The sequence below is a fragment of the Haloleucobacter albus genome (assembly GCF_052492075.1).
Map to the genome: position 1 here is coordinate 1 of NZ_JBQWAS010000013.1, position 57,671 is coordinate 57,671.

General features: G+C 62.6%; 47 protein-coding genes and 1 tRNA gene (1 of these 48 running past the window's edge). 26 read left to right on the forward strand and 22 right to left on the reverse strand.

All coding sequences use genetic code 11. The annotated features are described in order from the left end of the window. From ACT6QH_RS01280 to ACT6QH_RS01310, 7 genes are all read left to right on the forward strand, one after another. Positions 1-1,971 (forward strand): calcium-binding protein (locus tag ACT6QH_RS01280; protein ID WP_444973006.1); only part of this gene is annotated, 1,971 nt, incomplete at its 5' end. Between the two features lie 181 nt (positions 1,972-2,152). Then, positions 2,153-4,273, forward strand: a complete 2,121-nt coding sequence (locus ACT6QH_RS01285; RefSeq protein WP_444973007.1) for a type I secretion system permease/ATPase — start codon at positions 2,153-2,155, stop codon at positions 4,271-4,273. A gap of 3 nt (positions 4,274-4,276) precedes the next feature. After that, on the forward strand, positions 4,277-5,701 hold the full coding sequence (locus ACT6QH_RS01290) for an HlyD family type I secretion periplasmic adaptor subunit (RefSeq protein WP_444973008.1): 1,425 nt from the start codon (positions 4,277-4,279) through the stop codon (positions 5,699-5,701). 105 nt (positions 5,702-5,806) lie between these two features. After that, positions 5,807-6,142, forward strand: coding sequence for a helix-turn-helix domain-containing protein (locus ACT6QH_RS01295; protein ID WP_444973009.1), 336 nt, complete (start codon positions 5,807-5,809; stop codon positions 6,140-6,142). 37 nt (positions 6,143-6,179) lie between these two features. Continuing rightward, positions 6,180-7,712, forward strand: coding sequence for a hypothetical protein (locus ACT6QH_RS01300; protein WP_444973010.1), 1,533 nt, complete (start codon positions 6,180-6,182; stop codon positions 7,710-7,712). A 203-nt stretch (positions 7,713-7,915) separates the two neighbouring features. After that, complete coding sequence (locus ACT6QH_RS01305) at positions 7,916-8,302, forward strand: hypothetical protein (protein ID WP_444973011.1); 387 nt, start codon at positions 7,916-7,918, stop codon at positions 8,300-8,302. Next, entirely contained in the window at positions 8,299-9,498 is a 1,200-nt protein-coding gene (locus ACT6QH_RS01310) for a glycosyltransferase family 4 protein (protein WP_444973012.1), read from the forward strand. Before ACT6QH_RS01305 ends, ACT6QH_RS01310 begins: the two co-directional genes overlap by 4 nt. A 45-nt stretch (positions 9,499-9,543) precedes the next feature. Here the strand turns inward: ACT6QH_RS01310 and ACT6QH_RS01315 are convergent, their stop codons facing one another. After that, the gene (locus ACT6QH_RS01315; protein WP_444973013.1) at positions 9,544-13,212 is read right to left on the reverse strand and encodes a glycosyltransferase; all 3,669 of its coding nucleotides are present in this window, start codon (positions 13,210-13,212) and stop codon (positions 9,544-9,546) included. 64 nt (positions 13,213-13,276) lie between these two features. Then, complete coding sequence (locus ACT6QH_RS01320) at positions 13,277-13,939, reverse strand: hypothetical protein (RefSeq protein WP_444973014.1); 663 nt, start codon at positions 13,937-13,939, stop codon at positions 13,277-13,279. 570 nt (positions 13,940-14,509) lie between these two features. Here ACT6QH_RS01320 and ACT6QH_RS01325 point away from each other — a divergent pair. Genes ACT6QH_RS01325 through ACT6QH_RS01335 form a run of 3 tightly spaced genes read left to right on the forward strand, consistent with a single transcriptional unit; the run spans position 14,510 to position 19,435 of the window. After that, on the forward strand, positions 14,510-16,270 hold the full coding sequence (locus tag ACT6QH_RS01325) for a hypothetical protein (protein WP_444973015.1): 1,761 nt from the start codon (positions 14,510-14,512) through the stop codon (positions 16,268-16,270). A gap of 4 nt (positions 16,271-16,274) precedes the next feature. Next, the gene (locus ACT6QH_RS01330; protein WP_444973016.1) at positions 16,275-17,333 is read left to right on the forward strand and encodes a glycosyltransferase family 4 protein; all 1,059 of its coding nucleotides are present in this window, start codon (positions 16,275-16,277) and stop codon (positions 17,331-17,333) included. Between the two features lie 11 nt (positions 17,334-17,344). Beyond that, positions 17,345-19,435, forward strand: a complete 2,091-nt coding sequence (locus tag ACT6QH_RS01335) for a glycosyltransferase (RefSeq protein ID WP_444973017.1) — start codon at positions 17,345-17,347, stop codon at positions 19,433-19,435. A gap of 60 nt (positions 19,436-19,495) precedes the next feature. Here ACT6QH_RS01335 and ACT6QH_RS01340 read toward each other — a convergent pair whose 3' ends face one another. Continuing rightward, the gene (locus ACT6QH_RS01340; RefSeq protein WP_444973018.1) at positions 19,496-20,803 is read right to left on the reverse strand and encodes a UDP-glucose dehydrogenase family protein; all 1,308 of its coding nucleotides are present in this window, start codon (positions 20,801-20,803) and stop codon (positions 19,496-19,498) included. Between the two features lie 498 nt (positions 20,804-21,301). Between ACT6QH_RS01340 and ACT6QH_RS01345 the strand changes: the two genes are divergently transcribed. After that, positions 21,302-22,696: a GntP family permease gene (locus ACT6QH_RS01345; protein ID WP_444973019.1), complete on the forward strand. Its 1,395-nt coding sequence runs from the start codon at positions 21,302-21,304 to the stop codon at positions 22,694-22,696. Between the two features lie 417 nt (positions 22,697-23,113). Here ACT6QH_RS01345 and ACT6QH_RS01350 read toward each other — a convergent pair whose 3' ends face one another. Continuing rightward, entirely contained in the window at positions 23,114-24,487 is a 1,374-nt protein-coding gene (locus ACT6QH_RS01350) for a hypothetical protein (RefSeq protein ID WP_444973020.1), read from the reverse strand. Between the two features lie 38 nt (positions 24,488-24,525). Continuing rightward, a complete protein-coding gene (locus tag ACT6QH_RS01355; protein ID WP_444973021.1) occupies positions 24,526-25,818 on the reverse strand; it encodes an adenylosuccinate synthase in 1,293 nt (430 codons plus the stop codon). 238 nt (positions 25,819-26,056) lie between these two features. Between ACT6QH_RS01355 and ACT6QH_RS01360 the strand changes: the two genes are divergently transcribed. The 8 genes from ACT6QH_RS01360 (at position 26,057) to coaA (ending at position 31,427) form a co-directional block, all read left to right on the forward strand. Further along, on the forward strand, positions 26,057-26,491 hold the full coding sequence (locus ACT6QH_RS01360; protein WP_444973022.1) for an HIT domain-containing protein: 435 nt from the start codon (positions 26,057-26,059) through the stop codon (positions 26,489-26,491). 116 nt (positions 26,492-26,607) lie between these two features. Beyond that, on the forward strand, positions 26,608-27,201 hold the full coding sequence (gene hisB, locus ACT6QH_RS01365) for an imidazoleglycerol-phosphate dehydratase HisB (RefSeq protein WP_444973023.1): 594 nt from the start codon (positions 26,608-26,610) through the stop codon (positions 27,199-27,201). An 8-nt stretch (positions 27,202-27,209) separates the two neighbouring features. Beyond that, on the forward strand, positions 27,210-27,800 hold the full coding sequence (locus tag ACT6QH_RS01370; RefSeq protein WP_444973024.1) for a DUF2628 domain-containing protein: 591 nt from the start codon (positions 27,210-27,212) through the stop codon (positions 27,798-27,800). Positions 27,801-27,816: 16 nt separating this feature from the next. Beyond that, on the forward strand, positions 27,817-28,473 hold the full coding sequence (hisH, locus tag ACT6QH_RS01375) for an imidazole glycerol phosphate synthase subunit HisH (protein ID WP_444973025.1): 657 nt from the start codon (positions 27,817-27,819) through the stop codon (positions 28,471-28,473). Beyond that, positions 28,470-29,198 (forward strand): 1-(5-phosphoribosyl)-5-[(5-phosphoribosylamino)methylideneamino]imidazole-4-carboxamide isomerase, encoded by a 729-nt coding sequence (gene hisA, locus ACT6QH_RS01380; RefSeq protein ID WP_444973026.1) that lies wholly within the window; start codon positions 28,470-28,472, stop codon positions 29,196-29,198. The genes hisH and hisA overlap by 4 nt, the downstream gene beginning before the upstream one ends. 9 nt (positions 29,199-29,207) lie before the next feature. Beyond that, entirely contained in the window at positions 29,208-29,984 is a 777-nt protein-coding gene (gene hisF, locus ACT6QH_RS01385; protein WP_444973027.1) for an imidazole glycerol phosphate synthase subunit HisF, read from the forward strand. A gap of 93 nt (positions 29,985-30,077) precedes the next feature. Beyond that, the gene (locus ACT6QH_RS01390; protein ID WP_444973028.1) at positions 30,078-30,404 is read left to right on the forward strand and encodes a phosphoribosyl-ATP diphosphatase; all 327 of its coding nucleotides are present in this window, start codon (positions 30,078-30,080) and stop codon (positions 30,402-30,404) included. Positions 30,405-30,440: 36 nt separating this feature from the next. After that, positions 30,441-31,427, forward strand: a complete 987-nt coding sequence (gene coaA, locus ACT6QH_RS01395; protein WP_444973029.1) for a type I pantothenate kinase — start codon at positions 30,441-30,443, stop codon at positions 31,425-31,427. Positions 31,428-31,595: 168 nt separating this feature from the next. Here coaA and ACT6QH_RS01400 read toward each other — a convergent pair whose 3' ends face one another. The 5 genes from ACT6QH_RS01400 to ACT6QH_RS01420 form a co-directional block, all read right to left on the reverse strand. After that, a complete protein-coding gene (locus ACT6QH_RS01400) occupies positions 31,596-32,474 on the reverse strand; it encodes a DUF4167 domain-containing protein (RefSeq protein ID WP_444973030.1) in 879 nt (292 codons plus the stop codon). A gap of 521 nt (positions 32,475-32,995) precedes the next feature. Next, positions 32,996-33,877, reverse strand: a complete 882-nt coding sequence (gene prmC / locus ACT6QH_RS01405) for a peptide chain release factor N(5)-glutamine methyltransferase (protein WP_444973031.1) — start codon at positions 33,875-33,877, stop codon at positions 32,996-32,998. Next, the gene (prfA, locus tag ACT6QH_RS01410; protein ID WP_444973055.1) at positions 33,874-34,968 is read right to left on the reverse strand and encodes a peptide chain release factor 1; all 1,095 of its coding nucleotides are present in this window, start codon (positions 34,966-34,968) and stop codon (positions 33,874-33,876) included. Before prfA ends, prmC begins: the two co-directional genes overlap by 4 nt. Before the next feature lie 19 nt (positions 34,969-34,987). Further along, positions 34,988-37,258 (reverse strand): phosphoenolpyruvate--protein phosphotransferase, encoded by a 2,271-nt coding sequence (gene ptsP / locus ACT6QH_RS01415; RefSeq protein WP_444973032.1) that lies wholly within the window; start codon positions 37,256-37,258, stop codon positions 34,988-34,990. Positions 37,259-37,362: 104 nt separating this feature from the next. Next, positions 37,363-38,622 carry an aspartate kinase gene (locus ACT6QH_RS01420; RefSeq protein WP_444973033.1) on the reverse strand — a complete coding sequence of 420 codons (1,260 nt, stop codon included), beginning with the start codon at positions 38,620-38,622 and terminating at the stop codon, positions 37,363-37,365. A gap of 405 nt (positions 38,623-39,027) precedes the next feature. Here ACT6QH_RS01420 and rsmB point away from each other — a divergent pair, with 405 nt between their 5' ends. Then, complete coding sequence (gene rsmB, locus ACT6QH_RS01425) at positions 39,028-40,464, forward strand: 16S rRNA (cytosine(967)-C(5))-methyltransferase RsmB (RefSeq protein WP_444973034.1); 1,437 nt, start codon at positions 39,028-39,030, stop codon at positions 40,462-40,464. 92 nt (positions 40,465-40,556) lie between these two features. Beyond that, complete coding sequence (locus ACT6QH_RS01430; protein WP_444973035.1) at positions 40,557-42,368, forward strand: heparinase II/III family protein; 1,812 nt, start codon at positions 40,557-40,559, stop codon at positions 42,366-42,368. A gap of 45 nt (positions 42,369-42,413) precedes the next feature. Here ACT6QH_RS01430 and ACT6QH_RS01435 read toward each other — a convergent pair whose 3' ends face one another. From ACT6QH_RS01435 to hslV, 3 genes are read right to left on the reverse strand one after another with little or no spacing between them, the layout of a single operon-like run. Continuing rightward, the gene (locus ACT6QH_RS01435; RefSeq protein ID WP_444973036.1) at positions 42,414-42,902 is read right to left on the reverse strand and encodes a 5-carboxymethyl-2-hydroxymuconate Delta-isomerase; all 489 of its coding nucleotides are present in this window, start codon (positions 42,900-42,902) and stop codon (positions 42,414-42,416) included. Further along, positions 42,874-44,181 carry an ATP-dependent protease ATPase subunit HslU gene (gene hslU / locus ACT6QH_RS01440; protein WP_444973037.1) on the reverse strand — a complete coding sequence of 436 codons (1,308 nt, stop codon included), beginning with the start codon at positions 44,179-44,181 and terminating at the stop codon, positions 42,874-42,876. Before hslU ends, ACT6QH_RS01435 begins: the two co-directional genes overlap by 29 nt. A 40-nt stretch (positions 44,182-44,221) precedes the next feature. After that, positions 44,222-44,770, reverse strand: a complete 549-nt coding sequence (gene hslV, locus ACT6QH_RS01445) for an ATP-dependent protease subunit HslV (protein WP_444973038.1) — start codon at positions 44,768-44,770, stop codon at positions 44,222-44,224. A gap of 303 nt (positions 44,771-45,073) precedes the next feature. Here hslV and nudC point away from each other — a divergent pair, with 303 nt between their 5' ends. Beyond that, positions 45,074-46,033 carry an NAD(+) diphosphatase gene (gene nudC, locus ACT6QH_RS01450; protein ID WP_444973039.1) on the forward strand — a complete coding sequence of 320 codons (960 nt, stop codon included), beginning with the start codon at positions 45,074-45,076 and terminating at the stop codon, positions 46,031-46,033. Between the two features lie 74 nt (positions 46,034-46,107). On the opposite strand, the gene ACT6QH_RS01455 is transcribed toward nudC, so the two are convergent. Continuing rightward, positions 46,108-46,998, reverse strand: coding sequence for a prephenate dehydratase (locus ACT6QH_RS01455; RefSeq protein ID WP_444973056.1), 891 nt, complete (start codon positions 46,996-46,998; stop codon positions 46,108-46,110). A gap of 105 nt (positions 46,999-47,103) precedes the next feature. Beyond that, a complete protein-coding gene (locus ACT6QH_RS01460; protein ID WP_444973040.1) occupies positions 47,104-47,853 on the reverse strand; it encodes a 3-deoxy-manno-octulosonate cytidylyltransferase in 750 nt (249 codons plus the stop codon). 343 nt (positions 47,854-48,196) lie between these two features. Here ACT6QH_RS01460 and ACT6QH_RS01465 point away from each other — a divergent pair, with 343 nt between their 5' ends. Next, the gene (locus ACT6QH_RS01465; RefSeq protein WP_444973041.1) at positions 48,197-48,874 is read left to right on the forward strand and encodes a c-type cytochrome; all 678 of its coding nucleotides are present in this window, start codon (positions 48,197-48,199) and stop codon (positions 48,872-48,874) included. Between the two features lie 277 nt (positions 48,875-49,151). Next, the gene (gene purH, locus ACT6QH_RS01470) at positions 49,152-50,741 is read left to right on the forward strand and encodes a bifunctional phosphoribosylaminoimidazolecarboxamide formyltransferase/IMP cyclohydrolase (protein WP_444973042.1); all 1,590 of its coding nucleotides are present in this window, start codon (positions 49,152-49,154) and stop codon (positions 50,739-50,741) included. Positions 50,742-51,064: 323 nt separating this feature from the next. On the opposite strand, the gene ACT6QH_RS01475 is transcribed toward purH, so the two are convergent. Genes ACT6QH_RS01475 through fabI form a run of 3 tightly spaced genes read right to left on the reverse strand, consistent with a single transcriptional unit; the run spans position 51,065 to position 53,044 of the window. After that, complete coding sequence (locus ACT6QH_RS01475) at positions 51,065-51,667, reverse strand: histidine phosphatase family protein (protein WP_444973043.1); 603 nt, start codon at positions 51,665-51,667, stop codon at positions 51,065-51,067. Positions 51,668-51,680: 13 nt separating this feature from the next. Further along, positions 51,681-52,193 (reverse strand): hypothetical protein, encoded by a 513-nt coding sequence (locus ACT6QH_RS01480; protein ID WP_444973044.1) that lies wholly within the window; start codon positions 52,191-52,193, stop codon positions 51,681-51,683. 23 nt (positions 52,194-52,216) lie between these two features. Continuing rightward, positions 52,217-53,044 carry an enoyl-ACP reductase FabI gene (gene fabI / locus ACT6QH_RS01485; protein ID WP_444973045.1) on the reverse strand — a complete coding sequence of 276 codons (828 nt, stop codon included), beginning with the start codon at positions 53,042-53,044 and terminating at the stop codon, positions 52,217-52,219. A 174-nt stretch (positions 53,045-53,218) separates the two neighbouring features. Here fabI and ACT6QH_RS01490 point away from each other — a divergent pair. After that, positions 53,219-53,295, forward strand: a tRNA-Pro gene (locus tag ACT6QH_RS01490). A 377-nt stretch (positions 53,296-53,672) separates the two neighbouring features. Here the strand turns inward: ACT6QH_RS01490 and ACT6QH_RS01495 are convergent. Together ACT6QH_RS01495 and ACT6QH_RS01500 are read right to left on the reverse strand one after the other, a co-directional pair. Continuing rightward, a complete protein-coding gene (locus ACT6QH_RS01495; RefSeq protein WP_444973046.1) occupies positions 53,673-54,005 on the reverse strand; it encodes a hypothetical protein in 333 nt (110 codons plus the stop codon). Between the two features lie 138 nt (positions 54,006-54,143). Continuing rightward, a complete protein-coding gene (locus ACT6QH_RS01500; protein WP_444973047.1) occupies positions 54,144-54,590 on the reverse strand; it encodes a VOC family protein in 447 nt (148 codons plus the stop codon). Between the two features lie 301 nt (positions 54,591-54,891). Between ACT6QH_RS01500 and ACT6QH_RS01505 the strand changes: the two genes are divergently transcribed. After that, positions 54,892-56,418: a metal-dependent hydrolase family protein gene (locus ACT6QH_RS01505; protein WP_444973048.1), complete on the forward strand. Its 1,527-nt coding sequence runs from the start codon at positions 54,892-54,894 to the stop codon at positions 56,416-56,418. Between the two features lie 47 nt (positions 56,419-56,465). Here the strand turns inward: ACT6QH_RS01505 and ACT6QH_RS01510 are convergent, their stop codons facing one another. Next, the gene (locus ACT6QH_RS01510; protein WP_444973049.1) at positions 56,466-57,428 is read right to left on the reverse strand and encodes a GntR family transcriptional regulator; all 963 of its coding nucleotides are present in this window, start codon (positions 57,426-57,428) and stop codon (positions 56,466-56,468) included. Then, positions 57,382-57,671, reverse strand: the 3' portion of a protein-coding gene (locus tag ACT6QH_RS01515; protein ID WP_444973050.1) for a hypothetical protein. It continues 124 nt past the right edge of the window; only the last 290 of its 414 coding nucleotides appear in the window; its start codon lies beyond the right edge, outside the window; it ends in the stop codon at positions 57,382-57,384. The genes ACT6QH_RS01510 and ACT6QH_RS01515 overlap by 47 nt, the downstream gene beginning before the upstream one ends.

Consider the following 57,671-nt stretch of genomic DNA (forward strand, 5'->3'; position numbering starts at 1 on the left):
AAGACCGTCAACGTCAATGGCCCGCTCGCTCAGGGTCTTGAAGTTGACTATGATGGTGAGAAGCGCGCTGACCTGACGCTCAACGTCTCCGCCAATATCGGCAATGTCGGTAACGGCTCCAGCGTGCGCGTGCTCGAGGCCTCCTCTCTGGCCGTGCAGTTCCAGGGTGCCTCCATCCTGAACTCCAGCATCCAGGTTGACGAAGACACCACCCAGACCGTTTCCATCGTGAACCAGTCTGTGGGTGATGCCGTGGTCAACGGTGACGGCCTCTTCCGCGGCACCGCGATCGAAGATGGCCACTCCATCCGCACCCTCACCATTGCGACCGAAAACTCCGGTGACCTCACCGTGGGTGGCGTTGCGATGGATCTTCCTCCCGTGGATGCCCTTGCCAACGCCAACAGCCTTCAGACCCTGAACGTGTCTGCGGCTTCCAACGGCGACATCATGCTCGGCCTGATCGGCGATCACCACGGTGGTGAGGCTGACGATCTCGAGACGGTTTCCATCCAGGCTGCCGACTACGCCGATATCACCTCCTACGGTATCGACGCGGACGAGACTGATGGCGCCGGCAACAATGCGGCTGATATCTCCCGCATTGACATTGTTGGTGGCACCGAGACCCGCATCGGGCTGTTCGGTGCTGAGCAAGATCTGGAAGTTGATGGCCACTCGAATGTGGTGCTTCCGGAAGTCATCACCCAGGCCTGGGTTCCCCCGGTCATCTTCCAAGGTCATGTCATCGTCCCTGGTTATTTTGTGAACGACGAGCGCACCAGCTACGACATTGACACCTTTGGCCATAACTGGCTGCAGGCTGGCTCTGTTGGCGCCATGAACATCACCACTGCCGGTGAAGTTGTGGGTGCTGTCTCCGAAGTTGCCACTCAGGAAGTTGCTCACTGGACTGGCAACATCGGTCCGGTCGGCGGCCACTGGGGCACCCCGACTGTCGCCTTCGTGCATGTGTTCAACGATCTGGTTGGCCTTGATCTGGAAGCGCCTTCCACTGGCACCCTCAATGTCAGCGGCACGGGTTCCGTGAACGGCTTCTTCTTCGAAGACGAAGTGGTGAAGACCCTCGACGCTTCCGGTCTGGCTGGCGGTGACGCTGGCACCGTGACGACGGATGGCTTCGCGGCTTATCTCGGCACGGATGTCGCTGATGAGCTCGGTGTCATTGGTCGCGACTACGGCTTTGCCGTGCTGACCACGGAAGAGGCCTCCTCCGGCTTCACCGTTCTCGGCTCTCAGGACGCGAACTATGTGGTCGGCACCAACTCCGCCGACAGCCTCACGGGTGCTTCGCTCAGCGATCTGCTCATCGGTAATGGCGGCCGTGATAACCTCATGGGTGACGCTGGCAACGACATCCTCTTCGGTGACAACACCGGTGCTGAACTGGCTCGGGAGATTGCGTTCGGCAACGACACCATTGATGGTGGCGCTGGCAACGACATCATCATCGGTGGCGGTCAGGCTGCTGGCGGTCAGGACACCATGACGGGTGGCACGGGCGATGACACCTTCGTCTTCCGTCTGGGCGAAGAGTTCGTCGGCCTGAACAGCGAAACCGGCAAGTCTTCGGTGGGTTCTGCGGTGTCTAACGACATCATCACCGACTTCGGCAACGGCAACGATGTTCTCGTGTTCGACGTTGATGCACCGGAACTGACCGGCGTTGACCTGTATTTCGAAGGTGAGTGGCACACGGAAATCGGCGCTTTTGGCCCTGCCAATGTGGTTGTCCGCCAGGGCACCTATGCGGATGGCGGTGAAGGCACCTTCCAGGTGAGCGCCACCGGCTCCGACTATCAGGTTCTCCTGATGAACAATGGTCAGTACTTCGGTGTTCCCTCCGGCAACGGCCAGAACCTGTTCAACGACGCCGATCACGAGATTGCCCTGCTCGGCGCGGCTGACGGTTCGGGCTCGATCTCCGCTGACAACTTCGTCTTCGTCTGATCCTCGCGGGTCACAAGACCAGACAATATGGACCCCGGCGCTATCCGCGCCGGGGTCTTTTTGCATCAGAACGCAACGTCACCGGTTGCGAAACACAATCATTAGGTGCTTTTTAAGCCGATACACTCTACAATTGCGCGAGCAAGAGACCCACAACCGGGTCAGGAGCAGCACGGATTTCATGAGCAACATGCGTTCACAGGCACATGCGGGCCCTCAGCAGAAGGCGCGCACGGCGCTGGATGCCGCCCTGCAACTCACGCGGCCGGCCTTCATTACCGCCATCGTGTTCTCCTTTTTCATCAACCTGCTGGGCCTCACCGGCCCACTCTACATGATGCAGGTGTATGATCGGGTGCTTTCCAGCCGGAACATCACCACGCTGGTTGTGCTCACCCTTATCATCGCCTTCCTGTATCTCATCTGGGCTGCTCTGGAATCACTGCGCTCCCGCGTGCTGGTGCGCGCCGGCGTCAAGTTTGATGAGGTGGCCAGCCCACCCATGTTCGTGGCCGTGCAGCGCATGAGCCTGCTCAACCCCAGCGCAGGCAGCGCGCAGGCCCTGCGCGATACCGATACGGTGCGGGAATTCTATACCGGGCAGGGGCTCATCTCCCTGTGCGACCTGCCGTGGGTGCCCATCTACATTATCGTCGCCACCATGCTGCACCCCTATTTCGGGCTGCTGGCCGTGGTGAGCTGCATTTTCTCCGGCCTGCTGGCCGTGGCGAATGACAGGGCCACCCGCGCCTCTCTCAATGAGGCCACCAAAGCCAATATCCATGCCGGCAACCAGGCTCTCACCACCTTCCGAAACTCCGAGGTGTTGCAGGCCATGGGCATGGTGGGCCAGCTCCGGGATCGCTGGCGCAAGAATCATATGGGCGCGCTGGGTTGGCAGGCTGCGGCATCCGACAAGGCCGGCGTGCTCATGGCCGCCACCAAGTTCAACCGCTCCTTCGTGCAGAGCCTCGTACTCGGCCTTGGCGCCTATCTGGCCATTACCGGGCAAATCTCCCCCGGCGTGATGATTGCCGCCTCCATCATTGTGGGCCGCTGCATTCAGCCGGTGGAAATGGCCATCGGCAACTGGAAATCCATGGTCAATATGCGCTCGGCCTATGATCGGGTGCAGACCCTGCTGCGCGCCCTGCCCCCCACCGGAAAGCGCGTGCGCCTTCCCGACCCCACCGGCGCACTCTCGGTGGAAAATCTGGTGGTGCGCGCGCCGGGCCGTGAGGCTCCCGTGCTGCGCGGCGTCTCCTTCCAGATGGCTCCGGGCATGGTGCTGGGCGTTATCGGCCCCAGCGCCGCCGGCAAATCCTCCCTCGCCCGCGCCCTTGTGGGGGTGTGGCCCGTGCTGAATGGTGCCGTGCGGCTGGATGGCTCTGATCTTTCCCATTGGGACCCGGATCAGCTTGGTGAACATCTGGGCTATCTGCCGCAGGATGTGGAGCTGTTCTCCGGCAGTATCGCCGAAAATATCGCCCGCTTCCGCGAAGGCGATGACGAGAAGATCATCACCGCCGCCCAGATGGCTGGCGTGCATGAGATGATCCAGAACCTGCCGGATGGCTACAATACGCAGATTGGTGATGGTGGCCAGGCCCTTTCCGGCGGCCAGCGCCAGCGCATCGGTCTTGCTCGGGCCATTTACGGCATGCCCTCTCTTATCGTGCTGGATGAACCCAATGCCAGCCTCGACGCCACCGGCGAACAGGCCCTGATGGACGCCGTGCGCCGCCTGAAGGAAGCCGGCAAAACCGTCATCATCATCACCCACAAGACCAACAGTCTCGCCTTGTGTGATCTGGTGCTGCTGATGAAGGATGGCACCGTGCAGGCATTTGGCCCGCGTGATGAGGTTCTGCGCCGTCTCATGGGGCCGCGCGTGGTGCATTCAGCCGAAGGGCAGGAGCAGGCGGAACCGGCCCGCAAGGCCGCCGCAGCCCAAGGCGGCATGCAAGCTGTCGCCCAGGCCGTCGGGCAGAATGGTGCTCAGCGCCCCTCCCAGAACGCCCCGGCGCAGGCCGCAGTTCAAGCCGCAGGTGGTGCCCAAGCTGCTGCCCAAGCCGGCACAGCCCAAGCCGGCGCGGTTCAAGCCGGCGCGCGCGCCTCTGGCAACAATGTCAGCTCCACCGCCGGGCACGCCAGCTTTCAGTCCCCCTTCCGGGCCTTTACCGCTGCCGCCAGCACCCCTGCGACAGCGCAAGCCATGAACTCCGCCAGCCCCGAAAAGGCTGGTCCGGTCAAGGCCGCAGCCCCGGCCGATGAAGCCGCCGCCATTTCAAGCGAGAAGTGATACATGCCTCAATCCTATAAAGAGCTTTTCGCGGCCGCACGCGCACGCGCCGAAGCTCTGGCCGAACATCTGATGACCTTCCTCAAGGAGAGGCTGGCCAAGCAGGATGAACAGGCCATGGGAGACGCACCCAAGCCCAGCAGCGACTATCACGCCGTCGCCATGATGGGATATGCCGTGATCGCCTTCGCCTTTCTGGGGCTGGGCAGCTGGGCGGCTTTCGCCTCCATCGACAGCGCCGTTATCGCATCCGGCGTCATCTCGGTGGAAAGCAAGCGGCAGATGGTGCAGCATCTGGAAGGCGGCATTGTTGATGATATCAATGTCGCGGAAGGTGACAGGGTGAAGGAGAATGACATTCTCTTCCGCCTCGATCGCACCTCCGCCCAGGCCAATTATGACGCCGTGCGCGCCCAGCTCGACGCCGCCCTCGCGACCGAGGCGCGGCTCGTGGCCGAGCGTGACCGGACCAAGGAGATCGAGTTTCCAGCCAGCCTTCTGGCGCGCGCCTCCCACCCCCATGTGAAGGAAGTGATCGCCGATCAGAGCGCCCAGTTCCGCGATCGCAAGGCGGCGATGGATGGCCAGGAGGAAATTCTGGAAAACCGGATCGGCCAGCTCCGCACGGAGATTGAAGGTCTGGCGCAGGAAAAGAAATCCGCAGAGCAGCAACTCCACTTCATTGATGATGAACTGGAAGGCGCCCGCACGCTGGAGGCCAAGGGGCTTGTCACCAAGGCCCGCGTTTCCTCGCTGGAGCGTGAAAAGGCCCGCCTGTTCGGCATTGTGGGCCGCAATATCGCTGACAGCGCCAAATCCGAAGGCAGCATCGGCGAAGTGCAGATGCAGATTCAGCAGCTGCGCCAGCAGCGTGCGGAAGAGGTGGGCCAGAAGCTGGTGGAAATTCGCCAGAGGCTGAGCGATCTGCGCGAGCGCATGAATGTGGCCAGCAATACGCTGGAACGGGTGGATATTCGCGCCCCCCGCGCCGGCACCGTGCAGAACATCAATTCACGCATTTACACCATTGGCGCCGTTGTGCGGCCGGGCGACACGATGCTTGAAATCGTGCCGGATAACGAAGAACTGGTGGTGGATGCCCGCGTGCCCGTGCAGGATATTGACAGGCTGAAGAATGGCGAGCCGGTGGAGGTGAAGTTCCCGAACTTCCACTCGCGCACCACTCCTCTGATTCTCGGCACGCTCATGTCAGTTTCCCAGGACAGGCTGGTGGATGAAGCCACGCACGAGCCCTATTATCTCGCGCGTGTGGCCATTGCCGATATCGACATTCCCGCAGATATGAAGGTCGCGCTCCGCCCCGGCATGCCTGCGGAGATCGTGTTCAACACTGGCGAGCGCACGGTACTGAACTACCTTGTCCGCCCGTTGACGGACGCCTTGGGCCGCTCCATGCGCGAGCGATGATAAAATGGATACGAGCTATACAGTAATTGATGTAGTTCCCGTCTTGTGCTCTACGCGCAACACGTGCATATTCCTTCGCTAGCACATTTTAATTGTGAGGCGATCATGATAGGCAACAGCCAACGTCGGTTATCCGACGATGCATTGGAGTTACGACGGGAAGCCGGACGCTGGCTGAAACAGCGCCGGGAGGAGTTGGGCCTTTCCCAGAGAGAATTGGCCTCTCTTGTCGGCACGGAATATTACACTTTCATCTCCCAGCTTGAGGCCGGTCGCGGGCGTATTCCGCCTGAGCGGTATCGGGCTTGGGCCACTGCGCTGGAAATGAACCCGAGAGAGTTCGTTCGGACCATTCTGCGTTACTATGATGCCCTGACCTTTGAAATCCTGTTCGAGGATGACAAGGATGCGGCGGCATCAGCGCAAGTGGAAAGTATCTGACTCTTCACTCTCGGAAGTCCCCCTTTTGGAAGCAGGCATGGCTGGCAGCAATATTGTCTCCCTGTTCCGCACCCGGCCGGCAAACCGGGACTGGAACAATCAGGAACTCGCCGAATTCTATCGGGTCGAGAGCGCATTGCTTTCGGTTGGGTTTCGGGTTGATACAGACCGTGGCCTGACCGATGAAGGTGAGCCATGGTTCATCTTTGCGGATGCCAATAGCGGCGATGTCATTGTGCATTGCGCCCGCACGGATGGCGCTTATCTGATCGCCAGCGCCGCCTTCGATCATGTCCTGCGCGGGCCGGATTTCCGCACGCTGGTAGAAACCTTCCTGGAGCGCAATCCGCTTGTTCTGCCGCCGGCCGATACGCCGGAAAAGAAAAGCAATGTGCGCCTGCACCCCAGCGCCCTTCTGGTGGCCCTTATCGCCACGGCCTTCTTCAAGCTCTCCGCGACCGATGCCGAAGCGGCCGAGCATGATGATGCTGACGCCAATGGTGCGCTGACGGACCCGCTGGAAAACCCCACGCAGGAGGGGGCGGAGATGGATCGCCGCCAGTCTCTGGTGGTGCTCGCTGCGGTTGCTGTCGTGACCAGCCAGCTGCATGGCGACATGGATCGGGATATCGCCTCGTCCCACACATCCATTCTGCCATCAGAAGAAGATAATGCGGCCGATGCGGATTTTGCCGCCATGCTGGCCTCTTCCGGGCTGACACGAGACAGCGCCCAACGGGCCGATGACATGTCGCAGGTGATCGCCTCCGGCTTTCAGGAAGCGCCTCAGGAGGGACATACGGCCAGCCAGGGCAGCATTGATCGCACGGTCGGGAATATTCTCGATGGGGATATTCTTTTCCCGGCCGAGCAGACGCTTGACCTGGATTTTACGCAGGTCACCTCTGCCCATCCTGCTCCCGAGCAAGCCATTGACCATCTCGCCAGCAGTTTGCAAAGCGATGGCCCGTTCAATCTGAGCGCCCTTTTCGCCGCCGATACAGCCAAAGCCGCAAACAACAGCCTCAAAACCGCGTCAACCGCCAGAGATGCCGACGCTTCTGATGTCGAGGCTGCGGGGTCTGCGCCTCATGCCGAGCAATCTGCAAAGCTGCTTGTCGAGAGCGGGCTGGAGTTGGAGTTTTCATCTTCCGCGACAGACAATCTTCCGCCACTGACCCCTGTAAAGCCTGCCGAAGAAGAAGCGGACACGCCAGACGTCGTCGATATCCCTGTCGAGACGCCGGATGATTCCACCGCACTTCCAGCGCCGGAAGCCGGCATCAACACATCAGGTATTCTTGAGGCGGTTGAGCCCTATCTGGATGTCAGCGCCGAACGCATCAAATATTCGGAGACCATCTACACATTCGATCAGAATGCGCGGGATTTCATCACGGATTATGTGCTCCAGGATGGAAGAACCGCCACATTCAGCGATGGGTCGGATGTGGTGATCTATGATTCCCGCCTCGCTTACGCGCAGGATATTCAATTCGTAACCTGGTCCATGGAAGATGGTTCTACCATCAGCCTGATCGGCACTTTCGCCTATCCTCATCTGGGCTGATCCATCGACGCTCCAAACACCACATGTGCCGGGCACGCTTCAGAGCGTCCCGGCACTGTCATGATGACATGGAGCCTTTCTCACTCCCCCCCTCAGGCTCCTCCTTTTCATAGCGGGCCGCGCTTTTCACAATTGGCGCCCGCAGGCTCAGCCACCACCCGCACCAGACCCGGCCCATCGCACATGCAAGACAGGAGGCAGATGTGAAAACGACCCTGCGAGACAGTCTTGTGTGGATTCTGCGGCCGGTCTGGCGTCCCTTCGAGAAAATGCTGGAACGGCGCGTCGCCCCGCTGGAAGCAGAATTGCGCGCGCGCCTTGATGCGCTGGATGCCCGTTCCGCCCATACCGAGCAGGAGCTCTATCGCCGCGCCGGAACGCTGGAAGGCCAGATGGTGCAAGTTCAGGAGCAAGTGCAGCATCTTGGCGCACAGTTGCACCGGCTGGAAAAGGGATGGCGCATTCACAGCCCCACTTTTGTAGAAGCCGTCGCCCATGTGGTGGAGCTGGAGCATAATATAACAATGCTGCGTCAGGAACTCGCCGCCCCGCACGCCTCCCAGCCTGCGCAGGAGCGGGACGCACCATGACCACATGCGAGACCGCCTCCACCCCCATGCCGGCTGACACCCAACAAGCCCAGGCCCGAAAAAAGGCCCTGATCGTGGTGCCCTCCGTCACCCGGTTCGACGCCATCTCCACATCAGTCTGCGAAACCTTCCACGCGCTTTCCGCCATGCCGGATCTGGATGTGAAGATCACGTCGTGGCGCTGCGATGTGCCGGGCATGAACTGGAAAAGCGCCGGCGACCTCTCGGACCTGCTGCTGGACGATGATTTTCTGGAAGCGGATCTGATCATCTATCATTTCGGCATCCATGTGAATCTGTTCGATGCCATGGTGATGGGCAATGGCCATGCCCGGCAGGCCGTGTTCTTCCATAATGTTACGCCGGCCCGCTTCGTACCGGAAGCGCATCATAAGCTAATCGCAAAATCCCTGCGGCAGATGGAAAATTTCCGTCGCGTGGATGAGATCTGGCCCGTCAGCCAGGTCAATGCCGATGAGCTGTATGCGCGCGATTTTGACAGCACCCGCATTCACATCATACCCCTTGCCGTTGATAGTCCCTCCTTGAAAACGCTGGCCTCCAAGCCCGAACCTGAACGGCTTGAACTGCTATTTGTCGGCCGGGTGGTGCACTCCAAGGGCGTGCTGGACCTCATAGCCGCACTCAGGGGCGTGGTGGCGCGCGGCGCGCCCGCGTTTCGGTTGCGTATTGTCGGCAATCTGGACTGGTCCGACAGCGCCTATCTCGAACACGTCAAGAACGCGATTGCAGAAGCCGGGCTCCAGCAGCAGGTGGAAATTGTGGGCACAGCCAGCGATGAAGAGCTGGAGCGGCTTTATCATCAAAGCCACATGCTGGTGATCCCCTCTTATCATGAAGGTTTCTGCAAGCCGGTGATCGAAGGCTTGCGGGCCGGGCTGATTCCGGTGGGATATGATGCCTATAATCTGCGCTATATCGCCAACGGCCTTGGCCGTATGAGCCCGGCTGGAGACATGCTCCGGTTGGAGGACGGGCTTCTGGCCATCATGCAGGGGCTGCCCGCAGCCTTTGCAGATCCGCAGGCAGCCCTTCTGCCGCTGGATCAGGGCCTTACCAGCCTTGCCGCCTTTGATGAAGCTGCGCAAGCCTATGTCGCGCAATTCACGCTTGAGCGCTTTCAGCAGAATGTCGCCGAACGGGTGCGCCGGTTGCTGGATCAACCGGCGGGCTGAAGCGGAAGAAACCGGCGGCCCGCACAGAAGGCGGGCCGTTTTTCCTCAGTGCGCATCCAGACACAATACTATGTGACCATAGAAGCTCACCTTCTTGCCCACTGGCGCAACCAGTTGTAACTGAAGCGCCGCCTGCCAGCGCTCCAGATGGGTTGGCGTGGTGAGAAAAAGCTTGTTCTGGCCCATGGCCAGCGGAACCAATGCCCCCAGCCCTCGGCTGAAATAGAGATTGCAGGCCTCATTCACGCCCGGAAAACCGGAATGCATGAAGTCATCCATCACCACAATTCCACCGGGGCAGAGCAGCCCTTCCACCTGCGCCAGATCCTTCAGCACGGCCTCGACATAATGCGCCCCGTCAATATGGGCGAGGCGGATGCCGGCAGCGAGCGCTGGCACAGTCGCCAGATCACATGACAGGCTGTTGGCCGTGATGGCCTGCACCTCCACCTCCGGGGCCCAAGCCTGCATATGGGCATCAAAAAGGGCGCGGTTGCCCTGCCCGCTATGGTCGATATTCTCATCTTGCCGGCCCTCGAACAGGTCCAGCGCCACCACCGCATCTTCCGCGCCGGCCAACATGGCCAGAAGCGCCGTGGTCTTGCCATGGTGTACACCCAGCTCGAACAGCGCGCCTGTCAGGCCGGCGTCTTTCTGCGCCCCATCCAGCACCACAAGGCACTGGGCCAGAAAGGCGTTGATGCCCCAGCCCTCCACATGCGCCATCCCCTCGAAAATATAATGCGCCTGTCGGGGCGTGAGAGCAGGGCGGTGAATAAGACAGGGTGTGTGCGGTTCCGCAGATGCAGCAGAGGCGGGGACGAAAGGCGCGCCAAAACGCACCATCTGCCGATCCAGCAACAGGCCGCGGATCATGCCCTCGACGCGATTGCGCATCACCGGCCAGATAATCTGCGCGGCCCATTGCGCCTGCCTCTCTGCCTGCTCGGCCAACGCCTCGCGATCCGCCAGCATGTCGGAAAGCCCGGCCGCCAGTTCATCCGGCGAGATGCCCGGCAAGGTGCGGGTGATGGGCGCGACATCCTCGAAGATGGGCAGGGGCGTACAAGCCACCGGCGTGCCCGAAGCCAGCCCCAGCCGCACCGCACCACTCGCCGATTCCTGTGTGTTCTGATAGGGATAGACAATCACATCCGCCGCCGAGAGACGGGCCATGATGTCTTCATCCTCCAGAAAATCACTGACAATGGTCACGCAGTCTTCCAGCCCCTCGGCTTTCACCAGCGCCTGACAGGCTGCCAGTTCCGCGCGCGAGACATCGGCCGGATAAAGCGCATTCAGCATCAGAAGGTGCAGATCCGGCCGGGAGACACGCATCCGCTTCACCGCAAGGATGATCTCGCGCAACCCCTTGTGCGGCAGAAGAAAACCGAAGGTCGCCAGAACCGTGCGCCCCTCCAGCCCCAGAGCGTGCCGCATCTGCCCCCGGTCACCGGCGAAAGGTTCGGGCAAGCCATGGGGCAGCAGCGTGACATTCTCCACCAGCCCGATGGCTTTCAGGCGGTTCAGGTCACTGGCGGAATGCACCAGAATACGCGTGGCGCGGGCAAGGCTCTGCCGCCCTTCCCCCAGACGCAGCCAGCCACCGCCTGCTTCTACCGGCCGCTCCACATCCATGGTGGAATGGAAGCAGAGGAAGACGGGCACACCATCCTTCTCCACCCGTTCCACCAGCCGGCACAGCGCCTCCAGCGGAAAGAAGCTGAGATTGAACTGGAGAACCAGCGCCTCCACCTTTTCGGCGCGAAGGGCGGCATAAAGCTCTTCCAGATCATCCGCCACCCAGCCCAGTGTCCAGCAACGGTGCACATTCGGGGCGTCTGGCCCTTCCAGAACCGCATTACGATTGGCGAACAGGGCAAGGCGCTCTGGCGGAATATCCCGCGTCAAGGCTTCGGAATAGGTGGCGATGCCGCAGCGCGTGTTCCAGGTGGAGACCCAGCCAATTTTCGGCAGACGCAGTACAGAACAATCCAATTGCTCCAGCGCGGCAACAGCCGTGCGTGTCTTGCTGGCGACCACCGGCCAGCGATAATTCTCATGCAGCAGGGCCTGCCCCTTCGCTACACGCACCGCCACTTCCGCCGCCGGGGCGGCGCGCACGGCCTTCATGCTCGCGATCAGGGAATCCACATCGGGCTCCGCCCATACGGAAGCTGTCACGCCCAGATGCGCGCGGGACCAGTCAAAGCTGAAATCACACAACCATGCGGTTTCCGGGGTGCAAAAATCGCGCTGGCCGCTGAAGCCGGTGGTAACAACCGGCTTGCCATGGGCCAGAGCCTCGGCCATCGGCAGGCCAAACCCCTCCCCTCGGGCCGGGCACACCACCGCATCCGCATCCGCATAAAGCGCGTGAATATCGGCCTCGTCGAGATCCTTCTCTATGAGGTGAATAGGCGCCAGCTCGGGATAATCCCGCTGCAATGCCTCGATCTGTCCGGCCACATCATTATGTTCATTGGGGAAGGTCTTGATGACCAGTTCCACCTTGTCATGCCGGCTGAAACCGCGCGCCCATGCCGCGAGCAAGGCGTCCACGCCCTTCCGCGGGAAGCAGGAGGAAATGTGCAGATAGCGATAAATGGCGGCATCGCGCGCCGGCTGCCCCCCCTGCTGTCGCGGCAGTTCACAAGGCAGTTCAAAAATGCCGTTGCCCACCATGGCGATGGGAACACGCACGCCGTTATCACGCAGCACCTTGGTCACGAAATGGCTGGTGGTGGTGATGAGATTCAGAGAGGAATTGAAGGCCGCCACATGGGCCGGCGGAAAGCCGCTCTCCTCCCACGCATAATTGCTCAGCAGGCGGGTCAGGCCGCGCATATCCAGCGCATAAGGCGGGTAGAGGTTCCGCGTCACCACATCCGGCATGGCCATGGCCGCAGCGCGCTGCCACAACCGCTCCACCTCCGGCTCTGCCGCCAGAAAGGCCGGGTCGGGCGGCAGACGGCCGGGGCCATCCATGCTCACCAGCCCCACATCCTCCCCCTGCCGTTCCAACTCCAGCGCCAGAGAGCGGTTGACGATGGCCAGGCTGTAGGAACTGTCAAACGGCCCTTCAATGCGCCAGCCGCCAATATGGCTGTTGTCGCCAGCACCACTTACAGGCTGCGGGCCGAATGCGGCTTCCAGCTCCCCCATATCCAGCGTTTCGAGAAAGGCGCGCTGGCGGCGCACCAGCTCCCGCCGCAACCAGGGCTCTTCCAGCACCACGCGCGCAGCCGCAGCGATCTGCTCCGGCGTCCTGCCCTGCACCTCCAGCCCTGCGGCGCGGATACCTTGCGCCAAGGCAGAACCTTCCCCGGCCCGTGACGGAGCCAGACAGACCACCGGCACATCCGCCCCCATGGCCTTCAGGGCATGGGGCAACGCTTCATCCGAACCATCCCAGATGACAAGGCCGGCCTGCACCAGCAGTGGCCAGAAAGTTGACTCACCCGCAACGCCATCTTGTTCATGCACCGAGACATCCGCACCGGAGAGCTCCCCCACTCCCGAACCCGCCCCGGCCAGAACGAGATGCAGCGGCACAGCCCCCGGCCGTTGCAACCGATGGAACGCCTCCAGCACAATGGCATGATCCGCCCCCTGGCCCACATACAGCAGGGTGAGACGATCATTGGCGATATCGACAACAGCGCCGGAAAGATGCGGGGCGATGAAATGACGGTGAATCTCGGCAAACAGCACGGTGGACTTCCTGCCTTGGGCGGCAATGTTGCAATGCGGGGAAGATGACATTCAAAGGTGATATTCAGGGACAGCGCGCAAACAGCAGATAATAACCGGGAAAATCCTGCTGCCACAGCAGGCCGCCTTGCTGGAAACCATGCACCGCCATCTGTGACAAAAGATTTTCAGCCTGCGCCATGACGGCGGAACCGGAATTTTCCGATATGCCCGCCAGAATCAACAGGCCTCCGGACATGAGTGTCTGCCGCGCCTGCGCCAGAAAGGACGACACGGCCTCCGCCTCCAGATTCTCAGCCTGATCGGCAAACACCAGCCCGCCCTGTTGTGCTGATGGAAGGGTGCGCAGATATGTCGTCGCAAGAGCAATGCTGACCGGGGCGGCTTCTCCTCCGGCTTCCGGGCGCACCGTTGCAAGACCCGCCCGCCCCAGCAGATACACCCAGATGCCGGACATATCCGGAGCCGCCAGCCCCTCGACAATGATGACAGACCTCCCGCCGGGGCCCTTGCACCCAACAACATCAAGCAACAGGGGTAAGGCGGCCTGCGCCTGCGCCATCATTGCGGGGGAAAGGTCTACAGGCGGGGCGCTGGCCGGCATGGCCGCACCACCCGCCGGCAACGGACCCGACATCCCCCGCGCCAGATCCCGTTTCAGGCGACGACGCGCGCGACGACGACGGTTCCATTCCCGGATGGGGCGAGTGCCAGGCAGATTTTTCAATATCTCATGCACGGAACGCCTGCGCACAGGCGCAGAGGGGGCCGCGCAATCATCAGGTCTCTCTTCATGGGGCGCCGCGGGTGCGGATACAACCGGCCCGCGCAGCTCAGCCGCCATAGAACGTGACACCGAAGCAGGCAGACGATGCGCCTCCTGCCTCAAGCGCTCAGCAAGAATATCCGGCGAAATCCTGACATCCGACATGTGCTTCACACATCACCACATTTGATGACAGTAATTACTGTCCGCCCGCCCGCCGGAATATCCCGCGCCTGATGGGCCAATACTTGTTTTGCGGAAGAAACGGGAAGCATATTCACATGCCAACAGCCTGCCTGCTTCTTGCTGCATATTCGCATGAGGCCCCGCTGTTGTCACCACCTTATGCTTGCAAATTACATTCATACACGTAATACGTCGGTCTTGCAGGGCGCTGCGCCAGAGTCTGGAACATCCGGCAGAACCGTTTGGCTGCACCCGCCTGTTCATGTCGCGTCATGCGGCCTGATCCCGACACCTGCGGGAAGAGAACCCGCAATACAACCGCAATGCAATCAGATTGCCCCGCACATGATGAACCAGACCGCCTCCCGCGTGATTTTCACCGGCGATTTTCTCAGGCCCGCCCCAAATCGGTTCGTATCGGCAGATGCAGGGCGCATGATGTGGCTGTCGAGGCTGTTTGGCTGGCAGGTGGAGCGCGCAACCGGGCACGCTGCGGCGACCATCGGCTGGGGCATGGGCTCAGCTGCGGCCCATATTCTGGGCGATGATGATATCGGCGCGATTTATGATGATCTCGCCCTGCCGCCGGCGCGTGAAGGCTGGGCCGCGCTTCAGGGCCGTACCGAAAGCACCGCCGCGCTGGATGCTCTTGTCGCGCGCCATTTCGCCGGCGCTTTCATCATCGGGTTCGCCCTGCCGCCCATACTGGAACAGGCGCTGCTGAAGCAGAGCGCACACGTGCTGAATATCCGCCTGCATCCGGCGGGCTTTCTGGATGATCTGCTGCTGGCCTTTCGGGGCTCGAGCGCGGAATTGAATGAAAAGCTGGCCCGTCATGCCATCCGCCATGATGATCTGCGGATGATGGCCGGGCTCGCCGGGGCAGCAGCCATCACCCGCAGCAGTTTTACCCCGGCGCCTGAAAGCCTCCTCATTCTGGAAAGTGCTCCAGACATCCCTCTTGCGGGAGAGCGGGCCCATGCCACGCTGGAAGATTTTCGCGAACCGCTGCTACGGGCCGTGGACGCCCACAAGGCCCGGCACCCCGAAGGCAAGATTTATTATCGCCCGATGCTGGAGAGTGCGGCGCGCCCCGGAGGCGCGGATCTGTCTCTTCTGCAACAATGGGGCATTGGGGCTGAAGAACGGCGAGAGCCGCTCTACACGCTTCTGGCGCACCCACACATCTCCAGCACACTCAGCCTGAGCGGAGATCAGGCGCAGGAAGCCACCTGTTTCGGCAAGGCGGCGCAAGGACTGCTGCCTCCGCTGTGCCCGCTGGCCGGGGAAAATGAAAATGGCGCGCTGGCCGGGCCGGGCTATGTCGGCATTGGTGAAGCCTGTCTTGGTGTTGGCTTCTGGGCCGAAATTCTGGGTGGCCAGCCCCTCCCGCACCCGCCCTCACCACCGCACAAGAGCAGCCGGCTGCGCATTTCCCTGAACCATTTCGGGGATTTCAACAGCATTGACAGCAACGCCTGGCTGGCGGCTGCCCTGAAGGATGAGCGCGCGCTGGATGGGCGCTTCCCCGCCCTCTCCCTCCTGCATGAAGGGCAGAAGGCCCATCTGGACGGGCTGGAGCGCCAGCTGGGCGAGGTGCGGAACGAGCAGATTGCCGTTCAGGGCACCACCCAGGTGCGGCTGGCCTTTCTCGAACAGGAACTGGCGCGGATGCATGCCGCGCTGGAGACCGCAACACGATGGCAGGCGGATGAAATGATGTATCGCAAGCGCTCCGCCCTCGGGCGTCTGCTGTTCCGGCGGGATGGACGCCCCGTCCGCGCCCTGCGCAAGACGCTCTTTCACGCCAATGGCAAGCCCCGCAGCCTGTTTCGCGGCTGGGTGGTGCGCTCCAGCGGTGAACCGCGCGACTGGATGCAACAATGGATGCTGGGGCCGGCCTATCTTGCCCTGCCCGGTGCGCATCATGCCCCCTCCGTGGCGCGTCAGCTGGTTGCAGAGGCCAGCCCGCGCCCCTTCACGGCCTGGCGCAGCGTCGCCGGAGCCAGCGAGCTCAGCGAAGCCGAGCTGGATGACCTGATGAGCCGCATCCGCGCCGAGGTCGAGGCCGCATCTTCCCCGCGCTCCAGCGCCAGTCAGGGGTGAGGCCATGTCCGGCAAGCCGAAACTGGCCATGGTGGCCGCCGGTTCCGCTCGCGGAGAACTGGGCGGGGCGGAGCGCTTCTTTGTGGGGCTAACTCAGGCCCTGTGCGATGCCGGCTTTGACGCCGAACTGGTGGCCGTACCCAGTGATGAAAGTTCGTTCGAGGCCATTCAGCGCTCCTATCTGCGCTTTTATGATCTCGACCTGTCCCGCTTTGACGGGGTCATCAGTTCCAAGGCGCCTTCCTATGCGCTGCGCCACCCGAACCATGTCTGCTACCTGCAACATACCATGCGGGTCTTCTATGACATGTTCGATCTGGAATTTCCCGAACCCAGTGAAGAGTTACGCGCCCAGCGCCATGTTATCCAACTTCTGGATACCGCCCTGCTGCGCGCGCCCCGCACCCGCAAGCTGCTTGCCATCGGGCAGGAAGTATCAGACCGGCTGAAGCTCTATAATGGGCTGGAGGCGCAGGAGATTGTCCACCACCCCACCACTCTTGGCGGGCTGCATGAGGGCAAGGCGGACTATTTCTTCCTGCCCGGCCGCCTGCATCGCTGGAAACGCGTGGGGCTGGCCATCGCCGCCCTGCGCCAGAGCGATATATCCGCCCGCCTGCTGATTTCCGGTGATGGCGAGGATGCCGCCCGTTTTCATGCCGAGGCCGGGGGCGATCCGCGCATCACGTTTCTGGGGCGGGTGAGCGACCAGCAACTGGCGGATCTTTACGCCAATGCCCGCGCGGCTCTCTTCGTGCCCATGCGCGAGGATATGGGGCTCATCACCTTCGAGGCATTTCACTCCGGCACCCCTGTCATCACGGTGCATGACAGCGGTGAGCCTGCCAATATTGTGCGCGATGGACAAACCGGCCTTGTCTGCGCGCCGGAGCCCACCGCGCTGGCCCGCGCCATGGAAACCCTGTGGGCGAACCCGGCCCGCGCCGCGGCCATGGGGACTGCCGGGCGTGAAAGCATCGCCCATATCACCTGGCAGAATGTGGCCCAAAGGCTGGGCAATGCTTTGGGCTATGCAGATTTTCTTACGGCACAGACCAAGTGAAGAGGGCGGATATGCTGCGCGTCACCATTCTGGACATGCAACCCATTGATCCGCCCGTGGGCGGTGGCCGCCTGCGTCTTCTGGGGCTGTATCACGGGCTGGGCGAAAATATCGAAGCCACCTATGTCGGCACCTATGACTGGCCGGGCGAAAAGCCGCGCGACCAGATGCTTTCGCCCACCTTGCGCGAGGTGATGGTGCCACTTTCCGATGCGCATTTCCGCGCCGCATCCGAGCTGTCTCAGGCCGCCAGTGGCCGCACGGTGATTGATTCCGCCTTTCACACCCAAGTGGATCTTTCGCCGGAATATCTGGAGCGCACCCGTCAGGCCGTCACCCAGGCCGATGTGGTGATCTATTCCCACCCCTGGCTCTACCCTCCAACGGCGGACCTGCTGGATCGCAGCCGCCAGCTGGTAATCTATGACTCCCACAATGTGGAAAGCATCCTGCGCATGAAGCTGCTGGATGATGGTGGCACCGGCACGCAGATTGTGCGGGAGGTGGTGCGCATCGAGCGCATGCTGTGCCAGACGGCGGATCTGGTTCTGGCCTGCTCGGGCGATGACGCCCGCGCCTTCACCCGCCTGTTCGGCACCTCCCCCGCCCGAACCCGCATTGTGCCCAATGGCGCATTCACCGAGCGCAATCCGCCGGTGGATGCAAACGGGCGCACCGCTGCAAAAGCCCGGCTGAAGCTGGGGCCAAAGCCGCTCGCCATCTTCCTCGGCAGCGCCTATGAACCGAACGTGGAAGCCGCCCACTTTATCATCCATGACCTCGCCCCCAAACTGCCTCAGGTGCATTTTGTGGTGGCCGGCGGGGTAGGTGAAGGGCTTGAAAAGCCGGAGAGCAGCCCGGCCAATCTCACCATTACCGGTCGCCTCTCCGAAGAAGACAAGGATTGCTGGCTCGCCGCCGCCGATATGGCGGTAAACCCGATGTTCAGCGGCTCCGGCACCAATATCAAGATGCTGGAATTCATGGCCTGCGGCCTGCCCACCATCGCCACGCCCATCGGCGCACGCGGTATTGATACTTCTGCGGAAGCCTTTCTGGTTGCCAGCGGGCCAGCCTTTGCCCAAGCTGTCGCCCGCGTGGCGAAAAGTGCGCAGGAGCGCACCCGCCTGCGCGCCAATGCGCTGGAACAGGTGCGCCGCTTCTATTCATGGGAACGCATTTCCCGCAATCTCGGCCGCATGATCACGCGCCAGCACAAGGCCATGACCCGGCCGGGGCTGATGGCGAAGCCGGGTACAGGCAAGGCCCGGCCGAAATTCTCTGTCATCATTCCCACCTATGAGCGCCATGACATGCTGCGTGATGTCATCCAGCGCCTCGCACGGCAGGAGTATCGCGACTTCGAGGTAATCGTGATCGACCAGAGCGCCGCCCCGTGGGATGGCGCACAGGAGGATTTCGGCCTTGATCTGGCCTATGTGCACAGTGATGTGCGCGGCGCTGTCACCGCCCGCAATACCGGGGCCCTTCTGGCCAGCGGCGAGATTCTGGCCTTCACCGATGATGATACCCAGCCCCCGCCCGGCTGGCTGGCCGCAGCCGCCGGACGCTTCGAGACGCAAGACATTGCCGGGCTGGAAGGGCTCATTCTCTCTGACAAGGTGCATGATCCCGCCTATCGCCCCGTGACCAATCAGGGCATGGAAGGCATAGGCTTCATGACAGCGAACCTGTTCGTGCGCGCCGATGTGTTCCAGGCCATTGGCGGCTTTGACATCGGCTTTGAAAACCCGCACTTCCGTGAAGATACGGATCTGGGCTGGCGCATCGAGAAGATGGGGCCGGTGCCTTTCTCACGCGAGGCGTGGCTCTATCATCCCCCGCATCTGCGCTCCATTGAGCGGGAAAGCCTGCCCGAACGCTCCCGCTTCTTCATCAAGGATGCACGGCTGATGCGTAAACACCCCAAGCGCTATCCAGAACTGTTCGTGCGCGAACAGCAATGGCGCAACAATCCGCACTTTCTGCACTATCTGGCCGAAGGGCTGAGAATGGAGGGCATGCAACTGCCACCGGAACTGGCGGAACGCATGAAGGCACTGGGGCTGGAACTGCCAACCGCCGACACCCCCGCAGCCTGAGCCCATATACAGAAAAGGCGAGGCCCAGCGCCTCGCCCGCTCTTCCACCGCATGACAGCCCTATTGGGGGCGGCCCACGCTTTCATACACGAAGCCATGCCTGGTGACTTCCTCAGCGCGGTAAATATTGCGCAGATCAACCAGAACAGGGTGACCCATCAGCCCCTTCAACCGCGCCAGATCCAACGCGCGAAACTGGTTCCACTCGGTCACGATCACAACCGCCTCAGCCCCTTCGGCAGCCTCATAGGGGCCTTCAGCATAAAGCACATTGTCCATCACCTTGCGGGCATTCTCCATGCCTTCCGGGTCATAGGCCGCGATCTGCGCGCCATGGTCCTGCAAGGACCGGATGATGGAAATGGCGGGGCTGTCGCGCATGTCATCGGTATTGGGCTTGAAGGTCAGCCCCAGAATGGCGATCCGCTTTCCGCGCACATCCCCCTGCAAGGCCCGCACAACCTTGCGCGCCATCGCCTCCTTGCGTTGCTCATTGATAGATACGGTGGTTTCAATCAGCCTGATCGGGCTGTCATGATCCTGCGCGGTCTTCACCAGCGCGAGCGTATCCTTGGGGAAGCAGGAGCCGCCATAACCTGGCCCCGCATGCAGAAACTTGGAGCCGATCCGCCCATCCAGCCCGATGCCACGGGCCACCTCCTGCACATTCGCACCCACCTGTTCACACAGATCGGCGATCTCGTTGATATAGGTAATCTTCAACGCCAGGAAGGCATTGGCGGCATATTTGATAAGCTCGGAGGTCCGCCGCGAGGTGAACAGCATGGGCGCCTGATTGAGATATAGAGGGCGATAAACTTCCGTCATCACCTCTTTCGCGCGCGCATCATGCAGGCCGACCACGATACGATCCGGCCTCTTGAAATCCTCGATGGCCGCCCCTTCCCGCAGAAATTCCGGGTTGGAGACCACCGCCACATCGGCCTCTGGGTTGGTTTCACGGATGATCCGCTCCACCTCATCGCCGGTGCCCACCGGCACGGTGGATTTTGTCACCACCACGGTGAAACCCTTCACGGCAGCGGCGATCTCACGCGCCGCGGCGTAAACATAAGACAGGTCCGCATGGCCATCGCCCCGGCGTGAGGGCGTGCCCACGGCGATGAACACCACATCCGCCTCCGCCACGCTTTCAACCAGCTCGGTCGTGAAGGATAGACGACCCGCCTTCACATTGGTTTCGACCAGCGCATCCAGCCCCGGCTCATAAATGGGCATGCGCCCCGCCCTCAGCGCTTCGATCTTGGCCGCATCCTTGTCCATACAGACCACATCATGGCCGAAATCGGCGAAGCAGACGCCAGAGACAAGGCCGACATAGCCGGAACCAATCATCAGAATACGCATCAGAACGAAACCCCTGTCATGCGGGAGAGCCCTGCCCGGCACAGCGAACAGGACAAGACCTGTGCGTTGCGGAAACTATGCGTTTTATATTGCCCTGCCAATGGCCTGGTCATGACACAAGAGCAAAGCGCTGGCGCAAGCCCGATCATCTTTACATATGCACACCCCGGCACGCGACCGGCAGTGGCATTACAAAGCGCAACCTTCCCCCATCCAGTATTCACATGCCGCAACGGCAGGACGAGATAATATCTTGCCATACTCTGAACACGGGGGAGACACCCTTTCGCTGGATTGGCAGCCATGCCACATATGGCGCATGGCATGCTGGCCTGAACCGAAAAGAAGGATACTCCCCGCCCGTTTTCGCCCCACCTTCCATATGTGAACAGGGGCCGCGCACATGCGACGCCAACCTTCCGCTCAGGCGCATGCGTCTTCACACGTTCCAGCACGAAACCACATCCCCCTCTTGCACGTCATTTCTGGAGGATCTCAATGGCATTGATCGTCGTATTGGCGGCCTTGGCATTTCTCATGTTCGCCGCCTATCGCGGCTACAGCGTCATCATCATGGCGCCAGTGGCTGCGCTGGGGGCGGTGCTGCTGACCTCGCCATCCAGTGTCGCGCCCATGTTCAGCGGCACCTTCATGGTGGCCATGGTCGGCTTTTTGAAAAACTATTTCCCGGTGTTTCTGCTGGGTGCCATCTTTGGCAAGCTCATTGAGCTTTCCGGCTTCTCCAAGGCCATTGTCGCCGCTGTCATCAAGTGGATTGGTGCGGATCAGGCGATTCTGGTCATTGTGGTGGTGTGCGCCCTGCTCACCTATGGCGGCGTTTCGCTGTTCGTGGCGGTGTTTGCGGTCTATCCCTTCGCGGCAGAACTGTTCCGGCAGAATGAGATTCCCAAGCGCCTCATTCCCGGTGTGATCGCGCTGGGCGCGTTCTCATTCACCATGGATGCGCTGCCGGGCACCCCGCAGATTCAGAACATCATCCCCACCACCTTCTTCGGTACCACCACCTGGGCCGCGCCGGCGCTGGGCATTGTGTCGTCCATCTTCATCCTGGCGCTGGGCATCACCTATCTCAACTGGCGGCGTCGCAGTTGCGTGGCGGCTGGTGAAGGCTATGCCTCCGGCACGCTGCTGAACGAGCCCGAGCCGGTGGATCGGGCCCATCTCCCCAACCCCATTCTGGCCATTTCGCCGCTGATTCTGATCGGTGTCGTCAATTTCGTGCTCACCCGCATGATTCCGGTTTGGTATGGCGATGCCAGCACCGTGATGATGCCTGGCATGAAAGAGCCGCTCATCACCCCCATTTCCGGCGTTGTCGGCATCTGGGCGGTGGAAGGTGCGCTGGTGGCCGGCATCCTCTTCATCCTCGTCACCGCCTGGAGCACCATTGCCCACAAGGTGGCCGAGGGCAGCAAGCAGGCTGTGTCCGGCGCCATGCTGGCCGGCATCAACACCGCCTCGGAATATGGCTTTGGCGCGGTCATCGCCACACTACCGGGCTTCCTGCTGGTGAAGGAGGCTCTGGTCGCCATTCCCAACCCGCTGGTGAATGCGGCGGTGAGCGTCTCCACCCTGGCAGGCATCACCGGCTCGGCCTCGGGCGGCATGAGCATTGCGCTCGCAGCCTTGGGTGAGCATTTCGTGAAATCCGCCACGGAAGCCGGCATTCCCATGGAAGTGCTGCATCGTATCGTGGCGATGGCGTCCGGCGGTATGGATACACTGCCGCAGAATGGTGCGGTCATCACCGTGCTGGCGGTGACGGGCCTGACGCATCGTCAGTCCTATCCAGACATTTTCGCCATCACCATCATCAAGACCATGGCGGTCTTCTTCGCCATCGGGCTCTACTACACGACTGGCCTCGTGTGATCTGTCGCCGGCCGGGCCTGCAAGGTCCGGCCGGCTCTTTATCTTCGGCCACCATGCCCGTATCTGACGTGGAAGACAGGGGAAACAACCTCAGGCCACACAGGCGCAGAAGCTCTGCGACCCTCCCGGCCCGCATCCGCGACAAGACAAACGCCCCCATATCTTCATTGCCCGAAAGATCGAATGCACACGGCAGCAGCCAGTAGCTGGTGCATCGTCCCGTGAAGCATGGCCTCATCGCTCGCCATCGCAGAGCTGACGGGATACGCCGGATAAGATGACGCGCCGTTGGCTTCACGCCCATGCCCATCACGCCCACGCCTATCAGGCACAAAGCACGGCGGCCGAAGTCCCTCCGAACGATCCAAACAAAAACGGCCGGATCTGAAAGATCCGGCCGTTTTATATTCATCAGAACTATTGCTGGGCAGGTGGCGGTTCCGGTGTGCGCTCCACCAGTTCTCCCCAGGATGCGAAGGCTTCATGGAAAGCCTGCTCGCCCATATCACCCTTGTCAAACAGGATGACCGCACGCTTGTTGTTCTCATACACAAACGGCACATCAATCCAGGGATAAAGCTGCATCAGCGTGACGTTGCGCTGGCGCTCAGCCGGCACGGTGGAAAGACCCACCAGGAAGAGCGTGGGGTTCACCCGCACAGAGAGCCCCGCCAATGGCACACCCTGCGCCTGCTGGGTCGGCTTCATGCGAATGCCGGGAATGCTGGCGATGGAACCGAAGGCGAAATCCTTCGGCAGACCAAAGGCAAGTTCAATGGTGTGCGAGGCAGGCAGGGTCTGGTCCGTATTCCGGCGCAGAACAAACTCCATCGAAATCTGGCGCTCGGGGATGGTCACCACGCCACGCACGCCCAGCTCAGGCGGCAGACCGGGACCCGCCTCGAAGGTTTCCGTCTTCCAGGTCACCGTGCCTTCAAAGCTCTGGGGTGGCGTATTGCCACCGGGGCTTTCCTCCAGCAACACGGCGCGCTGGGTGCCGGCGGCCTGCTGGCGTGCGGAATCGGGGGCGCGACGCGCATTGGCGTCACCAGCGGCGGCCATCCGGTCCGCATCCTTCGGCCGGTCTGGCTGCGCTTCTGGGGTGGCGGGGGCCTCTGCGGTCTGGGGCTCACGCTCCAGAACGGCTGAGCTGTTCACCACCACGAGGCCAAGGACAATCAGCCCCACCACGATCAACAGCGCCCAGAGGGCCGGCTTCTTCCAGGAGGGAGCCGGTTTTTCGGTACGGTTCAGCCCCGGACGCAGCCCAGCTTCGCGCGCGGCATCGCGACTGCGCACCTGACCTCGCGGCAGAGGCCCGGCAGCATTAACGCCGACAGCACCGCCCTTTGGCGCATTTTCACCAGAAGCACCATCCGGCGGCGCATGATCGACCGCGTCTTCAGGCGAAGCGGCGGGTTCATCATCGGCCTGGCGAAGATTGGCGGGCACATCATGCCCGGAAGAAGGCACATCGGCCTTCTCGCCACTTACAGCCTCGCCGGAGGATGCAGGTTCTCCCCCCGATTCGTCACTGGCGGCATCCGCATCCAGCTCCTCATCGGGGTTTTCATTATCCTGGGCAGCGAAGTCCGCTTCGATGCGACGAATGGCTTCTTCGAGAGAAAGCCGTTCACGCGTGATCTCTCCTTCAGGCAGGGGCGGGCTGACGCTCCGCAACTGCTTGAGAAGGGCTGCACGCGCCCGGTCGAACACCGCGCGCCGAGCTTCCGCAGAATTTTGCGGCAGGCTCGAAATCGCGCGGACGAGAAGCGGATAATAGTCAGCCATGGGTGCTGCTGCTTCGCTTTCGGGCCCGAGGGCTCCCTTCAGTCCTGGAACGGGTTGTGCACGAGAATCGTGTCATCCCGTTCAGGACTCGTGGACAACACGGCCACCGGGCAGCCGATCAGCTCCTCGACGCGCCGCACATATTTGACGGCCGCAGCCGGCAGATCCACCCAGGAACGGGCGCCTGCCGTGGATTCCTGCCACCCTTCCATGGTTTCATAGATGGGTTCCGCGCGGGCCTGGGCACCGCTTTCGGCCGGCAGATAGTCCACTTCGCGACCATCCACCTTATAACCGACACATACTTTAAGTTCAGTAAACCCGTCGAGCACATCCAGCTTGGTCAGGGCGATACCCTTGATGCCGCATGTACGCACCGTCTGGCGCACCAGAACGGCATCGAACCAGCCGCAACGCCGGGCCCGACCCGTCACCACGCCCACCTCACGACCGCGGGTGGCGAGGCGCTCGCCATCAGCATCCTTCAGCTCGGTCGGGAACGGGCCCTCGCCCACGCGGGTGGTGTAGGCCTTGGTGATGCCCAGCACATAATCCAGCGAGCCGGGACCAATGCCCGTGCCGCTTGCTGCCGAACCCGCCACCGTGTTGGAGGAGGTGACGAACGGATAGGTGCCGTGGTCAATATCCAGCAGTGCGCCTTGCGCGCCCTCAAACAGCACGCGCTTGCCATCCTGGCGGGCGCGATCCAGCAGTTCCCACACCCGATCCATAAAGGGCAGGATTTTCGGCGCGATAGCCAGAAGTTCAGCGACCAGATCGCCCGCCTTCACCTCTTCCATGCCAAGCCCGCGGCGCAGCAGATTATGATGGGAGAGCAGACGCTCCACCTTGGCAGGCAGGGCTTCGGCATCCACCAGATCCACAAGGCGGATGGCACGGCGGCCAACCTTGTCCTCATAGGCCGGGCCAATGCCGCGCTTGGTGGTGCCAATGCGGGTGCCGGCGCTGCCACTTTCGCGCAGGGCATCCAGCTCACGGTGCAGCGGCAGGATGAGCGGCACATTTTCGGCAATGCGCAGACGCTCCGGCCCGATCACGACGCCCTGCGCGGCGAGCCGTTCCAGCTCATCCACCAGCGCCTGCGGGTCCAGAACCACGCCATTACCGATAACAGAAAGCTTGCCAGGTCGCACAACGCCCGATGGCAGCAGCGACAGTTTATAGGTGACACCTCCGATAACCAGAGTATGCCCGGCATTGTGACCGCCCTGGAAGCGGACGATCACATCCGCCTGCTCAGAGAGCCAGTCTACAATTTTGCCCTTACCTTCGTCGCCCCACTGGGAGCCCACCACAACAACGTTGGCCACGGCTTGAATGCCTCCTCGCGCGGCGCGGGTCACATCGGCCCGCGCGAACAAAGCAAAGCCCCGGTTTTGGTCCGGGGCGTTTACCCATGCGTCTTACGGGATTGACGCGGCAGGTGCAAGCAAGGCCCGCGCAACCCTCCCCAGCATCTGACGCTCCCATACCCATATCCGGCTGAATATCGCCCGCCAATGGCTTATTCTGCCGCCCCGAACCCAACCCAGCAACCGGAATGCCAACATGCAGCACAAGCCAGAACCGTTCACACTCGACCCACGCCTTGAGGCGGATGGCCCCATGGTTGCGGATCTGGAACTGTGCCATGTGCGCCTTGTGAATGACGCCCGTTTCTTCTGGCTGGTGCTGGCGCCTCGTCAGGCCGGGCTGGTGGAAATCATGGATCTCGACGCCGAAGGCCGCGCCTTGCTGATGGAAGAAATGTCCGCAGCCGGAGCGGCGCTGAAGGCAGCATCCGGCTGCGCCAAGCTGAATGTGGCGGCGCTGGGCAATATGGTGCCACAACTTCATGTGCATCTTGTCGCCCGCGATGCGGGAGATGCCGCATGGCCCGGCCCAGTGTTCGGCGTGGGGGTACGCGAACCCATGGATGACGCCCTGCGCGACGCACGCCTTGCAGCCATCCGCACCAGGCTTGCGCCCCTCATCCGGCCATGACGGGCCTTCAAACTGTTTGCAATTCGACAATTTCAGCAGATTCGCGCCTGTCATCGTCCCGCCATATGGCATCATACCCCTGATGCTGATAGAAGCAGGTCTTCTGGAGGCATTCCATGCGTAAGGCACAGATCGTCCGCGAGACCAAGGAAACCCGGATCTCCGTATCCGTTGATCTCGACGGCACCGGCAAGAGCGATATTTCCACCGGCATTGGTTTCTTTGACCACATGCTGGATGCTCTCGCGCGCCATGGTCGGATGGACCTGACCATCAAGGCCGTTGGCGACCTGCACATTGATGACCACCACACCACGGAAGATGTGGGCATCGTGCTGGGCAAGGCCGTGAAGCAGGCGCTGGGCGATATGCGCGGCATTACCCGCTATGCCGATTGCCTGATGCCCATGGACGAGACACTGACGCGCGCCGCCATTGATATTTCCGGCCGCGCCTTCCTCGTCTTCCGTACGGAATTCCCCACCCAGAAGATCGGCACCTATGATACCGAACTGGTGCGCGAATTCTTCCAGGCATTCACGATGAATGCCGGCGTCACCCTGCATATTGAAACATTGTATGGGGTGAATTCGCACCATATCGCCGAAAGCTGCTACAAGGGGCTTGCGCGCGTTCTGCGTGCGGCAGTGGCGATGGACCCGGCCTCCGCTGGCGAAATCCCCTCCACCAAGGGTGCCCTCGGCAATTAGGAACGGCGATGTCCAGCTGGATCGTCCTGTCCCGAACAAACGGGAAAGCAGCGGGGAAGGTTGCGCCCCACACACCGGCGCAGCAGGCCGCGCAGGCGGCAGAAGATGTCGTCTTCGTGCGGGACAGCTTCTCCTGGCTCACCCTTTTGTTCACACCCGTCATGCTGTTATGGCACCGGCTGTGGCTGGGGCTGGCGGTGTATGTTGCCGCCACCATCCTCGTGAATGTCTCATCCGGCCTCGCCAATCTGCCGGAAGATGTGCCGGGCCTCGCCATGCTTGGCATCAGCCTGCTGTTCGCCTTCGAGCTATCCACACTGCGCCTCCGCAAGCTGGAACGGCACGGCTATGAAGAAGAAGCCGTCATCACCGCCCCGAATCGCGAAATGGCGGAGCGGCGTTTCTTCAAATACTGGGATGCGCCCCCAAGCGCACCGCCCCCAGCCCCCCGGCGCGCCATGCAGCCTGCATCGGCATCGGCAGACCTGCCAGCCATGAGCGCGCCTTCCCCTGCTTCCGCCACCGCAACATCTCCGCGCCCGGCCCCCTCTTCCCCGCAGGGTGCAGCAGAGCCCTACGTCATCGGGAGCCTGACGTGATCTGGAGTTCCGGCGCATGATCGTCGCCATCATTGATTACAAATCCGGCAATCTGCATTCCGCAGCCAAGGCCATGGAACGCGCGGCGAGCGAGGCTGAAGGGCTCGGCCCCTGCGACGTGGTGCTGACGGACGACCCTGAAATGGTGCGCAAGGCAGACCGTGTGGTGCTGCCCGGCGTCGGTGCCTTCGCCGATTGCCGCGCCGGCCTCGACGCCGTGCCCGGCATGGTGGAGGCCATGACGGAGGCCGTGCGGCAGAAGGGCCGGCCCTTTCTCGGCATCTGCGTGGGCATGCAGCTTCTGGCCGAACGCGGGCGCGAACATGGCGTAACCGCAGGGCTCGGCTGGATCCGCGGCGAGGTGGACCGCATCCAGCCTTCGGACCCGCACTTGAAAGTGCCGCATATGGGGTGGAACACCATCACCCCCGTGCGCCCCCACCCGCTGCTGGCCGGCATTCGCACCGGAGACAAGGGACAGCACGCCTATTTCGTGCATTCCTACCAGCTGAAACCCGCAGACGCGGAAGACCTTGTGGCCACCACCGATTATGGCGGCCCCATTACCGCAATCGTGGCCCGCGACAATGTCGCCGGCACGCAGTTCCACCCCGAGAAGAGCCAGGCCCTGGGCTTGGCGCTGCTCGCCAATTTTCTGAAGTGGCAACCGTGATTCTCTTTCCGGCCATCGACCTCAAGGACGGCCTCGCCGTGCGCCTCGAACAGGGCGACATGGAACGCGCCACCGTGTTCAACCGCGACCCTGCCGCGCAGGCCGAGGAATTTGAAACCCTCGGCTTCCACTATCTGCATCTGGTGGATCTGAATGGCGCCTTTGCCGGCAAGCCGGTGAATGCCGCCGCCGTGGAGCGCATTCTGGAAACCGTCTCCATCCCCGTGCAGCTGGGTGGCGGCATTCGTGACATGGCGACTGTGGAAGCCTGGCTCTCCAAGGGCGTCAACCGCGTCATTCTCGGCACCGCTGCCGTGCGCGACCCGCAATTCGTCACCGAAGCCGCCCGCGCCTTCCCCGGCAAGGTGGCCGTGGGGCTGGATGCGCGCGATGGCCGCGTGGCCGTGGAAGGCTGGGCGGAGACCTCGGACCTTGCCGCCGTGGATATCGCCCGACGCTTCGAGGATGTCGGCGTTTCCGCCATCATCTATACAGATATCGCCCGCGATGGCCTGCTGAAAGGCCTGAACATGGATGCCACCATCGCGCTGGCGGAAGCCATTTCCATTCCGGTCATCGCTTCCGGCGGGCTGGCCTCGCTGAAGGATGTGGAAGCCCTGCTGGAGCCGCGTGCGGCGAAGCTGGAAGGCGCTATTTCCGGCCGTGCACTCTATGATGGCCGGCTGGACCCGCGCGAGGCTCTGGCCCTCGTCGCCGGCCGCTGAGGAACTGCCATGCTGAAGGTTCGTGTCATCCCCTGTCTGGATGTGAAGGATGGGCGCGTCGTGAAGGGGGTCAATTTCGTTGACCTGCGTGACGCTGGCGACCCGGTGGAAATTGCCCGCGCCTATGATGCGGCCGGGGCCGACGAACTGACCTTCCTCGACATCACCGCCAGCCATGAGGATCGCGGCACCATTCTGGATGTGGTGCAACGCACGGCGGAACAGTGCTTCATGCCGCTCACCGTTGGTGGCGGCGTGCGCAAGGTGGAAGATGTGCGCGCCCTGCTGAATGCCGGGGCAGACAAGGTTTCCATCAACACCGCCGCCGTCAATAACCGCGCCTTTGTGGGCGAGGCGGCGGAAAAGTTCGGCCAGCAATGCATCGTGGTGGCCATCGATGCCAAGAAGGTCAGTGCGGAAGGTGAGCCGAACCGCTGGGAAATCTTCACTCATGGCGGGCGCAAGCCCACCGGTATCGACGCCATCACTTTCGCACGGGAGGTTGTGGATCTGGGCGCAGGTGAAATCCTGCTCACCTCCATGGACCGCGATGGCACCGGCATTGGCTTTGACTGCGCCCTGACCCGCGCCATTTCCGATGCCGTCAGCGTGCCGGTGATCGCCTCCGGCGGCGTCGGCAATCTCGATCATCTGGTGGAAGGCATCCGCGATGGCGGAGCCGCGGCGGTTCTGGCTGCCTCCATCTTCCATTTTGGCACCTACACCATTGGCGAAGCCAAGGCCCATCTGGCCGAGGCCGGCCTGCCGGTGCGGCTGGATGTGTAGAAACGTGCCGCGCGCCATGCTGCCACCGCGCCCGCTCCGCCTGGGCGGACGGCGCGGGGCGTGTGGGCCTGCCGCCTTTTCAGGAGCACCATTGTGAGCGACACTTTCACCCTTTCTGAGCTTGAAATCATTATTGCTGCCCGCGCGGCTGCCGATTCCAGCCAGTCCTACACCCGCAGCCTGCTGGACAAGGGCATTGGCAAATGCGCCCAGAAACTGGGTGAGGAAGCCGTGGAAACCGTCATCGCCGCCGTCAGCGCCGATGACGCCGCCGTGGTCTCGGAAAGTGCGGATCTGCTCTATCACCTCATGGTGGTACTGAAGGCCCGCAACATTCCTCTTTCCGCCATCCATGACGAGCTTGCCCGCCGCACCGGCCAGTCCGGCCTGGCGGAAAAGGCCAGTCGCCCTCACGCTTGATACCCACTCAGGTCGCCTGACCCGCGAGGCCCCGCCATGGATCAGCCCCACGATCCCAGCCTGTCGCCATACCGCACCTTTTCGCGTGCGCAATGGGCTGAACTCCGCCGTGATACCCCCATGACCCTCACGCCAGAGGAGGTCACACGGCTGGAGGGGTTGAACGCCCATCTCTCCCTCGCCGAGGTGGAGGAGATCTATCTTCCGCTCTCGCGCCTGCTGTCACTCTATGTGGCGGCGACGCAAAAGCTGTTCCGGGCCATGAGCTACTTTCTTGGCCAGCCTGCGGGGGATGCGCGCGGGGAGATGCCGGATGGCGAGGGCAAAATGCCCTATATCATCGGCATTGCCGGTTCCGTCGCGGCGGGAAAATCCACCACGGCGCGCCTGCTTCAGGCTCTTCTGGCCCGCTGGCCCAACACCCCAAAGGTGGACCTTGTGACCACCGATGGCTTTCTTCTGCCCAATGCCGTACTCAAGCGTGAAGGGCTGATGGGCAAGAAGGGCTTCCCCGAAAGCTACGATCTGCCGTTGCTGGTCCGCTTCCTTTCGGAGATCAAGGCCGGCCGGCGCCGGGTGCGCGCTCCGCTCTATTCCCACTTTTTCTATGATGTGATGCCCGATCAGATGGTGGAGGTGGACCGGCCGGACATCCTCATTGTCGAAGGGCTGAATGTGCTGCAAACCACACGCCCGCCGAAAGACGGGAAAGCCAGCCCGTTTGTCTCCGATTTCTTCGACTTTTCCATCTATATTGATGCTGACGAAGATATTCTGGAGCACTGGTATGTGGAGCGCTTCATGAGCCTGCGGCGCACCGCCTTCATGGACCCGCTCTCTTATTTCCATCGCTATTCAGAACTGACAGAGCAGGATGCGGAAACCCGTGCGCTCTCCATCTGGCGCTCCATCAACCTGCCCAATCTCACCGACAATATTCTGCCGACCCGCCAGCGCGCCGATCTCATTCTGCGCAAGGCTGGAGATCATGAGGTGGCTGAAGTCAGCCTGCGCCGGCTGTAAGGCGTCAAACCCCGGTTGAAACGGGACGGGGCAGGATGGGGTTCTTTCCGCATATATGCGCGGCTGCACGGCCTCTTTCCGCCGTCACCACATCCGCCGCGTCATGAATGCCGCATGAAAAAAGGCCGGTCGCTCGTGCAACCGGCCTTTTTCTATTCCAGCCCCAACTCACTCGCCGGGGACAGCCTGCTTTTCAGAAGCCTCAACGGCCTCACCGGCCTCGTCCATCTGCTCCGTACGGGGGCGATAACGACGGCGGCGCCGCGCCGTGCGCACCTCTCCTTCAGCGGCCTCATCCTGCCCCTCGTCGGCGGGCGCAGCGTCTTTCGCCACAACTTCACGCGTCACAACGGGGCCCGATGTGATGAAGGAGGGCAGGCCCAGCTGTTCATCATTTTCAGCCGGCAATTCCGCCCGCGGGGCGCGGCTTCGGCTGCGACTACGCGCCGGACGGCTGGCAGGCACCGGCGCCTCATCTTCCTCACGCGCGACCGTTTCACGGGGCGCAGCTTCACGCACTGCCGTTTCGCGCGGCGCAGCTTCACGTGCGGGAGCGACGGCATGCGCCTCGCCATCCTCTGCCGTGCGCGAAGCGCGACGATACGAACCCTGCCGGCCTTCACGCGGCTGACGCCCACCTTCACGGAACTCCCGCGGCTCGCGAGGTTCCCGAGGTTCGCGCGGCTCACGGCCCTGTTCACTGCGCATCATCGGCTGCGGTGCATCCAGCGCGGAAACATCATCCTGGCCATCATCATCCTCGGCCTCATCATCACGGCCGGGAGCGGATTGCGGAGCATACTGCCCCTGAAGCGAAGCGATCAGACGCAGATAATGCTCGGCATGCTGCAAATAGTTTTCCGCCGCAACCGGATCGCCAGAAGACTGGGCGTCCCGCGCGAGCTGCTGGTACTTTTCGGCAACATGATGCGCCGTTCCCCGCACTTTTACATCCGGCCCATTGGATTCATAGACCCGGGTCAGGGGGTTGGAGCTGCGACGATTATTATTGCGGCCCCGCATACGCTTCGGCTGACCATTTCTCATCTGGATCGTTCTCTACTCGCGGGGCGTTCCACCCGCCATTACGCCCGGTATGCTCCGCCACGGTCTCCCGGACAACAACCGAACCGTGATCCGCAGGAGCCTGCCCGACAATCCGCAGGACAAGGCCCGGTTTGCACGGCGTGCGTCAGCAACGCGCCACCGCTATTCATGACACCATCAGTTTAAGTGCCAAATATTAAGGATCAGTCCGCTCATTGAGCTCAACTTCCGCACCAACAGGTGCGGGCGCTTATCCTATTCCTGGCTCCGACAGGAGCGGAGCACTTTCAACACGATGAAGCGATCACCCGGAAAAGGGAAGTGCCAGAGCGCAGCCCAATGTGCGCGCTACCAAACATGCCCACCTTTGGGCTGGAAACAAGGCTGTGATTTCCAGCACCTGCACAGGCCTCGACCTGTGACCCGGCGCGATTCCTGAAAGGACACTAGCCATTTCCGGCCCTGCTTCCAAGCATTTTTTCTGTACAATCGTGGATTTAGGACATTTCCGCCCTACAGTTTCAGGGTTTGCGGGCAGAAATCGCGCGGGGAATTCCGGCCAGATCTGGCTTTGCCGGGCCACACACCACAAGGCCAGCCGCCTTCAGCAGGCCAGAGACGTCCTCTTCCTGTCCCACGCCCAGTTCCAACACCACAAGCCCACCGCTGCAAAGCAGGCGCGGCGCATCTGCGATAATGGCGCGATAGGCATCCAGGCCATCCACCCCGCCATCCAGCGCCAGAGCCGGATCATGAGACCGCACTTCACGTGGCAGGATCAGCATGGCATGGCTGGTGATATAAGGCGGATTGGAGACCACCAGATCAAACCCGCCGACAAGGCCCGCGCCCCAGTCCCCCACCACGGCGAAAGCGCGCTCACCCACACCGACATGGTCGAAATTGTCCAGCGCCGTACGGGCCGCGCCCTCGGCCCGGTCCACGCCCACCCCCAGCGCCTGCGGGCGCTCCACAAGCAAGGCGGCCAGAATTGCGCCCGAGCCGGTGCCCAGATCCAGAATGCGCAAAGCCGCATCCCGTTCCGGGAAGGCATCCAGCGCCACCTCTATCACGGTTTCCGTATCCGGGCGCGGCACCAGCGTATCGGGCGAAAGCTGGAAGTCCAGGCTCCAGAATTCCCGATGACCTAGAATGCGCGCCACCGGCTCACCTGTGATCCGCCGCATCATCAGCGCCATGGCCCGCTGGGCCACGTCCGGTGTCACCATCTCATCATCGTGCTGGATCAGCTCGGAGGGTGTGCAGTTGAGAGCGCTGGAAAGCAGCAGACGCGCTTCAAGATCCGGCGCGCTCACGCCGGAAACCACCAGCTCTGCCGTCATCTGGCGACGCAGGGCCCGCAGATTGGCCACATCCCTCATGTCGAAAATGCTCCCGCTCACCCGCGGACCTGATCGTGATCCTGCGCAGCCAGAAGAGCGGCCTGATGCTCGGTGAGCAAAGCCGCGATGATCTCATCCAGCGCGATACCCTGCATCACCTCATCCAGCTTGTAGAGCGTGAGGTTGATGCGGTGATCCGTCACCCGGCCCTGTGGGAAATTATAGGTGCGGATGCGTTCCGAACGATCACCGGAGCCAACCTGCCCCTTACGTTCAGCGGCCCTGCCGGCCTCCGCCTTCAGGCGCTCCTCATCCAGCAGACGCGCCCGCAGCAGCCCCATGGCACGCGCCCGGTTGCGATGCTGGGAACGGTCATCCTGCACCACCACCACCGTGCCCGTGGGCACATGGGTGATGCGCACGGCGCTTTCGGTCTTGTTCACATGCTGGCCGCCAGCCCCCTGAGCGCGGAACACATCCACGCGCAGATCCGCTTCATTGATCTCGAAATCAACATCCTGCGCCTCAGGCAGCACGGCCACAGTGGCGGCGGAGGTGTGAATGCGCCCCCCCGCCTCAGTGGCCGGCACACGCTGCACCCGGTGCACGCCACTCTCGAACTTCAGGCGCGCATAGGCCCCGCGCCCCTGTACCGCAGCGATGATTTCCTTGTAGCCGCCCATGGTACCCTCGCTTTCCGAGAGCACCTCCACGCTCCAGCCCCGTTCGGCGGCATAGCGGCTGTACATGCGGAACAGATCCCCCGCGAACAGGGCCGCCTCGTCACCGCCGGTACCCGCGCGCACTTCCAGAATTACGTTGCGCTCATCCATGGCGTCGCGCGGCAGCAAGGCCAGGCGCACCTCATGGGAAAGCTCATCAATTCGCTCTTCCAGCCGCTCCACTTCGCTTTCAGCCAGCGCCAGCATCTCTGGATCAGAGGCGGAATCGGCCAGAAGCTCGCGCGCGCCGGCCAGATCCTGCTCGGCAGCCTTCAGGATGCGAACCTGCTCCACCAGTGGGGAGAGATCTGAAAATTCGCGCCCAAGGCGCACATATTCATCGCCCTCTGCGCCATGGGCGAGGGCATTCTCGATCTCCGCATGGCGGGCGAGCAACTGTTCAAGCTTGGCGCGCGGCAGCTTCATCATCATCACGCTGGGTGGGCCTTCACGAGAGAGAAAGCTCCTGTTCCCGCGCAAAGCTGCGCAGAGCCTCACGAATATTCACCTTGCCACCATGGTTATCCAGCAGGGGCAGCAACATCTTGCGGGCCGCCGCCACATCCAGATCCAGCAAGGTAGCCTTCACAGGCCCCAGAGAGGCCGGGGAAACGGACAAAGCCCGATAGCCCAGCGCCGCCAGAGCCACAGCCTCCAGCGGGCGGGAGGCCAGCTCACCACACAGGGTAATGGGCTTTCCATAGCGCGCGCCGGCATCCGCCACCATGCGGAAGGCCCGCAGGGCCGGAGCTGAAAGCGGATCAAAACGGTCCGCCACGCGCACATTGGAGCGGTCCGCCGCGAACAGGAACTGCACGAGATCGTTCGATCCCACGGAGAGAAAATCCACCCGCGGCAACAATTCATCCAGTTGCAGCAGCAGGGAGGGCACTTCCAGCATGGCGCCCACATAGACATGCTCGGGAATGCCATGGCCGTGGCGACGCAGATGGGTCAGCTCCCTCTCTACAATGGCGCGGGCGGAATCGAACTCTCCCACCTCGGCCACCATGGGGAACATCAGGCGCAATTCGCGCCCAGCCGCCGCGCGCAGCAAGGCCCGCACCTGAGAGCGCAGAAGACCCGGCCGGTCCAGCCCAAGACGGATGGCGCGCCAGCCCAGAGCCGGGTTTTCCTCATCCACCGCGCGCATATAGGGCAACACCTTGTCACCGCCAATATCCAGCGTGCGGAAGGTCACCGGGCGCTTGTCCGCCGCATCCAGCACCGCGCGATACAGCTTGAGCTGCTCGGAAATGCGCGGAAAGGCGGAAGCGATCATGAACTGAAGTTCGGTACGGAACAGACCAATGCCAGCCGCCCCGGTTTCTTCCAGATGAGGCAGATCCACCAGCAGGCCGGCATTCAGCAGCAGGTCGATCTTCTCCCCGTCGCGGGTCACGCAGGGGCGATCCTTCAGGGCGGCATATTGCGCCTGCCGCCGGGCGCGGAAGCGCACCTTCTCGGCATAGGCGACTTCCACATCCCCCGGCGGGCGCAGATGCACTTCGCCAGCCTGCCCGTCCACAATCACGGCGTCGCCGGAATCGGCAAGGCCGGTCACATTCTCCACCTGCCCCACCGCGCCAATGCCCAGGGCGCGGGCCACAATGGTGACATGGCTGGTGGTACCACCCTCCTCCAGCACAAGGCCGCGCAGGCGGGTGCGATCATAATCCAGCAGGGCCGCCGGGCTCATGTTGCGGGCGACGATAATGGCGTTTTCCGGCAGATCCTCCCGGCCTACGCCGCGCCCGCGCCCGGTCAGCACACGCAGCAGGCGATTGGCCAGATCATCCAGATCGTGCAGACGCTCACGCAGATAGGGATCGGAGGCGCGCATCATGCGGGCGCGCGTATCCGACTGCACCCGCTCCACAGCACCTTCCGCCGTCAGGCCGGAAAGCACGGCCTCGCGCATTTTCTGAATCCAGCCCCGGTCATGGGCGAACATGCGGTAGGCTTCGAGAATTTCACGATGCTCGCCCGCCTTGGAGAGACCATCCTCTTCCAGCAGCAGATCAATGGAATGCCGCAGCTTGTGAATGGCGGCATCGAGGCGTGCGGTTTCTTTTGGCACATCGTCGGCGATGACATTGGTCACCGTCACACGCGGCTCATGCAGCACCACATGGCCCAGCCCCAGCCCATCGGCCAGCGCCACGCCTTCCAGATGCAGCGGACGACGCACCGCAGGCTCCGCACCGGGTGGGGCCAGAGCTGTCAGCTCGCCCGAAGCGATCATCTCCGCCAACACCATGGAGGTGGTCTGGAGCGCCTCGATTTCCTCATCGGTATAGGTGCGTCGGGCGGTATTCTGCACCACCAGCACACCCAGCGTGTTACCCGCCCGCAGAATCGGCACGCCGAGGAAGGAATTGTAGATTTCCTCGCCCGTTTCCGGCCGATAGGAGAATTCGGGGTGGTTCTGCGCATCCGAAAGGGCCAGCGGCTGGGCCTCGCGGGCGACATGGCCCACCAGGCCTTCCTCCACCTGCAAGACCGTGCGATGAACCGCATCGGCCTTCAGTCCCTCGGTGGCATACAGCTCAAGGGTAGAGTCAACGCGCAGCACATAGACCGAGCAGACTTCCGCCACCATATTGGCAGCGATCAGAACCACGATCTTGTCGAGACGATCCTGCGCGTTCACAGGCTCGGCCATCACCTCGCGGAGACGGCGGAGCAATACACGCGGACCGCCGAGCGCGCCACGCATCGGCCGCATCCTTATCTGTCAGCGAGACGGACACCTCCGACACAAGCGGCACAAGCGCCACTTCGCCGAAGGCTCCATTCATGCCGGGAAGGCCCGGCGCCTCTTCAGCTGTCCAGCCCGTATAGCGAATGCAGAGTTCGGACTGCAAGCTCTGTATAGGCCGAGTCGATCAGGAAGGAGACCTTGATCTCCGACGTGGTGATCGCACGGATGTTGATACCCTTCTCCGCCAGCGCACCGAAAGCCTGCGCGGCCACACCGGCATGAGAGCGCATGCCGATGCCGATGACGGAGACCTTCGTCACCTCGGTATCGCCCTGCAATTCACGGAAGCGAATGGTGTCGCGAAGCTTTTCCAGCACCGCCTTGGCGCGCTCGAAATCGGCCACCGGCAGGGTGAAGGTAATATCGGTGAAACCGTCGGCAGACGTGGTCTGCACGATCATGTCCACATTGATGTGCGCATCCGCGAGCGGAATGAAGACAGCGGCGGCGATGCCGGGCTTGTCTTCCACGCCACGGATGGAAATCTGGGCTTCGTCCTTCGCAAAGGCGATGCCGGTCACCACCTGGGCTTCCATCTGGCTTGCCATGATCTCCTCCTCATCACAGATCAGCGTACCGGCCTGTTCCACCACATGCGCCTCGGGGGCATCCGGGTCGATGAGGCTGGAGCGCACGAAGGTGCGCACATTATGAACCATGGCGAGCTCCACCGAGCGCACCTGTAGAACCTTGGCTCCAAGGGACGCCATCTCCAGCATCTCCTCGAACGCCACCTTTTCCAGACGCTTTGCCTTGGGCACCACGCGCGGATCGGTGGTGTAGACACCGTCCACATCGGTGTAGATATCGCAGCGCTCGGCCTTCAGCGCTGCGGCCACCGCCACCGCGCTGGTATCCGAACCACCGCGCCCCAGCGTGGTGAGACGTCCGCTTTCGGCATGAATGCCCTGGAAGCCGGCGAGAACAGCCACCTGTCCGCCATCCATTGCCGCACCAAGGCGCGAGCCATCCACATCCAGAATGCGCGCCGAGCCATGGGCGTCATCGGTCAGAATCGGCACCTGCCAGCCCTGCCACGAGCGGGCGGGCACGCCCATCTGTTGCAGGGTCACGGCCAGAAGGCCGGATGTGACCTGCTCGCCGGAGGCCACCACCGCATCATATTCGGCCGGGTCATAGAGCGGGTCGGCTTCCTTGCACCAGCCCACCAGCTCATTTGTCTTTCCGGCCATGGCGGAGACCACCACCGCAACCTGATGACCCGCCTCCACCTCGCGCTTCACATGACGCGCGACATTGCGGATACGCTCAATATTGGCGACGGATGTGCCGCCGAACTTCATCACCAGCCGAGCCATCGCTCGTGCCTTTCCTGAAAGAAGGGATTTTCGGGCGAATGCGGGCAGGCAGGACTGGTGCGGAGCACAGCTCCGTCAGCATGCCGCGCCGCGCGGGCGGGCGTCATTTTCGACGTTTGAGCGCATCCCCGCGCAAAGTTGCGCACGGTATGGAGCGGTCTGGAGTGACGAAGCGGAACATCCCGATGAACCCTGACGCGCGGGGGTGAGGACGCGCGAAACACTGGTGCGCCTGAATAGCCGCAACTCCGCGCGGGGGCAACCTCCCGGCCGCACTCCGGTGCGGTTCCAGTTTGCCGGCTGCCCCGTCCCACCCGGAAACCAAAGAAAAGCCCTCCCGTCCCGTCACCCCCCTCATGCCTCAGAAAGATAGCGCGCAGGCGCACTTCGTGCTCTATCTGCCGCATGACGACGCCCCCCCGCACTCCCGGCTCTTCCGGCCGCCCGCCCCACACTCACTCCGGTCCGCGCAATGGTGCGAACCGGGGCCCGCATCAGAACCGTGCGCCACAAGGCCGCGCCCCCCGCCCGGCCCCCGCCGGCATGGCCGCGCGCGCCGCTGCGGTGGAAGGGCTGGATCTCGTTCTGCATCACAATGCGGGGCTGGAAGATGCACTGGATACGCTGCCGGCCCATCTGGAACCGCGGGACAGAGCGCTGGCCTTCCGCATCATCGCCACCACATTGCGGCGAATCGGCACCCTGCGCGCGGTGCTCTCCCCCCTTCTGGAACGGGGATTGCCGCGCGGCGCCCCCCGACTGGAGCCGGTGCTTCTGGCCGGCGCCACGCAAATCCTGTTCATGGATGTGCCGGACCATGCCGCCGTGGGCCTCAGCGTGGATGTCGCCCGCACGGATCGCTCCACCGCCGGGTTCGCCAAGCTGGTGAATGCGGTGCTGCGCCGCCTCATCCGCGAGAAGGAGTCCCTGCTGGAAGGAGTAGACCCCTATCAGGCCGATACGCCGGAATGGCTACGCGCCCGCTGGAGCGCCGCCTATGGCGAGGAGCAGGCCCGCGCCATCGCCGCGCTGCATCAGGCCGAACCACCGCTGGATATTTCCGTGAAGACCGACCCGGAAAGCTGGGCCGAAAAGCTCTCCGGCGAAGTGCTGCCCACCGGCACTGTGCGGGTTCTACAGGCAGGCGCGGTGCGCAACCTGCCGGGCTTTGCTGAGGGGGAATGGTGGGTGCAGGATGCCGCAGCAGCCCTGCCCGCCCGCCTTCTGGGCGATGTGCGCGGCCTTGCCGTGGCAGATCTGTGCGCCGCGCCCGGCGGCAAGACAGCACAACTTGCCGCGGCTGGCGCTCAGGTGACAGCGGTGGACCGTTCCGGCCCGCGCCTTAACCGGCTGCGCGAAAACCTCGCCCGCCTGAAGCTCGACGCCCATGTGCGGGAAGCCGACGCCACCCGTTTTCTCGGCGGCCCGTTCGACGCCATCCTTCTGGACGCGCCCTGCTCGGCCACCGGCACGCTGCGCCGGCACCCGGATATCGCCTTCACCAAGCGCCCCGGCGACATTGTGACGCTGGCGAAGCTTCAGGCCGAACTGCTGAACCATGCCGCAGACCTTCTGAAACCCGGCGGCATTCTGGTCTATTCCACCTGCTCGCTGGAGCCGGAGGAGGGTGAAGAGCAGATTGCCCGCCTGCTGAAGGCCCGCAAGGATCTGCGCCGACGCCCCGTCACAGCGGAAGAATTGTCAAAAGATGCACAAGCCGTCGCCGCGTTCATAACTCCTCAAGGTGATGTGCGCACTCTTCCCAGTTACTGGATGCGGGGAGAATCGGAGCGGTCCGGCCTTGATGGCTTCTTCGCCGCCCGTCTCGAACGTATCCGGTAGGCTGCCGCCCGAAGAGGTCACGGGCTGCGTTCATCCGGCCGGTCCCGCACCGGCCGCCAGCCAGGGGACCTCGCGAGAAGATGGGCAAAGCCATGTGGCATGGACTGGCGGGACGCTTCCACTCCATCACACCCGGCCTTGCGCCCGTGACGGGGATGCATGTGAGCCGAGACAGCCTTGTCGAGCGACTGCGACTTGCAGCATTGCTGGCCAGGGCACAGGCGCGCGCAGTGCTGGAAAGCTTCTCCGGAAGCGCGCTGGCGCTGGCCTATGCCAGTGTGCCCGCGCCCGAGCGCCTGCTCATCGCCCCGCAGGATCTGCACACCGCAGACCCCAGCCTCGCCAGCGAAATCTATTCCGGCCGCTTTGCCTTTGCCGGCAAGGCGCTGGCGCTGGACGGGCGCAGCGTTTTCGAGCTTGACCCGCCTTCCGTGGAATGGGCGCAGGCGCTGCACGGCTTCGGCTGGCTGCGCCATCTGCGCGCGGCCGGTACCACCATTGCCCGCGCCAATGCCCGCGCCCTTGTGGGCGACTGGATGCGCGACCCCGGCCTGGCCCACGACATGGCCTGCGAACCGGAAGTCTCGGCACGGCGCATCATTTCCTGGCTCGCGCAGGCCACCTTTATCCTTCAGGATGCGGAGCTGGATTTCTACCGCCGCTTCACCCGCTCGCTCACCCGGCAGGTGCGCCAGTTGCGGCGGGTGGCCCACAAGGCGGAAGATGGCTATCCGCGCCTTGTCACCATCATCGCCCTCGTCTTCGCCGGGCTGTGTATGTCCGATCAGCCGCGCCTGCTGAAAGCTGCCCAGCGCCGGCTGGAAGAGGAGCTGGACCGGCAGATTCTACCCGATGGCGGACCGATCACCCGCAACCCCGGCATGCTGATTGATCTGCTGCTGGATCTGCTGCCTTTGCTGCAAGCCTATACAGCGCGCAATCTGCCCTCACCGCCTGCTTTGATGAACGCCATGGACCGTATGATGCCCATGCTGCGTTTCTTCCGCCATGGCGACGGGGCCTTCGCGCATTTCCACGGCATGGGCTATACGGCGGCAGACCAGCTCGCCACCATTCTTTCCCACGATGACGCCCGCGGCGCACCCGTGGCCAATGCGCCCTATAGCGGCTACCAGCGGCTGGAGACGAACGGCACGGTGCTGATAGCCGACACCGGCGCGCCGCCCCCCTTCTCCGTAAGCCGGGAGGCCCACGCCAGCTGCCTGTCCTTTGAGCTGTCCTCCGGCCGCAACCGTCTGGTGGTGAATTGCGGCGCACCCGCCGTGAACCGCGAAATGTGGCGGCAGGTGGCGCGGGCCAGCGCGGCGCATTCCACCGCCATTGTGGCGGATACCTCTTCCTGCCACTTTCTTCAGGGCGCGCGCCTCAACCGCTGGCTGGGCGCACCGGTGATCGCCGGTCCCAAAACGGTGGATGTGCAGCGCAACACCCGGCCCGACGCCATTTTGCTGCGCGCCAGCCATGATGGATACCGGGAGAATTTCGGGCTTCTGCATCGCCGCTCGTGGCGTCTGGCGCAGGATGGCAACCGGCTGGATGGGGAAGATGTATTCCAGCCTGTGGGCGAGCAGGCCCTTTCCAGCGACAGCCGCCTTCCGGTGGCCACACCCTTCGCCATCCGCTTCCATCTGCACCCGACGGTTTCGGTCGAGCGCTTTGATGATCCGCATACCGCGCTGCTGTGCCTGCCCAATGGCGAGGCCTGGGCCTTCGCCGCACCTCATCTGCCGGTGCTGATCGAGGAAAGCATCTATCTGGCGGCCCCCGACGGGCCGCGCCGCACCGCGCAACTGGTGCTGATCGGCGACATGGCAGAAAACCCGCGTGTGATCTGGACCTTCATGCGCACCCGCGAGGCGCAGGGCGGCAGCCGCGGGCACTGAAATACGCCGCATGATAATAAGGAGGCGTGAGCCCCCTTTACAGGATCAGGCCGGCAACAGCGCCTTGCCATAGCTGGCCCGGTCCATATCGAGCACCTCAACCGTGATCTGCGTTTCAAGGCCCTGCGGCAGGGCGATCCGCTTCAGGGCCTCCAGCAGAATCTCCGACATCTGCCGTTTCTGCTCGGCCGTGCGACCACTGAGAATGCACAGCCGCGCGGCCAGAAAGGCGCGCCCTTCCTCCGCCGTACCAATGGCAAAGGCTTCCAGCACCACCGCCCGGCTCTTGATCGCCTGTTCCTCGAACTGTCCAGAGGTCAGCAGGGCCGCATTCAGCCCGCGCAAGGTAGCGGAGGACACAACCGAGCCAAGATTGGCCGTATGTTCAACAATGAGATGCGGCATGAGCGCCCCGTCAAACTGGCTGGAGATGGCAGTCTTTCGCTGAAAGTCGCGCAGAAAGGCAGCGCCGGGGGAGGCATGGTCCGCCCGGCGCGCCCGAGCCTCACAGAATGAAGCGGGAAAGATCCGCATTGCGGGCCAGATCGGCCACGCGGGAGCGGACATATTCAGCGTCAATCACGATCGTCTCGCCGGAACGGTCCGGGGCAGTGAAGGACAGATCGTCCAGCACCCGCTCGATCACGGTCTGAAGGCGGCGTGCGCCGATATTTTCCACATTGGAGTTCACCTCCACAGCGGCATCGGCAATGGCTTCCACCGCATCGGAGGTGATGTCCAGCGTCACGCCTTCCGTGCCCATCAGCGCGATGGATTGCTTGACCAGGCTGGCTTCCGTCTCATTCAGGATGCGCACGAAATCGGCACGGGTCAGCGCTTCCAGCTCCACGCGGATGGGCAGGCGGCCTTGCAGTTCCGGCAACAGGTCGGACGGCTTCGACACATGGAAGGCACCGGATGCGATGAAGAGGATGTGATCCGTCTTCACCGGGCCGTGCTTGGTGGAAACGGTGGTGCCCTCGATCAGCGGCAACAGGTCACGCTGCACGCCCTCACGCGAGACATCCGCGCCGGAACGGTTCTCGCGGCCGGCGATCTTGTCGATCTCATCGAGAAAGACGATGCCGTTATTTTCCACCGCATGGATAGCGTCCTGCACGGTGGCGTCCTGATCTATGAGCTTGTCGGCCTCTTCGGTCAGCAGCAGTGGATGGGCTTCCTTCACCGTGACCTTGCGCGCCTTGGTGCGCCCGCCAAAGGCCTTGCCCAGCATGTCGCCCAAAGACACCGCGCCCATCTGTGCACCGGGCATGCCCGGCAGCTCGAACATGGGCATGCCGGCTGCACCTGCGGAGACCTCGATCTCCACTTCCTTGTCATCCAGATCGCCATTGCGCAGGCGGGTGCGGAAGGAATCGCGCGTGGCGGCAGAGGCATTGTTGCCCACCAGCGCATCCAGCACGCGCTCCTCAGCGGCCAGGTGCGCCTTGGCCTGCACATCCTTGCGCTTGTTTTCCTTCACCAGTCCGATGCCGACTTCCACCAGATCACGGATGATCTGCTCCACATCGCGGCCCACATAGCCCACTTCCGTGAATTTCGTGGCTTCCACCTTCAGGAAGGGCGCGCCGGCCAGACGGGCGAGGCGGCGGGAGATTTCGGTCTTGCCCACGCCGGTGGGGCCGATCATGAGGATATTCTTGGGCAGAACCTCCTCACGCAGCTTCTCATCAAGCTGCTGGCGACGCCAGCGGTTGCGCAGGGCTATGGCCACGGCACGCTTGGCGTTGGTCTGGCCCACAATGTGGCGATCGAGCTCGGAGACGATCTCGCGCGGGGAAAAGTCGCTCATGGCGGGAGGCTTCTCTTCTTGATACAGGCGGCCTGAAGGCTCAGGCCGAAATGGTTTCGAGCGTGATGTTGCGATTGGTGTAGACGCAAATATCAGCGGCGATTTCCAGCGCGCGGCGGGCGATGATTTCCGGGTCTTCCTCGCGATCCAGCAAGGCGCGGGCGGCTGCCAGCGCATACATGCCCCCGGAGCCGATGGCGGTGACGCCCTCTTCCGGCTCCAGCACATCACCCGTGCCGGTGAGCACCAGCGTGACGTTTGCATCGGCCACGATCATCATGGCCTCCAGCCGGCGCAGATAGCGATCCGTGCGCCAATCCTTCGCCAGTTCCACCGCCGCGCGCTGAAGCTGGCCGGGATACTGCTCCAGCTTGCCTTCAAGCCTCTCGAACAGGGTGAAGGCATCTGCCGTTGCGCCGGCGAAACCGCCAATCACATCCCCGCGCCCCAGGCGACGCACCTTGCGGGCATTGCCCTTCAGCACGGTCTGGCCCAGCGTGACCTGCCCATCACCGGCAATGGCCACGCGGTTACCCTTGCGGATGGAGACAATGGTGGTGCCGTAAATCGTATCGGGGGAAGAGTGCATCCAACGCTCCGCTCGGGCGGGCCTGCGGGCGGCCCCAGAAACAACGGAGCGGCCCGGCTGAAGCCGGCTTGTTTCATCTGCATCCGGCGGGCCGGAGCCACGCCTTGGCCCTTTACTTATGTCTTCCGCCCGCAGACGCAATGCACCCCCGCCTTTTGCCCCGGAGATATTGAAAGGATTGACCTCAAAAGCTTCCGCAAGGTGAGGCGACATTCGCCTTTCAACCGCTCCGCATTGCCTTGCACGGGCCAAGCAGACCATGCCAGTTTGCCGACGTTTCATCTGTCGGAAGCGCCCCGCTCCATGTCTTCGCTGTCCATATCCTCGCTGTTTCCTCTTTCAGACGACTCTCTCACACCGTCCCGTATCACCTATGCCGAAAGCGGGTTTGACCGCGCCGCCCATCTGCGCACAGGCTCAACACCCCTGCTGGATGCCCCGCAGGCACGAGGCCTGCTGGTGGGTGCCGAAATGGTGGCGATGAGACTGGACGCTCTCTCTGGAACCGGCAGCGCCCTGTTTCCCATATCCGAAGCGCGCATCTGGCAGCGCGGCCAGCCCATTTTCATCGGCCTTGAAAATGACGCACCGCTTTTTGCCTTCTCCTTTGATCCTGCCCGGCAGGAAGATATGGAAGCGGCGGGGCTAAGGGTGCAGGATCTGCGCGGCATCGCCATGGAAGGGCTGGTGCCCGGCACCCAGCTGGGCGCGCTGGCCTGCGCCAAGGCGTTGATGTCCTGGCATGGCCGACACCGCTTCTGCTCCAATTGCGGCGCGCGGACTGAGATGATGGATTCAGGCTGGCGACGGGAATGCCCGGCCTGCAACGGCCAGCATTTTCCACGTACGGACCCGGTGGTCATCATGCTGGTGGCGCAAGGCGATCAGGCCCTTCTGGGCCGGCAGACGCATTTCCGCCCCGGCATGTATAGCTGCCTGGCCGGTTTCGTGGAGCCGGGCGAAACGCCGGAAGAGGCCGTGCGCCGCGAAACGCTCGAAGAGGCCGGCATTCAGCTTGGCCCGGTGCGGTATTTCGCCAGCCAGCCCTGGCCGTTTCCCATGTCGCTCATGCTCGGCTTTCTGGCCGAAGCCACAAGTTCCAATATCACCATGGACCCGAACGAGCTGGAAGATGTGCGCTGGGTACATCGCGATGAGGTGGCGCAGATGCTGACGCGCACCCATCCTCAGGAGCTGTTCGCGCCGGGACCGGAGGCCATTGCCCACCACCTCATGCGCGCCTTTGTGGAGAAGGCGCGCTGAAGCGCACCTCAAAAGTACAGACAAAAGGCCGGACCCTTCTGGACCCGGCCTGAATCTTCACCCTGCATGACGCCTCAGGCCGCATCTTCCTTCAGGGTCGCGCGGAAGGGAGAGGCCGGATAGACACCCAGAATGCGCACCTCCCGCGAGAAGAAGGCCAGTTCCTCCAACGCCAGCTTCACCGGGCGTTCATCCGGGTGGCCATCAATATCGGCATAGAACTGGGTGGCAGTGAAATGCCCGTCCATCTGGTAGGATTCCAGCTTGGTCATGTTCACGCCAGTGGTGGCAAAACCGCCCAACGCCTTGTACAGCGCCGCCGGCACGTTGCGCACGCGGAACACCAGCGTGGTCACCACCGGGCCGTTTCCGGCCGGTGCCCACTGGCCATCACGCGAGAGAATGATGAAGCGCGTGGTGTTGTGCTTCTCATCCTCGATATTCTCGGAGAGGATATCCAGCCCATAGATCTCCGCCGCCAGACGCGAGGCTATGGCGGCGCGGGTCACATCCCCCGCCTCGGCGATCTCGCGGGCGGAGCCAGCCGTATCAGCCGCAGTCACCGGGCGCAGGTTCAGCGTGCGAATGGCCTTGCGACACTGGCCCAGCGCCATCACATGGCTCTGGGCCGTCTTCAGTGTGGCCAGGCTTGCCCCCTTCACCCCCAGAAGCTGGTGAGAGAGCGGCAAAAAATATTCGCCCACAATATGCAGGCTGGAACGCGGCATGAGGTGGTGAATATCCGCCACACGCCCGGCCACCGAATTCTCGATGGGAATCATGGCCAGATCGGCCTCGCCCTTTTCCACCGGCGAGAAAGCATCCTCGAAGGTGGCGCAAGGCACCACTTCATGGTCTGGAAAGGCATCCCGGCAGGCAATGTGGGAATTTGCGCCCGGCTCACCCTGAAACGTGATGCGCGGTTTGATCTTGTGTTCGCTCACCTGATGTTCCTCTACCGGCATGAACGCGCGGGCGCGCCACCCCTTTGTGTTCCTCACGCGCCCACCTCCCATGTCCGGGGAAAAGCACGCAGGAATGCCCTTTGCAGGGCTGTAGCATGAAGGCGACTAAAAGCCCTCCTCCGTCGCCAGAATGGCGCGGGCGCGTTCCAGATGGGCCTGGGTATCCACACCCAGCGGCACCGTATCCACCACGGCCACATCAATGCGCATGCCCGCTTCCAGCGCACGCAACTGTTCCAGCTTTTCGCGCTGCTCCAGCACCGAGGGCGGCAACGCCACGAAACGCTCCAGCGCCTGACGGCGATAGGCATATAGCCCGATATGGTGATAAAGTGGCCCTTCGCCATAAGGTGCAGTGGCGCGGGTGAAGTAGAGCGCGCGCAACAAGCCCTCGCCAATGGGCGAACCGACAATCTTCACCACATTGGGGTCTTCCCGCTCGCCCGTTTCGTGGATCTCTGCCGCCAGGGTGGCGATATCCACCGCCGGATCATCCAGCGGATCAAGTGCCCGGCGAATGCTCTGTGGATCAATGGTCGGCAGATCCCCCTGCACATTCACCACCCGTTCAATCCTGCCGTCCGGGTCCAGCGCGCCCAGCGCCTCGAAGATGCGATCCGAGCCGGAGGGGTGATCCGGCCGCGTCATCACCGCCTCGAAGCCGGCCGCGCGCACCACATCCGCAATATCCTGCGTATCGGTCGCCACCGCCACGCGGCCAATACCGGCCCGCATGGCACGGCGCGCCACTTCGACAATCATCGGCCGGCCGCCCACATCCGCCAAGGGCTTGCCCGGCAGGCGACTGGCCGCAAGACGCGCGGGAATGAGAATGAGTGTTGCCGTTGCAGACATGCCTGTGCCCTCAAGTTCCGCCGCGCTGCATCATCGTGAACAATAAGATCCGCTCCATGCCCGCCACAGTCGCCGACAAGGTGTTCATGAGGCGATCGCGCGGCGCTCACAAGGCAGCCATGAGACGAACATGAGACGAACATGGGGCAGCCATGAGGCGCAGCGGCCCGCTTCCTCTTGTGATCCCCCGCTTTAATACGGGTTGCGCCGCTTCAATCAAAGTGCTTAGTGTCGTTCCAACTTGCGCGCACCCACCCGCGCGCGTTCTGCAATACACCGCGTCCGCCGATGGCAAAACCCGGCAAGGGTGCGATCAGTGAGGGGTCCGAGGGGCGAAGCGCCAATGAACGTACTTGGATTGTTGATCAAGGCTGTGGTTGGGATCGTGCTGGCCCTCGTGCTGGCATTCGGTCTTGGTTACGTTTCACAGTTCCTCTTCACGCCCCACATTCCGGCGCAGCCCGGATTTGAGGTCGTCGTGCTGGCCGAGGGCGAAACCGCCGCGCAGCCGAGGGAAGTGCCGATTGAGGAGCTGTTCGCCACCGCCTCCATCGAGAAGGGTGAGAAGGTCGCCAAGAAGTGCGCCGCCTGCCACAACTTCAAGGAAGGCCAGGGCAACAAGGTTGGTCCCGAGCTTTATGGCGTCGTGGGCCGCGAGACCGCCACCTTCCCCGGCTTCAAATATACGGATGCCATGAAGGCCCATGGCGGCAAGTGGGATGCGCTGGCGCTCAACACCTACCTCACCAACCCGAAGGAAGTGGTGCCCGGCACCAGCATGGCGTTCGCCGGCATTCGCAAGGCTGAGGACCGTGCGAATCTCATCGCCTATCTGAACTCCCTGTCGCATGATCCGCAGCCCCTGCCGACGGCCGCACCAGCCGAAGAAGAGGCCCCTGCGGAAGACGCACCCGCGCAGGACGCGGCACCCGCTGAAGCGGCCCCGGCCGAAGCAGCTCCTGCCGACGCCACCCCGGCGGAAAGCGCGAACGAGCAGCAGGCTCCCGCTGTCGCGAACTGACATTTCTGCCCGTTACATGCGGGCAGAAATACACAGATACAATGGCCGCGCCCGGCAGGGTTGCGGCCATTTTTTCGTTATCGCCCCCTTCATGCGCCTGCAAACTCTGGCGGCCCCGGCCCAATAGTGATAGGCGAAACCTCATTCCGGCCCATGCGGCCGTGCAAAGCTTCATGGCCCGCACATCCGCCCCGCCGGAAACACTGATTTCATGGCACACCTGCCGACATCGCCAACGCGCCCGGCAGGCGCAAAAGCCCGGAGCTGGAGCCCAGACATGACCGCCGATATCCGTCCCGTGACCCGCGCCCTCATCTCGGTGTCCGACAAGGCGGGGCTGGTGCCCTTCGCCACGGCCCTTGAGGCCTGCGGCGTGGAACTTGTTTCCACCGGCGGCACCTGCAAGGCGCTGGCCGATGCCGGGCTGAAGGTACGTGACGTTTCCGACCTGACCGGCTTCCCCGAAATGATGGACGGCCGGGTAAAGACCCTTCACCCCAAGGTGCATGGCGGCATTCTCGCCATCCGCTCCGATGCCGGCCATCAGGCTGCCATGGCCGAGCACGACATCGCCCCCATTGATCTCGTGGTGGTGAATCTCTACCCGTTCGAGGCGACCGTCGCCCGCAAGGCCGATTTCGACGAAACCATCGAGAATATCGACATTGGCGGCCCCTCCATGATCCGCGGAGCGGCCAAAAACCATGCCGATGTGGCAGTGGTGGTGGATACCAGCGATTATGAAGCCGTGCTGGCTGAAGTGAAGGCCCATGGTGGCACCACGCTGGCCCTGCGCCGCAAGCTGGCCCAGAAGGCCTATGCCCGCACCGCAGCCTATGATGCTGCCATCTCCAACTGGTTCGCGCGCGAGCTGAAGGAAACCGCTCCGGCCTATCGCGCCGTGGGCGGCAAGCTCATCGAGGCGTTGCGCTATGGCGAGAACCCGCATCAGAATGCGGCCTTCTACGCCTCGGACGAAATCCGCCCCGGCGTGGCCACCGCCCGTCAGGTGCAGGGCAAGCAGCTCTCCTACAACAATATCAATGATACCGACGCCGCCTTCGAGGCCGTGTCCGAATTTCACCCCTCCCGTTCTGCGGCTGTGGTGATCGTGAAGCACGCCAACCCCTGCGGCGTGGCCGAGGGTGCTTCGCTTGAGGAAGCCTATCGCAAGGCATTGGCCTGCGATCCCGTTTCGGCCTTTGGCGGCATCATCGCTGTCAACCGTACGCTGGATGCCGACGCTGCCCGCGCCATGGCCGACATCTTCACCGAGGTGATCGTCGCGCCCGACGCGACAGAAGAGGCCATTGCCATTGTCGGTGCGAAGAAGAATCTGCGCCTGCTGCTGACCGGCACCCTGCCGGACCCGCGCGCCCCCGGTCTGGTGGTGAAGAGCGTGGCCGGCGGCCTTCTGGTGCAGAACCGCGACAATATCAGCGCCGATGATCTGGAACTGAAGGTCGTCACCAAGCGCGCCCCCACCGAGCAGGAGCTGGCCGATCTTCGCTTTGCCTTCCGCGTGGCCAAGCATGTGAAGTCCAACACCATCATCTACGCCAAGGATGGCGCGACCGTGGGTATTGGCGCGGGCCAGATGAGCCGGGTTGATTCGGCCCGGATCGCGGCCCGCAAGGCTGTGGATGCCGCCGAAGCTGCGGGCCTCTCCGAGCCTCTCACCAAGGGGTGCGTTGTGGCCTCCGACGCCTTCTTCCCCTTCGCAGACGGTCTTCTGGCTGCCGTGGAAGCTGGCGCAACGGCCGTGATCCAGCCCGGCGGCTCGATGCGGGATGCAGAAGTGATTGCAGCTGCCGATGAAGCCGGCTTGGCCATGGTGTTCACCGGCGTGCGCCACTTCCGCCACTGAAGCACGCCCAAGACTGCACAATATGGAGCCCTGCCCCTCACCGGGGGCGGGGCATTTTTTTTGCTGCGCAATGCGATTCGCCGGCAAATCAAAAATCGGGCAAGCGCCCCTCTCTGAGCCTGTCAGACATGGCGATGCGCGAGAGAGCGCAAACATGAAAAAAGGGAAGGAGAGGGCGGAACGCGGCCAGAGATATTGCCGCTTGGGGCCGGTCTACATTCCGGCTACGCTCGGCCACCCAACCCGTCACTCAAGGCGGGGAATGTCAAGCCGACCACAGACGTGGCCCAGCCTGAAGAAGCGTCCCAATTCCGCCTGTCCGTTCAGCTCGCCACCTGAAAGCTGCCGCCCTGCACCACATAAACCGCGCCTTGGCGCACGGGCAGGCCGGTGGCTTCGGCAATCGGCATACCGGCCATCACATGCAGCGCGGTGCGAATCACGCCACCATGCGTCACCACCACGGCATCGCCTTCAATATCGGAAATGGCCCGCGCCAGCCTTTCGCTCAGCGCCTGATAGCTCTCGCCATTGGGCGGCGCATAATTCCACGGGTCTTCATCGCGCCGGCGCACACCCTCGAACTCACTGCGCCGCAACTGCGGCCAAGTCTTACCTTCCCAGTCGCCGAAGGACAGTTCCGCCAGACGGATATCTGTCGCGAATTCATTGACGGGCAGATCCAGCGTCGTGCGCATGATGCGCATGGTTTCCAGGGTGCGGGCCATGGGGCTGGAAACGAATTGCAGCCTTTCCGGCGCTTCTCCTGTGAGGCGCGGCAGCAGACGACCAATACGGCCCGCCTGCACTCGGCCCAGCGCATTCAGCGGCACATCGCGCCGTCCTTGCAGGCGACCGGCGACATTCCAGTCTGTTTCCCCATGACGCACGAAAAACAGACGCCGCGTTTCAGCCCCATCGCTCATCTGCCTGCCCCGCTTACCGGTTCACCGGCACATCATGATCATACCATGCGCCCAATGTGGGATAGATCACCCGCAGCCGCACTATCGCGCCCGGCGCCCGCGGCCCGCGATAGCTCACCACCATGCCCCTGGTGCTCTGCCCCAGGCATTTGCTGAGACCGGCATCGAAACCCGTGATGCGGAAACTGGCGAGCCGGATGGAAACCTGTCCGCGCGGCGGAGTGGACAGCACCCTGATCTGGGGTGCTTCCGTCTGCTGACAGTTAAAATCCACCGTACCTGCGGCGAAAATATCATTCCGCCGCGTCCCCCGCCCCAGCACATAGGCAATGCCAAGCTCCGAGGGATTGGAATAATTGGGAAACAGTGCGCCGCCGGGGCCCAGCAACCGCTCTTTCAGCGGATATTGCTGGAAGGAGGGCGGGCTCTGCGCCAAGGCAGCATCAGCCCCCATTCCCGCAACCGACAGCGCACCGGCCACAGGCAGAACCAGAGAGAACAAAAACGCGCGCAAACCGGCCTGCATGCAGCTCTCCTTCAGTGCGGCACTCAGTCCCGCGCCAGCGCAAGGTCCGGCGCTTCGGGGTGCTTCATACCCACAATATGATATCCGGCGTCCACATGATGCACCTCGCCGGTCACACCACGCGACAAATCGGAGAGCATATAGACAGCGGTATCGCCCACCTCATTGGTGGTGACCGTACGGCGCAGCGGCGAATTCAGCTCATTCCATTTCAGGATATAGCGGAAATCACCAATGCCGGAAGCTGCCAGAGTCTTGATCGGACCGGCGGAAACCGCATTCACACGGATGGCCTTGGGGCCAAGATCGGCGGCCAGATAACGCACGGAAGCCTCAAGCGCAGCCTTGGCCACACCCATCACATTGTAATGGGGCATCCACTTCTCGGCGCCATAATAGGTGAGCGTGAGAAGAGAGCCGCCATTGGGCATCAGCTTCTCGGCCCGCTGGGCAATGGCCGTGAAGGAATAGCAGGAGATGAACAGGCTGTTGGTGAAGTTTTCCGCCGTGGTGTCCACATAGCGGCCATCCAGCTCATCCTTGTCGGAGAAGGCGATGCAGTGGACCACAAAATCCAGCGTGCCAAACAGCTTTTCCGCCTCAGCGAAGACGGCGTCGATGGTCTCCGGCTCGGTCACGTCACAATGGCCAACAATCTGGGCGCCCAGTTCCGCCGCCAGCGGGGCCACCCGCTTCTTCATCGCCTCGCCCTGATAGGTCAGGCCAATTTCCGCGCCCGCCGCGCGAGCAGACTTGGCGATGCCATAGGCGATGGAACGATTGTTGGCGACGCCGAGAACCAGCCCGCGCTTGCCCTTCAGCAGACCGTTCGCGAAACTGTCTGTCGCCATGTGTTGATACTCCACATTGTCAATTCGTTGAATTCGCCGGGCATGCCGGTGAGCCGGCATTCTGCAATGCCGGCTTTCCTATGACATGCCCCCCTCCCCCATTCAAGCAAACTGACACATCAAAGCCTCTTGCGCTCCGCAAAAACCCGTGCTAAATGCAGCCTCCTCTGGTCACGGAGTATAGCGCAGTCTGGTAGCGCACCACGTTCGGGACGTGGGGGTCGCAGGTTCAAATCCTGCTACTCCGACCAGTGATTTCAAAAGGTTGATGATCCCGAGACAATCAACCGCTACGGCATGAAGAATGCCAAAAACACACTCCGACACTCATATCGCAACGCAGCATGGGAACGCACCCTTGCAATGCTGTAGCCGCATGCGCATGCCGTCTGGCCAAGCTTCGGAAAACCGAGCGACCACCACCGGCTGATTGTGCATCATCATGCCTCGAACCACCCAAATGATGCGCCGGAAAGACAGGCGGCCCGCTGCCGCACATGATTCGCACAGCCCCTCTCCCCTATCCACACCCGAATCAAAGCAGCTACGCGCCCGAAATGAGCTTCCGCCTTTGAAAAAGGCGGAAACGACATGCGCAGATTCGGGCCAGGCGCACCTTGTGTCCGCATCAACCCATGGGCACTGAGCCAGGAGTCTGCAAGACTCCATGCGTTTTCACGCGGCAATAACCAGCGGAAATCCGCGCCTGCGTGCGGGTCAATTCCTGTTGCAGAAAAGCCTGTCCAATCAGCAAGGCGCGAATCGTTGCCCGCGCATCTCCCGCACAGGCTTCAAGTACGGCATCAACCTCACGCTCGCTGATGGACATGGATTCGCTGGAACTCATCATCCGGCACTGTTGCGACATGGCTTGTCTCCTGAAATCCAGAAGAATGGATTCCATAAGAACAAACAAAGAACAATAGGAGATGGCAACATCCACCCCATTCCACAGCATCATGGTATATGCGCAGAAATATGAGCTGCCGTGCGGCAGGCGCTCCACCCGTGGGCACGAATCAAACAGCTGGTATCAGAGCGTCATCGTCACAAAAAAGGGAGGCCAAAGCCTCCCCCTGTCTCGCAATATGGCGATGTTTCACCACACGCCGACATTCGGCATGGAAACCCAGGGCTCTGCCGGGGGCAGGCGCTCCCCCTTCTGCAACAGCTCCACGGAGATCAGATCCGGCGAGCGGATGAAGGCCATCCAGCCATCGCGCGGCGGACGGTTAATGGTGATGCCGGCGGCCTGAAGTCGGGCGCATGTGGCGTAGATATCATCCACCTCAAAGGCCAGATGGCCGAAATTGCGGGCCGAGCCATAATCCTCTTCCGAGCCCCAATTATAGGTCAGCTCGATCAGCGGCGCATCGGGTGCCGGTTCTTCCGCAGACAGGTCGGCCGGTGCCGCCAGATAGATCAGCGTGAAGCGCCCTTCCTGCGATTCCATGCGCCGCACTTCCTTCAGTCCCAGATGGGTGCAGAAAAAGGTGAGCGACGCCTCAAGATCGCGAACACGAATCATGGTGTGCAGATAACGCATGCTGTTCCCCGGTATGCTGCGTGAATAATGCCCCGGCCGGCCGGAAAACCGGCGCACCGAGCCCTCTTCTGGCGATAAGGCCCGCCGGATATGGCCAAACCATGCCACCCCGGCATGTGGGCCTGAGAAAAGGCGTCACAAGAGTGGAATGCACGCGAAACATGACAACCGCTCAATATGGCCTGTGGATGCCGCCACCAAACCCGCCGACATTGGAAACTTCCCGCTTCACCGGCCCATTTCGCATGATTTCATCACAAGCCTGACCTAGGCTGCGCACGATTCATCATGAGGTGAGACCATGCGCCTGCCACCCCGGAACAAATATCGCACCCTGCTCAACCGTTCCGGTGCAGGAGAAGGCGTCGTGGCTGATGCCGGAGCGGAAGGCTCCACCCACGGCATGGGCTGCGCCTGCCATACGCCCGAGGTCATGGCCATCTATGCCCGGCTGAATGGCGCGCTCTCCCGCCGCTCCGTACTGGGCGGGCTGGCCGCTGGGCTGGCCCTGCCCCTGCTCTCCGGCCTGCCGAAGCCAGCCCAGGCCAGCCCTTCCGGTCGCCTGCTGCTGGCCAATGCCCGCATCTTTGATGGTGTGGAAGGCCGGCTCATTGAGGGGCACGATGTGCTGGTGGAACAGGATCGCATCGCCGCCCTGCCCGCAGCGGGCGAAAGGGCCGCAGACAGCCTTCAGCATGTGGAGGTGATTGATTGCGGCGGGCGCACCATCATGCCCGGCCTGATTGATTCGCACTGGCATGCCTTGCTGGCCGCCGTGCCGCAGGCCGTGGCCATGACGGCGGACATCCCCTTCCTCCATCTCGTCGCGGCGGAAGAAGCACACAAAACGCTGATGCGCGGCTTCACCACGGTGCGCGATGTGGGCGGGCCTGCCTTTGCGCTGAAACGGGCCATTGATGAAAAGCGCCTGCCCGGCCCGCGCATCTTCCCCTCCGGGGCCATGATTACCCAGACTGGGGGGCATGGCGATTTCCGCAGCCGCAACGAACTGCCCCACTCCCTTGAAATGGGGCTCAGTGTTTCGGAACGCGCCGGTATCGCCTCCATTGCGGACGGGGCAGACCAGGCCCTGCGCGCCACCCGCGAGCAACTGCTACTGGGGGCCAGCCAGATCAAGGTCATGCTGGGAGGCGGCGTCTCCTCACTGCATGATCCGCTCGATTCCATCCAGTTCACACCGGCTGAAATCCGGGCCGCAGTGCAGGCGGCGGCGGATTGGGGCACCTATGTATGCGCCCATGTCTATATGTCCGGCGGCATCAACCGGGCCATCGACCATGGCGTGAAATGTATCGAGCACGGCCAGCTGGCCGATGAGGAAACCGCCCGGCGTATTGCCGGCGAAGGAATCTGGTGGAGCATTCAGCCTTTTCTGGCCGATCTGGACGCCAACCCGAAAAGCCTGCCCGAGCAGCAGCTTCAGCAAAAGCAGATCGCCGAAGGCACGGTACGATGCTTCGAGTGGGGGCAGAAGTTCAAGGCGAAGATGGCCTGGGGCACGGATATATTGTTCAATCCCGCCGGCACCCGCGGGCAAGGCCGCCAACTGGCCAAGATCGCCCCATGGTTCGGCGCCGCCGAAACCCTGCGCATGGCCACCAGCCATGGCGGCGAACTGCTGAAGCTTTCCGGCCCGCGAAATCCCTATCCTGGGGATCTCGGCGTTATCCGCCGGGGCGCATGGGCTGATCTTCTCGTGGTGGATGGTGACCCGCTGGAAAATATCAACCTGATCGAAGATCCGGAACACAACATGAAGCTCATCATGAAGGGCGGGCAGATCTTCAAGAATACGCTGGCCGCCTGAGCCGTCCCAAAGGGCGCGCGGGGGATTTACCCCCGCTTCCCCGAAGCCTATTTCTGCTTGTCCGCCACCGGAACAGCACAGCGCGGTTCGCGTATCACACCGCGCTTGCGGCCGGCAGCCTTCCCCGGCGCATCATTCCGTGGTGCCATCTGCGCCTGCACCGACGCCCTTACGGTCTTCCCGCCGCTGGCGACAGGGGTCTTGTCAAACTCTTCCAGCGAGCTGCGCAAGGCTGTCAGCGTGCGCTCGATATGCTCGGCCAGAAGGCGGCTTGCACGGTCTGCATCGCGCGCCAGCGTGGCATCGAAAATGGCCTGATGTTCGGCGTGCAGATCACGCGGCACTGGCGGGCTGGAAAGCGCCATGCGCCGGTAACGCTCCGATTGCTGGAACAGCAGCCCGATAATGTGATGCAGCCAACGCGAGGGACAGGCCGCAATCAAGGCGCTATGAAAATCACGATTGCGCGCCTCATAATCATTGATTGCGCCCTTGCGGTCTTCCATCAGGCGCTCTTCCACCTTGGAGAGACGATAGAAGCTGGCCACAATCTGGCTTTCCCAGGCTTCATCCCCATGGGCAATGGCCTGACGCAGCGCTTCCGTCTCCACCAGAACGCGCACGCGGGTGAGATCCTCGAAATCCTCCAGCGAGGCCGGAGCAACCCGAAACCCGCGCTGGCCTTCGGATGTCACCAGCGCCTCACCCAGCAGGCGGGTCAGCGCCTCTCGCACGGTGGAGCCAGAAACATTATAGCGACTGCGCAGCTCTTCCATCCGCAGCTTGGTGCCGGGGGCGAAGACCCCATCCAGAATTTCCCGGCGCAGGGTTTCATAGGCCCCTTCTACAAGGGTCTTGCTGCCGGAAAGGCTCTCGCCACCCAGATCCGCCATTCTGCGCGGCGCCCGCGCAAGATCAGCACCCTTCTGGCCATCGCCATCCAGATGGTCACCTGCCAGCGTTTCACTTGCCTGCTTTTGGCCTGCCTGCCTGTCGCCTGCGGTTTCCATCAAATACCCTCTGCCGCCGCACCTGCTCCGGCGCTCCATAACGGAACACATTCTCATAGCGGAAAAAACGCCGCCTGTTGATCTTGATACCGGTATTGCGGCCCCTCTCCCACGCTGCACGGTCAGTTTGTACGAACATTTCAAAAATATCGACATTTTGTTTGACCGTCGATTTATTATGCCATAGATTTTTCCCCAACAAGAGACAGGCCCTCAAGGGCCCGCCCGCGCAAATAGCGCCAC

Bases quoted from the DNA above. Each gene is read 5' to 3' on its own strand.
- ACT6QH_RS01325 (WP_444973015.1), top strand. From the start codon at position 14,510: ATGATGAACCAGACCGCCTCCCGCGTGATTTTCACCGGCGATTTTCTC.
- ACT6QH_RS01430 (WP_444973035.1), top strand. From the start codon at position 40,557: ATGTGGCATGGACTGGCGGGACGCTTCCACTCCATCACACCCGGCCTT.
- ACT6QH_RS01340 (WP_444973018.1), bottom strand. From the start codon at position 20,803: ATGCGTATTCTGATGATTGGTTCCGGCTATGTCGGCCTTGTCTCTGGC.
- coaA (WP_444973029.1), top strand. From the start codon at position 30,441: ATGGATCAGCCCCACGATCCCAGCCTGTCGCCATACCGCACCTTTTCG.
- ACT6QH_RS01455 (WP_444973056.1), bottom strand. From the start codon at position 46,998: ATGCCGGTAGAGGAACATCAGGTGAGCGAACACAAGATCAAACCGCGC.
- ACT6QH_RS01465 (WP_444973041.1), top strand. From the start codon at position 48,197: ATGAACGTACTTGGATTGTTGATCAAGGCTGTGGTTGGGATCGTGCTG.
- ACT6QH_RS01290 (WP_444973008.1), top strand. From the start codon at position 4,277: ATGCCTCAATCCTATAAAGAGCTTTTCGCGGCCGCACGCGCACGCGCC.
- hslV (WP_444973038.1), bottom strand. From the start codon at position 44,770: ATGCACTCTTCCCCCGATACGATTTACGGCACCACCATTGTCTCCATC.
- ACT6QH_RS01510 (WP_444973049.1), bottom strand. From the start codon at position 57,428: ATGGAAACCGCAGGCGACAGGCAGGCAGGCCAAAAGCAGGCAAGTGAA.
- ACT6QH_RS01345 (WP_444973019.1), top strand. From the start codon at position 21,302: ATGGCATTGATCGTCGTATTGGCGGCCTTGGCATTTCTCATGTTCGCC.
- hisH (WP_444973025.1), top strand. From the start codon at position 27,817: ATGATCGTCGCCATCATTGATTACAAATCCGGCAATCTGCATTCCGCA.
- ACT6QH_RS01480 (WP_444973044.1), bottom strand. From the start codon at position 52,193: ATGCAGGCCGGTTTGCGCGCGTTTTTGTTCTCTCTGGTTCTGCCTGTG.
- ACT6QH_RS01420 (WP_444973033.1), bottom strand. From the start codon at position 38,622: ATGGCTCGGCTGGTGATGAAGTTCGGCGGCACATCCGTCGCCAATATT.
- hisB (WP_444973023.1), top strand. From the start codon at position 26,608: ATGCGTAAGGCACAGATCGTCCGCGAGACCAAGGAAACCCGGATCTCC.
- ACT6QH_RS01505 (WP_444973048.1), top strand. From the start codon at position 54,892: ATGCGCCTGCCACCCCGGAACAAATATCGCACCCTGCTCAACCGTTCC.
- ACT6QH_RS01460 (WP_444973040.1), bottom strand. From the start codon at position 47,853: ATGTCTGCAACGGCAACACTCATTCTCATTCCCGCGCGTCTTGCGGCC.
- rsmB (WP_444973034.1), top strand. From the start codon at position 39,028: ATGACGACGCCCCCCCGCACTCCCGGCTCTTCCGGCCGCCCGCCCCAC.
- ACT6QH_RS01330 (WP_444973016.1), top strand. From the start codon at position 16,275: ATGTCCGGCAAGCCGAAACTGGCCATGGTGGCCGCCGGTTCCGCTCGC.
- fabI (WP_444973045.1), bottom strand. From the start codon at position 53,044: ATGGCGACAGACAGTTTCGCGAACGGTCTGCTGAAGGGCAAGCGCGGG.
- ACT6QH_RS01300 (WP_444973010.1), top strand. From the start codon at position 6,180: ATGGCTGGCAGCAATATTGTCTCCCTGTTCCGCACCCGGCCGGCAAAC.
- nudC (WP_444973039.1), top strand. From the start codon at position 45,074: ATGTCTTCGCTGTCCATATCCTCGCTGTTTCCTCTTTCAGACGACTCT.
- hslU (WP_444973037.1), bottom strand. From the start codon at position 44,181: ATGAGCGACTTTTCCCCGCGCGAGATCGTCTCCGAGCTCGATCGCCAC.
- ptsP (WP_444973032.1), bottom strand. From the start codon at position 37,258: ATGCGTGGCGCGCTCGGCGGTCCGCGTGTATTGCTCCGCCGTCTCCGC.
- purH (WP_444973042.1), top strand. From the start codon at position 49,152: ATGACCGCCGATATCCGTCCCGTGACCCGCGCCCTCATCTCGGTGTCC.
- ACT6QH_RS01310 (WP_444973012.1), top strand. From the start codon at position 8,299: ATGACCACATGCGAGACCGCCTCCACCCCCATGCCGGCTGACACCCAA.
- prfA (WP_444973055.1), bottom strand. From the start codon at position 34,968: ATGATGAAGCTGCCGCGCGCCAAGCTTGAACAGTTGCTCGCCCGCCAT.
- ACT6QH_RS01400 (WP_444973030.1), bottom strand. From the start codon at position 32,474: ATGAGAAATGGTCAGCCGAAGCGTATGCGGGGCCGCAATAATAATCGT.
- hisF (WP_444973027.1), top strand. From the start codon at position 29,208: ATGCTGAAGGTTCGTGTCATCCCCTGTCTGGATGTGAAGGATGGGCGC.
- ACT6QH_RS01360 (WP_444973022.1), top strand. From the start codon at position 26,057: ATGCAGCACAAGCCAGAACCGTTCACACTCGACCCACGCCTTGAGGCG.
- ACT6QH_RS01500 (WP_444973047.1), bottom strand. From the start codon at position 54,590: ATGCGTTATCTGCACACCATGATTCGTGTTCGCGATCTTGAGGCGTCG.
- ACT6QH_RS01495 (WP_444973046.1), bottom strand. From the start codon at position 54,005: ATGATGCTGTGGAATGGGGTGGATGTTGCCATCTCCTATTGTTCTTTG.
- ACT6QH_RS01475 (WP_444973043.1), bottom strand. From the start codon at position 51,667: ATGAGCGATGGGGCTGAAACGCGGCGTCTGTTTTTCGTGCGTCATGGG.
- ACT6QH_RS01435 (WP_444973036.1), bottom strand. From the start codon at position 42,902: ATGCGGATCTTTCCCGCTTCATTCTGTGAGGCTCGGGCGCGCCGGGCG.
- ACT6QH_RS01295 (WP_444973009.1), top strand. From the start codon at position 5,807: ATGATAGGCAACAGCCAACGTCGGTTATCCGACGATGCATTGGAGTTA.
- ACT6QH_RS01350 (WP_444973020.1), bottom strand. From the start codon at position 24,487: ATGGCTGACTATTATCCGCTTCTCGTCCGCGCGATTTCGAGCCTGCCG.
- ACT6QH_RS01285 (WP_444973007.1), top strand. From the start codon at position 2,153: ATGAGCAACATGCGTTCACAGGCACATGCGGGCCCTCAGCAGAAGGCG.
- ACT6QH_RS01335 (WP_444973017.1), top strand. From the start codon at position 17,345: ATGCTGCGCGTCACCATTCTGGACATGCAACCCATTGATCCGCCCGTG.
- ACT6QH_RS01370 (WP_444973024.1), top strand. From the start codon at position 27,210: ATGTCCAGCTGGATCGTCCTGTCCCGAACAAACGGGAAAGCAGCGGGG.